The sequence below is a fragment of the Polyangium sp. 15x6 genome (assembly GCF_029960785.1).
Classification (GTDB): Bacteria; Myxococcota_A; Polyangia; order Polyangiales; family Polyangiaceae; genus Polyangium.
In genome coordinates this window covers 1-56413 of the sequence record NZ_JASBQE010000010.1, presented here as the reverse complement: position 1 = coordinate 56413, position 56413 = coordinate 1, and the positions used below count along the sequence as shown (strand labels likewise).

Below are 56413 nucleotides of genomic sequence, written 5' to 3'. Positions count from 1 at the left end.
TGGCGCTGCCGCTGTGCCTCGGCGTCGCGCTCGCGTCGAATGCCCCGCTCTTTGCGGGCCTCACGGCGGGTGTGATCGGCGGGCTCTTCATCCCGCTCATGAGTCGCTCGTCGCTCAGCGTGTGCGGCCCGGCCGCGGGCCTCACGGCGATCGTCCTCGCGGGCATCGACAAGCTCGGCAGCTTCGAGAACTTCCTCGTCGCCGTCGTCCTCGGCGGCCTCCTGCAAGTGATCCTCGGCGTCGCGCGCCTCGGCACGGCCGTCTACCTCATCCCTTCGTCCGTCATCAAAGGGATGCTCGCCGCGATTGGCCTCATCCTGATCCTCAAGCAGTTCCCGCACGCCGTCGGGTACGACCTCGATCAGGAGGGCTCCGAGCAGTTCGTGGTCTCCGAGGAGGAGAACACGTTCACGATGATCCTCCACGCCTTCGGCCGCCTCGAGCGTGGCGCGCTCGTCATCAGCGCGGTCTCCATGGGCATCCTCGTCCTCTGGGAGAAAACCGAGCGGCTGCGCAAGCTCTCGTGGCTCCCCGGCGCGCTCGTCGTCGTCGTCGTTGGCACCGGGCTCAACCTCCTCTTCCGCAAGGCGAACTTGCCCATCGCGCTCGAGCAGACGCACCTCGTCACGTTGCCCGCCTACGACGGCGTGAGCGGCGCGCTCGGCCAGCTCCGCACGCCGACCTTCGCCGCGCTCTCGAACCCGCAGGTCTACATCGTCGCGCTGACGATCGGCATCGTCGCGAGCCTCGAGACGCTGCTCAGCATCGAGGCCGTGGACAAACTCGACCCGTGGAAGCGCAACACCCCGCTCGACCGTGAGCTCATCGCGCAGGGCGTCGGCAACGCGGCGAGCGGCCTGCTCGGTGGCTTGCCCGTGACGAGCGTGATCGTCCGCTCCAGCGCGAACATCAACGCCGGCGGACGGACGCGGGCTGCGACGGCCTTCCACGGCCTCTTCCTGCTGCTCGCCGTCCTCTTCATCGGCCGGTTCCTCAACATGATCCCGCTCGCGTGCCTCGCGTCGATCCTGCTCATGACCGGCTACAAGCTGGCCAAGCCCGAGCTCTTCAAGAAGATGTACAAGCTCGGCTGGGATCAGCTCATCCCGTTCGTCTTCACCATCTCCGCCATCCTCCTCACCGACCTTCTGCGCGGCATCCTCGCGGGCATCGTCGTCGGCGTCGGCTTCGTCCTGCGCAGCCACATGCGCGCGGCGTTCACGATCGTGAAGGAGGGCAAGAAGCGCGTGATCACGTTCAAGAAGGACGTCTCCTTCCTCAACAAGGCGACGTTCATCGGCGTCCTCAAGCGCATCCCCGACGGCTCGTCGGTCATCATCGACGGCACCCGCGCCGAGTTCATCGATCAGGACATCCTCGAGGTGATCGAGGACTTCCAGGTCTCCGCGGCGCTGCGCGGTGTCCACGTCGAGGTGCGTGACGTCCGCACGAAAGAGAACGCGCGCAGGCCGTCGATGGCCTCGGTCTCCGAGGCGAGCCCGGCGCCCGCCGAAGCGCGCACCTGACGCGCGCCGCTGCCACCACTTTCGCCCCACCGTCATCTCTTGCCCGGGCGGCCGAACCGGTCCGCCCGAGCGCGCGACCCTCCCCCGACAAACCCTTGCGCGGCCCGGAAGGATGGGTCAAAACGCGCGGTCGCCTCGCGGCGAGGCCCTTTTTCCGGAACATCCGCGAGTGCAGCCGTCCGTCCACCGGTCCTCCGGACAGCGACGGATGGAAATGGAAATCGAGGGACCCGTCCCTCCCAACCCCGCTCCGCGCGCTACGTAATCCACCGTGACCGCCAAGCAGACGACCGCGCAGCCGCTTCGTCCCGAGTCGAGCTCGGGCAACCTTCAAAGCACGCCGCAGACGAACGGCGCGGACGAGCTCGCGATCGTTCGCGAGGAGCAAGCGCTCCTCGATCGCGTCCGCGATCACCTCGCGACGGTGAAGCCCTCGCGTCCGCCGCCCACGGAGGACTACGAGGCGCAGATGATCTCGCTGCGCGACCAGATCGCGGCGAGCCGCCTCGAAGACGTCCCCGCGCTCGTGCAGCAGATGGAGCGTATCGCGGGCGTCGCCGCGCGCCGCGCCGAGGTCGTCACCGAGCCCGTCGACGCGCGCTCGCCCTACTTCGGCCACCTTCGCCTCCGTGAGCGCGGCAAGCAGGACCGCGACGTCCTCATCGGCCGCACCACGCACGTCGACGCCAAGGCCGGCGTACGCATCGTCGACTGGCGCCACGCGCCCGTGAGCCAGCTCTATTACCGCTACGAGGAAGGCGCGGAGTACGAGGAGACCTTCGGCGACCGCGAGGTCGAGGGCAAGGTCCTCGCCCGGCGCACGGTCACCATCGAGGACGGCGAGCTCTACCGCATCGCCGCGCCGCAGGGCGTCTTCGTGCGGGTCGAGAACGGCTATCGCCGGCTCGACAGCCGCGCCGTCGTGCTCGCGGGTGGGCAGGGCAAGGCCGTTCGGCCCGAGGACATGCGCGGCGCGCTCGGCACGGGCGCGAGCTTCGCGGCGAAGGAGGATCGGCACCTGCCCGAGATCGCCGCGCTCCTCGACCCGCGCCAGTTCGAGCTCATCTCGCGGCCCGATGCGGGCATCGTGGTCATCCAGGGCGGCGCGGGCAGCGGCAAGACGACCATCGGCGTCCACCGCATGGCCTTCCTCGCCTTCAACAACCGCGCTCGCTTCTCCGGCGACAAGATGCTCGTCATCGTCGGCAGCCCCGCGCTCCGGGCGTACATCAGCGAGGTCTTGCCTGCGCTCGGCATCGGCCAGGTCCAGGTCGAGACCTTCGCCGAGTGGGCCCGCGCCGTGCGCGTGCGCGCCTACCCGTGGCTCGACGTCCCGGTCGAGGAGAACACCCCGAGCGCGGTCACGCGGTACAAGACGCACCCGGCGCTCCTGCGCCTGCTCGAAGAGCGCGCGAGGGCGTACGCCGAGGATCCCACGACCCGCAAGGACTCGCGCGGCATCCTCTGGTTCTGGGCCGATCTGCTCACGGACAAGGACAGCATCGAGAAGGCGTTCGCCTCTGCGAACGACCCCGAGTTCAGCATGGACAAGGTCCGCCAGGCGTGGCGTTGGTGCGCCGAGCGTTGCCCTGCGGTCCTCGATCGTGATCCCGGCGATCGCGCCGAGCGCAAAGCGGCGCTCGCCGACGAACCCGTGGACGAGGATCCCGAAGAGGAGCGCCTCGGCGCCGACGACAAGCCCATCGAAGAGGACGAGCGCGCGCTGCTCGATCCCGAGGACGACGCGCTCCTCCTGCGCGCTTACCAGGTCATCAAGGGCGACCTCAAGAAGGGCAAACAGCCCTACGTCGTCGAGCACCTCTTCGTCGACGAGGCGCAGGACCTCGCGCCCGTGGATCTCGCGGTCCTGCTCGGCGTCGTATCCAAGCAGAAGTCCGTGACGCTCGCGGGCGACACCGCGCAGCGCCTCTTCATGGACTCGGGCTTCCGCGACTGGAGCCGTGTCCTCGAAGACCTCGGCCTCTCCTCGGTCAACATCGAGCCTCTACGCATCGCGTATCGCTCGACGCGCGAGGTCCTCGCGGTCGCCCGTGACATCCTCGGCCCGCTCGCCGATCCCACGCCGCCCCTCGCGCCGCGCACGGGCGCGCCGGTCGAGCATCACCACTTCCCGAGCCAGGGCGCGGCCGTCGCGTTCCTCGCGGACTCGATCCGCCCGCTTTTCACGCGCGAGCCGCGCGCCACGCTGGCGATCCTCGCGCGCCACCCCGAGCAGGCGGACGCGTACTACGAGGCGCTGAAGATGGCCGAGATTCCGAGCCTCCGCCGCGTGCGCTCGTTCGACTTCCTCTTCCGTCCGGGCGTGGACATCACCGAGATCCGGCAGGTGAAGGGCCTCGAGTACGACTATGTCGTGCTGGTCGACGTGAACGGCTCGACCTACCCGGCGGACGACGAGTCGCGGCACCTCCTGCACATCGGGGCGACACGCGCGGCGCATCAGCTCTGGGTGATCTCGACGGCGAAGCCGAGCGCGCTCGTGCCGGCGTGGCTGCTCAATGCCTGAGGGAGACTGGGGGGTTTGGGGGCGTAGCTCGGCTTGTCCGAGCGTAGCCCCCAAGCATGGAAAAACGGCCTTCTCGCGGGAAGCGTGATCGAACGGTCACGAGGGGCTTGACTCCTGCACGGACAGGAGTAGGTTCCGACCCGTCGTCGCCGCTTCGTTTGGCGAACATGACGCGCGGTGGAGCAGCCTGGTAGCTCGTCGGGCTCATAACCCGAAGGTCGTAGGTTCAAATCCTACCCGCGCAACCAGCGGAGCGTGGGGACAGCCGTAGTCGCTGTCCTCCACGCTCGGTTGTTTTTGTAGAAGTGACAAACTGACGCGCGGTGGAGCAGCCTGGTAGCTCGTCGGGCTCATAACCCGAAGGTCGTAGGTTCAAATCCTGCCCGCGCAACTAAGAAGGACCAGCCAACGGGCTGGTCCTTTGCCTTTTGTGGGCATACGGTGTCCATCGGTGCTCACGGCATTCGTGATGCCCGCGCGCGGACCGAGCTTATTGGGCCCGGACTCGAATGGGGTGCGGTGATGCAGAATAACCCCGCAGCAGCGCACGTGCATCGGCGAGGCTTAGGTGCTCCAGCTTGGCTCGTTGCAAGACCTCGTCGTCTGATGCGCCTGACCGCATCAATAGCAGGCCGAACACTTCCAGCTGCGCGTCGAGCGTCAGCGAGCGTTGTGAGCAGAAGCTCGTGTACGCCTGTGCCATGGCTTCGTAAATGGTAATTTCCCGATCAGGGTTCGCGTCGCGCGCGAAGTCGTCAAGCCACTTTTCCAGGGGCGATGGGTCTATCGCCGCGAAAACCTTCTGAACAGCCTCGATGCGTTTGATCTGCTCGGGCGTCAGGGAACTCTGCGGAGTGTCCGGTAACTTGATGTGTTCTGGGTTGATCCATTGGACCGATACGCTTGGGGATTGAGCCGGCGGGGCTGCGCTCTTGAACAGTGCCAGGTACGGGGTAAAGGAGAACCGTCGATTGCGCTTGTACCCGGTCATTTCCTCCAAGAGGCCCAGCTCTCGTAGTCGCGACACGTGATTGTTTGCGGTTACATAGGACACGTCGAGCTTTTTTTCCAGGATCGCCGGGGTCAATACGGGTTGCGCGAACATGATATCGAGTGCGCGAAGCAGGGTCGCTCCCGCCTTTCCTTCGTTCTGCAGCAACTCCTGGCAGCGCGTGCGGAGCCGTAAGATTTTTCGCGCCGTCTCATGTGCCTCGGTCGCAACTTCTCCCACACCACGGAGGAAGAAGGACAACCACTCTTCCCATGCACCGCGTGTTCGAATGGCTTGGAGGTGATCGTAGTAGTCGCTGCGGTGCTGCTTCAAGAAATGGCTTAGGTACAGGAGTGGGCGCGAGAGGATGCCGCGTTGGCACAAGAGGAAAGTGATGAGCAAGCGACCGACTCTGCCATTACCATCAAGAAACGGGTGAATGGTCTCGAACTGCGCGTGCGCAAGGCCAGCGTGAATCAGAGGTGGCAGTGATTCGTCGTAAAAAAACCGTTCCAGATTGCCCATTGCCTCCAGCAGAAAGTGTGGTGGCGGTGGCACGAACGCCGCTGTGGTCAGGGTGCAGCCTCCAGGACCAATCCAGTTCTGCGTGCGACGGAACTCGCCAGGCTCGCAATGTTCTCCGCGCACGCCTTGCATCAGGCGCCCATGGATCTCGCGGATAAGACGCAGAGATAGCGGGAGTGCGGTTTGCTCAAGTCCGTAATTCATTGCGCCGACGTAATTCACGACTTCCTGCACATCGCGCAGGTTGCCGTCGTCACGGTCCCCTGCCTCGAACTGCAGGACGTCGGTGAGCGAGGCTTGCGTCCCCTCGATCTGCGAACTGAGGACGGCTTCCTGTTTTACGTACATCGCCACGAAGAGGTCGGGGTTCGGCAGGATTCCGGTGATCCCGTCGAGCCGCCCGAGCGCCAGGTCCGCTGACGACAGTAATCGAGCGAGTTCCCCCTCGATGCGGATCGGCGGATCAGGTGGAAGAGCGGCTGGGACGAAGGCTGTGTAACCCGTAGGCTGCTGGATGAAGCGGCCGGCTCGCTGGCTCGTGGTCATGGTCGGGTTCGTTCGCTGTTCGTGGCTCTTAGTAAAGGGAACAGCCGTTTGAATTTATTATAGGTCCTGCCCAAGCGCCATGGTCAACGATGTTGAGACATGGCTTGTTTAGACATGCACAGGTGGGATAGTTGCCTACATACTGCCCGGTGCGTCGGGCTGCGTCAGTCCGGCGGCTCCCAGTTTCCCATCGGTCCCGATCCGCCAAGCGAGGTTGCAGGTTCCATGACCTGTCTTAAGCCCTGACCATACGGGCAGCCCAAGCGGCTCGAGCGCCTCGCGGAGCACGTCCGTCAGCTCGTAGCGCGCGCCCTCCGGCGGGTCGCATTTCACGAAATCGCCGAGCGCGATCCCCACGGCCCCGTCGAGCGCCCCGCTCAGGCGCAGCTGCATGATCAGCCGATCGACCCGGTAGGGCACCTCCGTCACCTCTTCCAGCACCACGATCGCCCCTCGCGCGTCGAGCGCCCACGGCGTCCCTGCCAGGCTCGCGAGCACGCACAGGTTTCCCCCGACGACCCGCCCGCGCACCTCTTCCTTCGGCCCCGCGAAATGCTGCGCTGCAATGGGCGCCACCGCATCCCCTGCCAGCATTGCCCGGATTCGCGCGCGTGTCGCGTCGTCCACCTTCGTCGCGATCGTCTCCAGCATTGGCCCGTGCACGAGGTTTTCCCCGCGTGACTTCACGAGCGCCGCGAAGAGCGCCGTCGCGTCCGAGCAGCCGATCACCGGCCTCCCGTCGAGCCCCTCGCTTGGCAGGCTCGGCAGGCAATGCATGCACCCGTAGCCGCCTCGCGCGAGCCACACCGCGTCGATCCCGTCGGCCGAAAGCGCCCACAGGAGATCCTGCGTCCGCACCTCGGCCGTGCCTGCGGTGAAATGGTGTTGTTTTTCCAGGTTCGGCGCGAGGACGACCTCGTAGCCCCAGCTCTCGACGAGCCGTACGCCGGCCGCGACGCCGGCGAGCTGCGGGATGCCTGCGGGGGCGACGACGGCGATGGTCGCGTGTGGTTTCAGCACGATCGCATCATGCGACAGCGTGATTCCGTGGCCAAGCAAAATGCTAAATCGATCGACACGCGAAGATGTGCTCGACCGCATCGACGAGCATCTGCTCCACGTATTCCTGCGAGATCTCGGACGGCGCCGCGAAACGCAAAAGATCCATCGGCGGCGGCGCGACCACGAGGTAGGCGAGCACCTCCGGAAAATCGCGCCAGTGGATCACGCAGAAGCCCACGAGATTCGTGCCGCGCGTCTTCGGCGCGCCCGAAAGGCCGAGGCACAATTCGATGCTCGGCTTTTCGGCCGCCTCGTCGATCGCGATCCATGGCGAATGCCCCGCGCGCTCGAGCTCTCTTTGCACCTCGAGCATCGCGGGCCGGATCACGCGCTCGCGCGCCTCGTCGAATTCGCGAAGGAATCGGGCTCCGTCCGCCTCGGACTTTTCTTTCTGCCGCGCCGCATAACGCGCGGCCATGCGCTCGATCCGGAAGCGGTTCTGCTCCTTCATCGCTCGGCGACTATACACGTGGCTAGCGAGGGCGGCCATGGTCCTGATACACTCTCGCCCGTGGACCTCCCCGCTCCGCCGAAACAAGGCGCGTCGACGCAGCTCGTCCTCGGCAGTGTTTTCACGGGCCTCGGCGCGCTCCTCCTGCTCGCCGGCCTCGCGCAGCTCCTTTTTTTCTGGGACCGGACGCCGGGCGGGCTCACGATCGAGCCCATCGTCGTGCCCATGGGCCTCATCCTCGGGCTCGTCGGCGTGCGTTTCCTCCGCCGCGAGCTCGGCGCGCGCTGGCTCGCGCAAAATGGCCTCGACGCCCAGGCCGAGGTCTTGCGTATCGCCCACACGGGCGAGCTCGTCCAGCGCCAGGGAGTCGTCTGCGTGCTGAGCCTTCGCGTGCACCTGCCCGACCAGGCGCCTTACGACGTCTCCGTTCGATACCTCATGGGCCCGTACGACGGGCTGCGCATCATCCCGGGCAAATACATCAACGTGAAGGTGAGCCCGAAGGACCGCAGGAACGTCGCGCCCGCGTGACTCAGGGCCCGAGGCTCAGCACCGTCGGCTGGCTCGGCACGATTCGCATGCCGGGGCAATTCGTGCTGTTTTGAATCGACATGCTGGTCATCTTCGTGACCGGCATTCCGCCGATGAGCACGGTGAACGACCCGGTCACGTGACGCACCGGCCCCATCACCATGCCTGACGCCACGCCCGTCGCGATGCCCGGGTTATCGCCCACGCTCATCACGATCGGCGTCGCCATGTTGTGCGTCGGTGTGCACATCGTGAGCACGTTCCAGACCGGCGGACATGCCATCGGCCCGAATCCCATGTTTGGATAGGGAATCGGCACCGGGGCCGGCGCGGGCGGCACGGGCGTGAGGCACACGTCCGGGAAGCCCATGTTCATGCCCATCATCTGCGTATTGACGAACATCGGCCCATCCCTCCTTATCAGCCGAGGTGCACCTGATCGGCGTTCACCTTCACGAGGTCCGTCGCCGTCACGAGCGTGTTTTCGCCGCGGAGATGCGCATTGCCTTGCGCCGCCCAGTCGATGTGCTGCGCGCGCACCTGATCGATCTCCTCGACCGTGCGATACGAGCGCTTCACCCGCTGGCTGAATCGATCGAGCGCCGCGTCGAACGTCGACGCCAGCATCTTCACCTTCCCGAACTCCGCCTTCACGGCGGCGCCCACCACGTCGATCCACTCCGCCGACAAACGCGCCCGCAGCGCCTTCACGGTCACCTCGGAGCCCGCCACGTTCACGGGGGCCGCGGCCACCACGTCCACGCCTTCTTGCGCCGCGATTTCGACCTTTCCGCTCGGCGCGCGCAGCTCGAGATCGCCCTCCACGGCAATCGTCGTCTTTTGCGAGTCTTTTCGCTCCAGCACTGCCAGGACGAACGAATCGCCTTCCTCCTCCGTGGCCACGAGGACGCGGTCACCGAGGGCCGGCGCGACGAGGCAACTCGCGGCGCGCTTCGCGTTCACCTCGGCGAGCGCCGTGCGTACGGAATAGCCCTCCGGCCCCGTCGAAACGACCTCGCCGAACTCCTGCCACACGGTCTTCGCCGCGAGCTTTCGCGCCGCGTTATGCATCGCCGTCTCCTTTCCAGATCCGCTGGTGCTTGTCCCGCCAAAGTTCTGCTTCCGCGAGGTCTGCCTCGTCGCCGAGCGCGCCTGCCCGGCCGAGCGGATACCTTGCGCCCCCGTCCTTCACCCGGTGGAGCTTCGTCCTGTACATCTTCGCGCCCGAGAAATCGGCCCCCTCGATCGACGCGTGCGAAAAATCCGCATACGTGAGATCGCAATTCTTGAAGCTCGCGCCCGGGGCCTTCGCCTCGTGCCAGATCGACATCTCCAGGATCGCATCGTCGAACGGCACGGCCGGCGCGATCACCTTCGGCAGCAGCGCCTCTTTCAGGTTCGCCCCGCGCGCATCCACCCCTTCGAGCCGCGCTTCGAAAAAGATCGCATTCTTCGCATCGGCCCGCGTGAGCTTCGCGCCCTTCAGGTTCGCGCCCTTGAAATTGACCTGCGTGATCTTCGCCTTCTCGAAATTGCACCCTTCGAGGTTCGCGTCATTGAGCTGCGTCAGGTGGAGATCCACCCCCGCGAATGAATGCCCCGCGAGCTTCGCCTCCGTCAGCACCGTCATTTCGAGCTTCGCGCCGGCGAGGCTCACGCCCACGAGGTCCGCGCGGAAGAGGGCGGTGCGCTTGAGGTTCGTCCCCGCGAGGTTCGCGCCCTTGAAGCTCGATTCGAGCAGCGACGCCCGTTCGAGGTTCGCCCCCGCGAGGCTCGCCTCGTCGAAGCAGGCTTTCGAAAAGTTCGCGAGCAAGAGCGACGCCGACGCGAGCTCGGCCGCCGTGAAATCGCACCCGCTCGACGTCACGTTCACGAGCTCGACGCCGCCGAGCTTCGCCATGACGAACCGCGTGGTCATCACGGTCCCGTGCTTGAAACTCGCGCCTTCGAGCACCGCGTTCGCGAAATCGCATTGCGTGAACGTGGCCTCGCGCAGGTTCGCGCCTGCCAGGTTCGCGCCGCGGAACGACGTATTCGCGAAGACCGCGCCGCGCAGGTCCGCGCCCGCGAGGTCCTTGCCGCCGAGGTCCGCGCCGTCGAAGAGCTCGCCGTTGCGGACGAGGTTCTCAAGCGTTGCCTTGTCCATCGTCCCCTCGGCTTTGCAGATATCGGAAGTGCTTCAAATTCGCGCCCTTGAAGCTCGTCTTCGTATCACCCACCATCCGCGCCCCGTCGGCCCGGAACAGGTTCGCCTCCTCGAAATTCGCGCCCGCCACCATCGCCCGCGCCAGGATCGCCGACAGAAAATCGGCCCCGCGCAGATCCGCGTTCGTGAGGTTCGCCCGCTCGAAGCGCGACTCGGCCGCGCGCACGCCCATGAGCTTCGCGCCCGTGAGGTCCGACTCCGAGAAATCGGCCGTGTGCAGGGTCGCGGCCACGAACGTGCTCCCGGCGAGCCGCGCCCCGCGCAGGTTCGCCCGGGTCATGTCCGTATCGCGGAAATCCGCATTCGTGAACCGCGTCCCTTTCTCGACCCGCACGACGCGCAGGTTCTGAAGGCTCGCGCGCCGGAAGATCGCCCCGTCGCCCTCCACGTCGAGGAACACCGATTGATCGAGCTTCGCCACCGAGAAGTTCGTCCTCGTGCAATCGACGTCCAGGAAATTGCATTTCTCCAGCACCGAGCCGGAGAGATCCGCCCCTGCGAGCGACACCTTGGAGAACATGAGCTCCTCGGCCTTGCAGCCCATGAGCTTCGTCCCTTCGAGCTTCGCCTCCGTGAAATCGGTCTTGTCGAGCGTCGCCTTTTCGAGGTTCGCTCGCGTGAGGTTGGCCCGGAAAAACTGCACGCGCCGGATGTTCGTGTTCTCCGAGAAATCGGCCTCCGTGAGGTCCGCGCAGCCGAGGTTCGCCTCTTCGAGCCGCGCCCCGCGAAACACCGCGCCCTTCGCCCGTGCGTGCGCGAGGACCGCACGGTAGAGGTTTGCCTCGTCGAACCGACACCCCTCCAGGTTCGCCGACTCGAAAAACGACTCCGAGAGATCGGCCTTGCGGAAATCGATCCCCGAGAGGTCCACCCCGGAAAAATCGCGGCCCGCGAGGCTCTCGCCCTTGCGCAGCGCTTCTTCCACCTCGGCGCGGACCTTCCGCCCGTCCTCCTCGTCGAGTGGCGGCATCGCCTCGACCCGGTGCGCGGTCAGCCGATAGGCCTCTTTCGTCTTTTGCTCGGCGAGGACGAGCTTCTCCTCGATCGCTGGATCGTGCAGCTTTTGATACACCTCGTCCGGCATCGGCACGCCCGTCGCCTCGCTGAGCGTCGCGAGCCCGCGGAGCGTTTCGAGCTCCTTTTGCGCGCTGAACTTCGGTGGACCGAGCGAGCGCCGCTTCTCCCGCGCGAGGACCTCGTCCGGATCGAGCTTCGCTTCCTTGCACGATTGCCGGAATCGCTCCATCGCCTGCTGCTTCAGGACCTCGGCCTCCTTGTGGACCTCGGCCACCTTCTTGTCGACGGACTCCATGAAGGCGAGCACGTCGCCATTGGGGATCTCCTCCGGCGGCGGGAGCTTTTCGGGCACCCTCCCTTCCGGATCGAGCCCCACACCGCGGATCATCTCGCGGGCCCGCTGCAATTCGAGCTCCGCGCGCCGTCGCAAATTCTGTTCGAGGCTGCCCTCGCGTTCGAGCAGGATCTTCGTATCGTCGTTCCCGCTCGGCTTGAGCACGCCCACGCCCTCGGGCAACAGATCGCTGTCCTTGAGCGCGTGGAGCGGCCCGCGCTCCTTGTCGAGGCGGCGTCGCCGTACTTCCTCGTAATGGGACCGCGGCTTCACCTCGCCCAGACGTTCGAGGGCCACCATGACCTCGTTCACTTCGAGCTCGTCGTCCGTCGCGACCGGGAAAATGCCGCGATAGATCAGCGCGACGCGCTCGACGTGCGGGAAGATCCACACCGTGTCGCAGTGCATCGGCACCTCGACGCGCTCCTCTGCGCTGCGCGTCCCGACGAACGCCCGCGCCAAGAAGCCCGGCAGCGCCGCCTCGATCTTCGGTTTGTCCGGGTGCATGTTCTCCACGACGAACGCCTCGTCGCCGCGGAAATACCCGGGCATCCACTGATCCTCGGGGGCCACGTTGAAGAAGAGCGGATCGAAATCCTCGGGCAGCTCGGGATATCGCGTCTTCAGCCACTTCTGGCCATACGTGCCGACGCGCTTCGAGCGCGGCTCCCACGTGAGGTCGAGCGGGCCGAAGCCCGCGGGAGGCGGCTCGTCGCCGGGCGATTTGACGAGCCGGCTCGGCCATTCCACGTTCGGCAAGGGGTGCGCCTTCTTGCCGTCGACCGTGATCGGCCGCTTGCCCTTGCCCACGGGGTTTCGCGCATCCCCCTCGCCGCCGAACGCATTCTCCCAGCGAATGCGCATCTTCGTGTATGGCACGGGCTCGGACGGGCCCGTCGCGCCCCAGGTCCGGTCACCGACGACGTAGAGCTTCTTGTCGATACGGCCGAGGGAGAGCCGCACCTGCCGCGCAATCGCGGGCGCGGGGCCCGCCGCGAAGCCCTCGCAGAGCAGCTCGCCGCGCACCTTGGGCAATCCATGGTCGAAGACGCCGGTGCCCTCGTCGGTGAACGTCGTGACGACGTTTCCGTCGTTGACGAGCAGGCCCGCGCCTTCGCCGCCGAATTGCAGCATGAAGGTCACGGACAGGCAGCCGCGGCCGGGCAATCCGATCGACTGGACGCGAACGGACGGGATCAATCCTGCGGGTTTGATCGTGCGCACGTGAATATCGTCCCGGCGAGCGCGCTCAGTTGATGAGCTGGATCGCGGCGCGCGACATGAAGGCCGCGCCCGTGAACACGAGCGTCGGGGTCTGGACCATGAACACGCCGGCCGACATGAACGCAAACCCCGCGGTCGCCTCGGCGACCTTCATCGGCGTCGCGCGGAGGTCGAGCACGGCGGCGTACTCGGCCTTGATGCTGGCGGCGAGCGTCAGATCGATGGAAGCCTTCACGTCGATGAAGACGCCCACCTTCAGGTTGAACTCGGCGGCGAGCGTGAAGTTCGCGTTCGCTTGCGCGTTCAGCGTGAGGCCCTTGCCGTACGTCAGCTCGGTCTTGTCGGCGTTCACGATCTTGAACTGCTTGCCGAGGATGTTCGTCGTCTTGTCGCCCTTGATGTCGCCCGTGTATTTGCCCTCGGTCGTGACGTTGATGTTGCCCTTGGCGTAGAGCTCGATATCGCCGCCCGAGCTCTTGAACGTCGCTTTCCCCGTGCTCTCGTACGACTGCGTGCCCGCAGTCGCCTTCATGTCGATGTTCTGGTTCGTCGTCGCCTTGAAATTGCCGCCGGTCACCGAGACGTTGAAATCGCTGTTCCCGGGCGCGGCGAGCCCCGTGCCGGCGCCGACGTTGAACGAGACGCCGCCGTCCACCGCGACGCCCATCCCGCCCGAAATGCCGACCTTCTGCCCGCCGGCCGTGATCGAGAGGTCCTGCCCCTTCGCGATCGTCGTCACCTGCCGGTCGTTGAAATTCTCGGTGACGAGCTTCGTGACCGTCTCGGTCTTCACGTCCTCGTACGTCTCGGTGACGGAGCCCTTCACCTTCTCCGTCTTCACGCCCGCGCCGGGCCCGTGATAGCCGACCTCGACGTTCCAATCTCCGCCCGCGTCGAGCAGCGTCGCCGCGTCGGTGTGGATGATCATCGTGTGGCCTTCATTCGGCGAGCCCATGCGCACGTACGAATTCGTGTGCGGCGTGGACATCGTGATGCGCTGCTGCCCCGCCTTGTCCTCGAGCTCGAGCCGGTTGCGCCCGCCCGTCTGGATCACGTTCTTCGTGTGATTGCCGCTCGTGACCGGGCTCGGCGTGTGCGCGTTCGGCACGACGCCCGAGATGACGGGGCGGTCCGGGTCGCCGCCGAGGAAGCTGAAGACGACCTCGGTGTTCTTGCGGAGCGGGAAATGGAACCCCTCCACGCCGCCGCCGTGCGGCTGCATCATGCGCACGAACGTGCTCGCCTTGCCGTCCTTCAGGTTCGTCTCGTCGAACTTGAACTTGACCGAATACCGGCCCTGATCGTCGATCTGCGCGTATTCGCTGTCGGCCGGCCCGTCCACGGAGCCATTCTCGTAGCCGTAGATCCGCGGCCATTGCGTGCGCGCCTCCGGCCGGAACTGCGTGCCCTCCGGGGTCGCCTCGATCTCGACGTAATACACCTCGTCGTGCTCCAGATCGAGCAGCTGCTTGAACGCCGACGCGCCCGCGGCCTGGTTGCCGTGGTGGCGCGCCTCGACCGCGAGGTAGCGAGCATTGAGCGCCGCGCGCGGGTGCTCCTCGAGCTCGAAGACGTGCCCGGCGCGCAGGTGCGACCGCGTGCCGCGCGCCTGGAACACGACCTCGCGCGCGCGCATCTCCTCGGCCCGGAGCTTCGCCAATCGCTCGCCCGCGGCGGCCGAGAAGAACCGTTCGCCGTAGAGGCTCACCTCGCCCGCGCCGTTCGACGAGACCTGCGCCGAACCGGCGATGGTGAGGTTTGGCCGGGCATAGTCGTAATCCTTGAGCTTGACCATCGACGGCAGCGTGCGGTGGCGGCTCGTGAACGCGCGGAACGAGGGCCCGGCGCTCCGATCCTGCCCGGTCTGCGGGAAATACCGCACGGGTTTGCCGATGATGTCCTCCTCGTACGAGGCGCCGTCGCTGATGACGAGCTTCTCGCCGTCCTCGCCGTGGATGAAGTAATAATAGATGCCCTCGCGCTCCATCCAGCGCGAGATGAAATCGAGGTCGCTCTCTCGGTACTGGCAGATGTGTTCTTCCGTCTCGTACGATCCGAGGCGGAGCTCGTAATCGTCGCCGGAGAGGCCGTTCTCCGCGAGGATCGACTCGATCACCTCGGGCAGCTTCTTCTTCGTGAAGATCCGGCTGTGCTTGGAGAGCCCGAGCAGCCATAGCCGCGGGACGAGCACCGCGCGGACGAGCGAGCGGCCCTCGACCGCGTGCAGGAGCTCGACGCTCGCCAGGATCCCGGCGAACACGAACGGCGGCAGCTTGTCGTCCGCTCGGTCGATCACGAGCTGCGCCTTCGCGCCGATCGCGTCGCCGAGATCCAGCCCGTCGCCCTCTTCCCCTTCGAGCGACAGAAAGATTTCGAACTCGTACGTCCGGGAGATCGCCTCGACGCCGCGGAATGCGATCACGCGCGTCGTATCCGGCAGCACGCTCGACGAGATGTTGATGAGGTCGGTCAAAGCCATGGCCCACGCTCTCCCGGGGATTCCCCCAAAGTCCTCGAAGCGCCGCCGAGACTACCATTGTCCCTCGTGCTTTGGGATCACGAATCTTCGTTGTAGGATGCGCCACGGCGCAGGCGCCCGGAGCCGGAGGACGAGCTGTGAAGACGCTGATCAAAAACGTGGACATTGTAACGCTCGACGAAAAAGGCACGGTGATCCGCGGCGGCGCCATCGCCATCGACGGCGCGCGTATCGTGGCCGTCGGGAAGGCGCCCGTCGAATTCGTGCCCGACACGACGATCGACGGCGCGAATCACGTCGCTGTCCCCGGATTTTTCAACGCCCACTGCCACGCGTCGATGTCGCTCGTGCGCGGCTACGCGGAGGACCTGCCGCTCGATCGCTGGTTCAACGAGCGCGTCTGGGTCGCCGAATCCGCGCTCGGCCCCGAGGAAGTGCGCGCCGGTGCGCAGCTCGCCGCGTGCGAGATGATCCGCTCGGGCACGGTCGCTTTCAATGATCACTACTTCTACATGGACCACGTCGCCGAGGTCGTGGAGGCGTCGGGGATGCGCGCCTCGCTCACGTGGTGCCAGTTCGGGCTCGGCGCGGGCAAGGAGGTCGGCGCGGATCTCGAAGGCGCGCTCGCGTTCGCGGAGCGATGGAACGGCAAAGCGGACGGGCGTATCCGCGCGATGCTCGGGCCGCACTCGCCTTACGTCTGTCCACCCGCGTTCCTGCGCGAGATCGCGGCCCTCGCGAAGGAGAGGGGCCTCGGCCTCCACATTCACCTCGCCGAGAGCGAGGATCAGGTGAGCCGCTCGCTCGCCACGCACGGCGTGACGCCCGCGCGGCTGCTCGAAGAGACGGGCGTGCTCGACGTACCCACGATCGCGGCGCACGCGCTCTACTTGAGCGACGACGACGTGGCGATCCTCGCGCGGCACGGGACGACCGTGGCGTATTGCCCGATCACGTACATGAAGCTCGCGATGGGCCCGGGCGACGTGCCGCGGCTGCTCCGCGCGGGCGTCAACGTCGCGCTCGGGACCGACGGACCGGCGTCGAACAACGACATGGACATGAAGGAAGCCGTCCGCTTCCTCCCGCTGCTCCAGAAGCTCGCGCGCCGCGACGCCGAGGTGATCGCCGGCGACGCCTCGCTCCGCATCGCCACGCAGGCCGGCGCGCGCGCGATGGGTTTTTCCGAGGCGGGCATGCTCGAAGCCGGACGGCCGGCGGATCTCGTGCTCTTCGATTTCGACAAACCCCACCTCATGCCGCGCCACGACCTCGTCGCGAACCTCGTGCACGCGGCGAAGGGCAGCGACGTGAGCCACGTGTTCGTCGCGGGAAAACTCCTTTACGCGAACGGGACGATCCTGACGCTCGACGAGGAGAAGATCCGCGCCGAGGCCGAGCGCGCGGCATTCCGCATGGTTTCTCGTGATCTGACGGTCCTCCGCGAATACCAGTCCTAGCCGCGCGGACCCGGAGCGGAAAGGACGCGTCGCGCGCCTCTTGCATGCGCGCGGCTCCATGAATGAACTGAAGACGAGGCCTGCCGGCATCATCGTGGTGGCCGTGCTCATGGCGCTCAGCGGCGTGCTCACCGTGCTCTCCAGCGTGCCGGCCGTCACGGGCGCGGAGCTGCCGCCCTGGGCGATCGCGCTCGACGTCGCCGTCGGAATCGCCATGTTCGCCGTGGCGTGGGGGCTGCTCACGCTGCGCGCCTGGGCGTGGGTGGTGACGCTCGGCATCCAGGCCGTGAACGGCCTCTTCGCGATCGCATCGGTCGCGGCGGCGCCGGCCGCCTGGCCGGCGTGGATCGCCATTGTCGTGGCGGCGGCGGTCATCTTTTATTTGACGCGCCCGAACGTTCGATTGTCGTTCGGGGTGGGCGCGCCGCGCATTTGAAGAAACGGCCCGTCCGGACCGACGCGCGCCGCCGCGTGAGGCTCAGCCGGGATCGCCCGATCCACTCGAGCCCGCGTCCCCCTCGCCATTCGAATTCGTCGCGGCCGCGGCCGCCGCCTCCGCTGCGGCAGCCTCCGCCTTCTTCCGCTCCGCCTCCTCGCGCCGCTTCTGCAGCGCCGCGGCCTCCGCCTCGCGCCGCTCGACCGCGTCCTGGGCGCTCCGGATCGCCGCCAGCGCCGCGCGCGCCTTGATGCGCGTCTCCTCGGCCTCGCGCAGCGGATCGCTGTCCGCCACGATCCCTGCGCCCGCCGTCACCTCGAAGTCCGCGCCGCGCGCGATCACCGTGCGGATCGGGATGGCGAAGTCGACCGTTCCATCCGGCAGCACGTACCCGATCGCCCCGCCGTACACGCCGCGTGGACCCGGCTCGAGCTGGCGGATGATCTGCATCGCCCGCACCTTCGGCGCGCCCGAGAGCGTCCCCGCCGGCATCGCCGAGCGCACCGCGTCGATCGGCGACTTGTCCTCGGCGAGCGTCCCTTCCACCTCGCTCACGAGGTGCATCACGTGCGAGAAGCGCTGCACGCGCATCTCGCTCGTCACGGCCACCGACCCCGGCGCGGCCACGCGCCCCACGTCGTTCCGCGCCAGATCGACGAGCATCACGTGCTCGGCGCGCTCCTTCGGATCGGCCACGAGCTCGCGCTCGAGCGCCTCGTCCTCCTCCTGCGTCGCGCCGCGCTTGCGCGTCCCTGCGATCGGCCGGAGCGTCACCTTCCCGCCCGACACGCGAACCATCGTCTCCGGCGACGCGCCCGCGATCGCCATCCCCTCGGCGAACGGCGTCTCCGCGAAGTCCAGGAAGAACAGGTACGGCGAGGGCGAGAGCACACGGAGCGCGCGGTACACGTCGAACGCATCCGCGTTCCGCATCGGCGCGCGGAACGTACGAGCTAGAACGATCTGCAGGCAGTCGCCCGCCTCGATGTACTGCTTCGCCTTCGCGACCTTCGCCGCGTACGTGTCGTCGTCGATGTTCGGCTCGGCGAACAGCGCCTCCAGCGTCGGATCCGGCGACGGCAGCGGATCGAGCTCCGGCCCGTGCGTCATCTCCCACGCGCACCGATCGATCGCGCCCTTCGAGCGCCCCGCGATCGTGAGCGTCTGCTGGAGGTTGTCGAACACGACCACCGTGCAGTCGCGCATGAGCCGCCCGCTCATGCCCTCGTTCGGCCACGGCTTGATGCCGTTCGCCACGTTCGCCGCGTCGTAGACGAGAAAACCGACGAGCGCTTGCGAGAAACGCGCGGCGAGGCCCTCGGCGTTTTCGAGCTCGCCCGCGTCGCTCGCGAGCAGCTCCAGCGCGTTCGCGCCCGGCGGGTAGGCGTGCTCGGTGCGCGCGCGGTAGCCGAGGATCGAGTAGCGCCCCCAGCGCTCTCCAGGCAGCACGGACTCGAGCAGGAACGACGAGCGACCGGCGGATTGCGCTCGGAGCGCGTTGTACGCGCGGACGGGCGTGACGTGATCGGCGGCGAGGGTCCGGGTGAGGATCTGGCTCTGGCTCACGCGCGAGAGCGTACACCGAGCGAGCATGCCTTGCCGCGTGGATTCAGGCGTGCGCCCGCGCCTTGCTCCCATGCGACCGGGGCGGCATCGTGTGCCCTCGCGATGCGCACTTCGGCGAAGCACCTGTTCACTTTGTCCGCGTTCGTTCTGCTCACCGCGTGCGGCGGCGCGCGCTCCTACCCGAAGGACGCGCGCACCGTGATCGTCTCGCTCGACAAGATCGACTGCAGCGACTGCGGCGACGACATCGCCCGGGACTTGCGTGAGCACCCGGGCGTCTACGACGCTCGGTTCGATCGCCGCAAGGCCGAGGTCGAGGTCGTCGCCGCGCCGAACGTCGACGTGTTCGCGGCGGCCCGCAGGCTCGCCGCCGAGGACGGGTTCGAGGTGATCCTCGGCGCGGGCAAGGGCCGCTACCTCGAACACGCATCGTTTCCCGACGGCGCGGACGTGCGCACGGTCGTGGCGGACGGAAGCGACGTACCGGACCTCGCGCCGCATCTCGCGTCGGGCAAGGTCACGGTCGTCGACTTCTCTGCGGCGTGGTGCGGCCCGTGCCGCAAGGTGGACGAGCACATGGTGAAGGTCTTTTCCGCGCGCACGGATGTGGCGTACCGGCGGTTCGACGTGGGGGACTGGGACACGCCGCTCGCGAAGCGCTACCTCGCGAACGTGCCCCAGCTCCCGTACGTCGTCGTGTACGACAAGCGCGGCGCTGCGGTCGACCGCATCGCCGGTGTGGACCTCGCGCGGCTCGACCGCGCGATCGTGAAGGGCGCTTCGCCCTAGTACTGCCCGAAGAGGTCCTGGATGCGGGACTCCAGGGCGACCGCGATCTTGTAGAGCGACGAGATCGACGCGCTCGACTCGGCGCGCTCGATCTGCGAGAGAAGCGACACGCTGAGCCCCGTGCGGCGAGCCATCTGCTTCAGCGTCAGATCCTTCTCCTTGCGGAGGTTCCGGATCGTGTCGCCGATGACGCGGTGCAGCTGCTCTTCGGGTGTGCGCGCCAGGCCCTTCTTGCGCATCACGCGGGCGAGCACCTCGCGGAACTCGTCCACGTTGAAGGGCTTCTTGATGTAGTCGACGGCGTCGAGCTTCATCGATTGCACGGCGCTCTCCAGGTTCGGGAAGCCCGTGAAGATGACGACCGCGATGTCGGTGTCGACCTTGCGGATGCGCTTGAGCACCTCGATGCCGTCGAGCTTGGGCATCATCAGATCGAGGATGATGAGGTGATACCCGCCCGTGCGGACCTCTTCCTCCACGGCCGACGGGTCGACCAGGGTCTTCACCTGGTAGCCGTCCCGTTCGAGCAGCGTCTGCATGTAGTCGCAGATGGCTCGGTCATCGTCCACGATCAGGATGCGAACTGCCGGAAGCTCGATTGCCACCTTGTCCTCCTATTTCGCGGCCACATCGACTGGGGGTTTGGGGGCTGCGCTCGACCCGTCGAGCGCACCCCCAAACGTGGAAAGAGCTCTCGTCGACGCCCGAGGTCTTGGCCCGGACCGCCGGGCTACTTCCTCGAACCCCCCCCTGGAGTCGCCGCATGTTCGGCCTGGGGAGGCTCTGAGCGCCCCAGGTCACGTCTCGATTCCAGTAGCACTTTAACACGAGCCCGGCTGCTCCTGGATCGACTTTTTTGCTTGCGTTTCAAGATTTTTCCACCCATCCGACGTCCTCGGCGGACGTGGGGACGCCCAGGGCGGTGGACGCTCGGATGAAATCTCTGCTCGACAGGACTTGACAGAAGCGTCCGGTGCGAGCATGGTCCGCCCCCACGTCGGTGGTGAAAACCCGCGGCGTACGGGGCGTAGCGCAGCCTGGTAGCGCACTCGGTTCGGGACCGAGGAGTCGGAGGTTCAAATCCTCTCGCCCCGACAAGGTAGGAACGACACAGTACGGCAATCCCCGGTAGGCCCCGCCTCCCGGGGATTGTTCGTTTGTGCTCACGATCGCGCTCGACGGGTCGGTACGCCGCATGCAGGCGTGCTCACTTCCGGAGAGCGCTGTGATTGTCCACGTCAGAGCCTCGGCATCGTTCGAGTACCCCGTCTGCTTCACGAGCGACGTGTTCTCGCCGATGAACCGCGACTTGCGGCACCTCATCGCCGGGCGCGAGCCCGACGTTCGGCACCGCGTCGCGGCCATCGTCGATCGCGGAGCGATCGCTGCCCAGCCCGAGCTGAATTTGCACATCGAGCGGTATGCCCGGTGTCACAACGACGCGCTGGATCTCGTGGCTCCGCCGATCGTTCAGGGCGGGGGCGAGAGCATGAAGGACGACGCGACGTTGCCTGCGCGCCTGCAGGCGTACGTCCACGCCCTGGAGCTCGATCGACGCTCGGTCCTGCTCGTCGTGGGCGGTGCATCGCTGCTCGACCTCGTGGGCTTCGCCGCGTCGATGGTGCAGAGCGCGCCGCGCGTCGTCCGCGTGCCCACGACGACGCTCGCGCAGGCCGGACCCGCGGTGCTGCCGAAGAGCGCGATCAACGCGTTCGGCACGAAGGACTTTCTGTGCACGTTCCGCGCGCCGTACGCGGTCGTGTGCGACCGACGCTTCGTCGAGACCCAGAAGACGCGCGAAAAGGTCTTCGGCCTCGTCCAGGCCGTACGCGCCGCGCTCCTGTGGGACGAGGAGCTCTTCGACTGGATCGTCTTGCACGCCCACCGCCTCGCCTCGGGCGAGCGCGACGCCGTCGCGGAGCTGCTCCAGCAGAGCGCCGCGCTCCACGCCGACCTCGCGGCCACGGCGCCGAACGAGGACGTGTACGGCCCGGAAGGACCGCTCGCGTTCGGGGCGTGGTCGGCCGACCGGATCGAGCTCCACACCGAGCGGCGCATCCGGCAGGGCGAGGCGCTCGCGGTGGGCATCGCGCTCGACACGACGCTCGGCGCGCTGCACGGGACGAATACGGAGGCGGAGCGCGAATCGATCCACCGGCTGCTCGAGCGGCTCGGGCTGCGGCTGTGGCACGACACGCTCGGCAATGTCGACTCCGAGGGTCGGCTCTTGCTCCTCGACGGTTTGTCGGAGCGCTCCTTTGGGCGGTCGCCGCACGTGCCATTGCTGCAGGGGATCGGCAATGGCGTGATTCCGCACGAGCTACGCGAGGACGTGCTGCGCGAGGCCATCACGCGGCTGGCGCACCGAGACGCGCATCGGGCGCATGCATTCGCGCTGGCCTGAATAAGGAGACGGCGGCGCGCGGGGGAGCGGGCGCCGCCGCCATTCTTGCGTGGTTCAGCCGTTGGGGTCCGCGGGCTTGGCGGCCTCGGCGTTCTTGCGCCGCGTCTTTGCGGCCTTCTCGGCGACCTGCGCGTTGTATTTGATGGTCTTTTCGAATGCGGCGAGGACCGCTTCGTCTCCGCCGCGGCGGGCCGTCGACTTCACGGAATCGACGATCGCGGCGATGTCGTTCTCGCGCTCGTGGACCTTCTTCGCGCGTGATTCGCGGACGACCTCGAGGGCCTTGGCGAGCACGACCTCGTGCACGGCGAGTTTGTCGATCGAGACATTGGCGTCGAGGATGCGCTGATGGACCTTCGGCAGATTGCCGGCGTCCTCGCCGAGGGCGGGGATGCTCTGGGCGAGCTCTGCGAATACGTCGGCGAGGCCGTCGTGCTCGAAGCGGAGGTGGGCCATCGCGCCCGGGGCGAGGTCGACGAGGTCGGCCTCGCAATTCTTGAGGGAGAACTCGAACGGACCGGGATACGGCTTTGCAGCTACATTGGACATCGCGATACCTCTTTTGCAAGGGTTGCGGGAGAGGCAGGAACGTAATCAGGGAAATCGCGCCGTCGAGGGGCGGGCGTGATTCAGCACGAAAGCGACGGCGGGGGTCGACGAAGTCGTCGAGGGAGGTCGACGAAGTCGTCGAGGGAGGTCGACGAAGTCGTCGAGGGAGGTCGACGAAGTCGTCGGGCGGGACCGCGGGATCGTCGGGCGGGTCGACGAGCGCGTGGCGGCCGGCGACGAGGTCGAGAGGGCGGCCGACGAGGGCGTCGAGGAGGGCGACGAGGACGCGGGGCGGGTCGACGATTGCATCGGGCGAGGCGATGCGGGCGTCGGCGGGAACGAGGTCGTCGTCGGATTGCACGATGCATTCGTGGAGGAGCGCGTCGATCGCGTGGAGCGGGTCGACGATTACGTCGAGGCTCGCCGCGGAAACGTTGGCCGTCGCCTCATGTCCTGCGTGCACGTCTCGTACAAGTACGAGAGGCCGTCCCCCTCGCAACGCTCCTCTTCGAGAGCTTCCCGCTCCCCTGATACGCCCCCATCCCCGGCGTGACCATGGCGGCGATGGCGACGGTGGCGGCGAACCTCTGGAGGCGTTTCATGACGTGCTCCGCTCTCTCGAGCTGACCCTACACCACCGCTCGCGTGCCATGAACAAAAAGTTTGTCCCCGGACTTGACTATCACGTTTGTCCGCGGTAAGTAGCTCGGGCTGGTGTGGGGTCCTGTCGTGGTTGGCCAGGCGGCAGGGCTCCGCGCCGGTTCTTGCACCCGGGCCGAAGGCGAAGTGTTTGTCCGGGGGCTGGACGGTCGCATCTCCCACGATAAGACCGATTTCGGGGACCGGCGCGGAGCCGCTGTCGTTCGAGCCCAGACGGGCGACACGGCTCCGCGCCGGCTTTCCGGACGAACCCCCCCTGCGGATCGCCCTTCGTTACGGGTACCGTAGGGTTCGTCATGATCACCCGGGTCGTTGCCGTCGCCGTCGCTTGCACTGTCCTGACGCTCTCGGGCAAAGCCGCCGCCGAGGCGCCGCCGCAGATTGCGTTCCGCCTGGATTACCAGGCCAACCTTCCGGGGCGAGGTTGCCCGAACGCGGACGAGTTTGGCCTGATCCTCGCGGGCGAGTTCGGATATCTCCTCGTTCGTGAGGATGCAGCGGCCACGCTGCGGGTGGAGACCCGGACGAACGGCAAGGGGATCGATGCCGAGCTTTCCGCGCCAAACCCGACGGGAGAGGGGGAGTGGAGGCGGGTGGTCACGAGCCGGGACTGCCGCGAGCTCCTTTATGATGCGGCGACCCTGATCCGGATCAGGTTTGGTCCGGGCGGATGGCAGGGGGAGGAGCCGCCGCCGTGGCTCCTGGCGCCGCCGTGGTTCGAGGTGGAGAGCCCCGAGCTGCGGACGGAGATGCCGGCGGCGTTCCTGGACTCGATGGCGGGGGAGTCGTTGGAGGCGCCGCTGTCGCCGTGGGAGGGGACGGCGCCGTTGTGGGCGCAGTCGGCGCCTGCCCAGGAAACAACCAAGCCGCCCTTTCAAGCCGAGGTTGCCCTGGGCGCCACGGTCATGCCCTACGGGATGCCGCGGGTCGCCATCGGAGGTGGCGGGATGCTGGGCGTCCGGTGGAAAAACCTCGCGTTTGGCATGGACATCCGGGGCGTGATCACCCCCGTGGCCGGCGTCGGGGACCCGGAGCTCAAGGACGCCCGTGCGTCGCTTTTGACAGTGGGCTTCCTCCCGTGCATCGCGGTCCGATTCATCGACATTTGCGGCGCGATCAACGCCACGATCCTCGGGCTCGATGCGCCGCCGCCCATCGTCGTAACTGCCTCGGATGGCTTCTCGATGGGGTTTGGTGGGCGGCTCGTCGGCAGGTACCCGCTCTCATCGCGCTTCACCCTGTTCGGCTACGGGGACGTCAGCGGGCAGCTAAGAGCCATCACGATCAGGGGCCCGCTCGATGGCGACTCGACGAACATCGTGACGCACTGGCGATCGCCATACATCCGAGTCGCGCTAGGGCTCGGCGTTGCTATTTCTCTTATCGAATGAACAAGGAGTATTGGAGATGCACAAGGATCAGGGTGTGCTGGGCAAGCTGGGTGCGGTCCTCGTTTTGGCCGCCTGCGTGGCAAGCGCTTGTGGGCAAGGGGAAGGTGTCATTGAGGTCATCGTCCCCCCCGATGGTGGGGGTGAAGGCGGCAGCCCCCCCGACGCCGGCACCGACGGCGGCGAGGAAGAGGATGCCGGCGCAAGTAGCAGCACGGCTCCCTGCGATTTCTCCTGCGACGGTGACGCAGAATGCGTCCCCTTCCACCCCGGCGACAGCTCCTACCCCGTCCTCGTCTGGATCGGCCCGAACGACGGCAGCGCGCCGGATTGCCCGGACAACGCGCCCGTCGAGCAATTCGTTTGGTACACGGACCTCGTCATCCCGCCGAAGAAATGCGGCCCGTGCTCCTGCGGCCCCTCGGACGGCACCTGCTCCCTCCCCGAGACAATCACCGCCCACGCCGCCCCCTGCACGCCGCCCGAGGGCACGGCCGCCACCCCGCCGCGGGTGGTGAGGTCGAGGGAGACGTCGCGCTCGCAGGGCCCCGCACCCTTTGCTGTCTGGTTTGATCGAGGTCGCCATGGACGAACGCGAATTCGCAAAAACCCTGGAGTCGCAACGGGCCAAGCTACGAGCCTGGCTCTCCCGAAGGTTCCCGGCGAGCGACGTGCCGGACCTCGTGCAAGAGACGCTCCTCCAATGCTGGAAGGCGCGCGAGGAGTACGACCCGACCCGGGAGCTCGGCGGCTGGGTCCATTACCGGATGCGCACGGTGGCCCACGTCCATCGCAAGCGCGCGCGTGTGCGCGAAGAAGCCGCGCCGCTCCTCCAGGAAGAGGACGTCGCCCCGTTCACCCCGGAGCGCGAGGCATCGAATCACGAAACGGATTCGCTCCTGCACCGCATCCTCGACTCCCTGCCCGCGCGGGAGCGCGAGATGGTCGCGGCGCGGTTCTTCGACGAGCTCTCGATTCGCGAGATCGCCGCCTCGTTCGACCGCACGGAAGACGCCGTCGACGCGGCCTTGCGGCGCGTCAACAAGAAGATGCGCGAAGCGCTTCAGCGCGTCGGCGTCGAAGATGCGCGGCGGACCGCCCTGCTCCCGCTCCTCTTCGAGCAGGCCGACGGCGCGGAGGTCGAGGACGACGCGCCGAGCGCGCGACCGACGTCCGTTTCGACATCGATCCCCGCCGCGGGCACGCCGGTAGGGCCAACGCTCGCCGCGTGGGCGCCGTTGGCTCGGGGTCTCGCGGTCGCGGCCGGCGTCGTGGGCCTCCTCTTTTATCTGCTCTCGCGGAGAGAGTCGCCGTGGGCGAACCACTTCGCGCTCGTGGTGCCCGACCTCCGGCCCGGTGGCGTGGTGCCGCTCTTGACCGACCCCATGCAGCCACCGAACCCGACGGTCGAGCCGCCGCCTTTGTGCCCGCCGTCCCCGCCGCCGCCACGCACGCCCCCCTGTCCAGCGGACGTGCCCAAGAACGCGGGGCCTCGCTCGCTCGGACGCGCCGCCGTGAACGCCCAAGAGCGAGGCGACAAGAAGAGCGCCGCCGAGGCGTGCCGCCTGGCCGGCCCCGATAGCGTCTTCTGCCGAGAGCTCCAGAGCCTCCATCCGTAGAGCGCGGGCGCGGATACCCCACTCCGAAAAACATCGTCCCCTCGTCACGACGCGCGACGGATTTGCGCGGCTCGGGTGCAGTACGTATCGAGCGGCGCACGCGCGGACCGTTTCGGGCTGCAGCTCGCTGTGCTGTTTTTCGGAGAGACCACGCCTGGACGGCGGCGCCGGTTTGGCGTTGCATTCTGGGCGAGCATGCCGTCCGACGCCGCCGCCCAGGCGTGGTCATTCGTCAGAGCCCATGAAAACGCGACACCTCCCAGAACCGGATCCGCGACTCCCCACAGAAATCGTGCTCGCGAGCGACGGTGGGTTGTTCCTTGCTCTACCCGAGGAAAAACCTGAATCGTATGCCGGGCGCGAGATCTTCGTCGGCTACGCACTTCGCCCGCGTGAAGCAGTAGCTCGCGGGAGGCCGGCGTTGCTTCACTGGGGAGCCGAGGCGCTGCTCGGCATTGGCAGCGACGGGCGCATTTACGTGGCCGAGGGCGCGATGCCCGGGAAGCGTGGACGCAAAGTGTTTCGCGGATTCCGCACGACCAACGAGGAGCGAGCGTATATCGTCGCGGAGCTGCATCGAATGGTATTCAATCTGGTCGGCGCAGTCCCGAGGGCATGAGCCGGCGAGCCGGAGGCGTGTCGGCGGGGGCGATCGCTCCGTCCCCCTCCGCCGTCGCCCCCGCCGCCAGCGGGCCGACGCCTCCCGTCCGTGCGTCCAAGATCCTGCGACCGCGTTGCACGTCGCCGTCTCACGTGATGCAATGCGCCCCGCCATGAGCGACGTCGAAATCCGGCTGAGCAGCGCCATCTCCGCGGTCCGCTCCTACCTCGAGGCAAAGCTCCTCGGCGAGGCCGTCGTCGCCTCGGAAAAGGCCATGGAAATCGCGCACGAGCTCGGGCGGGAGCATCCGCGGTACGTCGAGGCCGCGCGCATCGCGGCGCTCGCCTACGCCCTCGACAACAACGCCGCCATGTCCGCGCGCTACCAGCGTCTCGCCATCGCCAGCGCCGAGAGGCAGCCGACGTATCCGCAAGATCGGCTCGGATCGCTGCACTTCGACCTCGCTCGCGCCGAGCTCGATCGCGGCCGGCAAGAGGAGGCCGGCGCCGAGCTCGAAGCGGCGATCCCGCTGCTCTGCCAGAACCGCGCGGATCGAGACGCCGAGGCGCGGCAAGCCATGTTCCTGCGCGTCGCGCTGTGCATGATCGCAGGCGATCCGAAGGAGGAGATGGACGCGCTCGTGGGGCGCCTGCGCGCGTGGCTCGAGCCCGTCTTCGAGGATCCCGAGGCCACGGCCGACACGAAGGCGCTCGCCGAGCACGACATGGTCACCGCGCTCTGCTCCTCGGCGCGGCTCCGGATCGCGCAGCGGCGCTGGGACAAAACCGAGGCGGCGCTGCTCGAAGCATTCGAACGCGCCGAGCGGCACATGCTCACGGCGGATCGGCCGAACCCGCATCTGCTCGGGCTCGTGAGCGAGGTCTACAAGGAGATGCGCCGCGCCTCGAAGGACGAGAGCGCGGCGCTCCGCACGCGCGCCGAGTCGCTGCTCGGGCCCGCGGCGGAGCGCGCCGAGCGGCTCTTCTGGGCGCAGCTCCGCGTCGTCGTGGCGGACGCGCAGAAGTCGCTCGGCTGGTCCGAGGGGCAGATCGCGCGGCTGCTCGAACCCGCGCTGCACGAGGGCGATCTCGCGGTCGATCTCAACCGGCATCCGCTGCTGCACGGGCTCACGGAGGTGCTCGGCCGGCATGCGGCCAAGGGGACGCATCTGCGGGATCAGGGGCCTTCCGAGTTGCGTCACGTGATGCGCGGAGACAAGACGCTCTCCGCGGCGATCGACGTGATGGAGGCGGCTGGCCTTTCGGATGTTTGATGCTTAGAGCGCTCCGGCGCGGGCTCGGCCTCGCGCTCGCCACGTCCCTCGCCGCCGCTCCTGCGCTCGCCCAGGACGAGCCGTCGCCCGCGGAGCCCGCGCCGCCGGAAGAGCCCGCGCCTCTGCCCGCGGAGCCCGCGCCCGAGCCGCCTCCTCCCCAGCCGATCGAGGTGACCGTCGAGGGCGATCGGGCGCCGGCGGGGTCGGTCTCGCTCAAGCGCCGGGACATCCGGGAGATGCCGGGCGTGCTCGGCGATCCGTACCGCGCGATCGAGGTGCAGCCGGGCGTGACGCCGACGGCGAGCGGATTGCCTTACTATTACATTCGCGGCGCGCCGCCCGGGAACATCGGGTTCTTCTACGACGGCGTGCGTGTGCCCTTGCTCTTTCACGTGGGCGCGGGGCCGAGCGTGATTCCGGCGCCGCTCGTCTCGCGCGTCACGCTGCACATGGGCCCGTATCCGGCCGACATCGGGCGGCTCGCGGGCGCGGCGGTCGAGGCCGAGGCGGCGCCGTTCCCGAATGAATGGAAGGGCGAGGGCGCGTTCCGGTTCGTGGACGTGGGCGGCGTGGTCGAGGGGCCGATCGGCGACAAGACGACGGTCCTCGTCGGCGGGCATTATGCGTTCGGCGGACACATTCTCTCGGCGCTGATCGACAACGTCGATTTCGGGTACGGCGATTACCAGGCGCGCGTGAGCCGCCGCGTGGGAGAGCGTGGCCGGTTCACGGCGCTCGCGTTCGGGGCGTGGGATTACCTGGCGACCACGACGACGGGCGACGCGAGCGGGGCGAAGGACGTCCTGCTCGACGCGGATTTTCACAGGCTGGATTTCCGATACGATCATGAATTCGATTCGGGCGGAAAGCTCCGCGCCGCGGTGATGCTCGGGCTCGATCGGTCGAGGCATGTCGGCGCGGAGAGCGCGACCAATTGGAAGATCGGGGCGCGGCTGCGCGGATCGAAGCCGATCGGCGGGGGAAAGGCGCTCCTGCGTGGCGGGGTCGATCTGATGGTCGATCGTTACGACATCGTGCACAAGGAGCCCTGCGACATCTCCCTCGAAGAGTGCGCCACCGGGCCGCTCGGCGAGCTCGACGAGGCGTTCCGCGCGCTTTTTCCGAGCCGCTGGGACACGGCCGTGGGCGCGTGGGCCGACGCGCTCGTGGTCCTCTCGGATCGGGCGACGATCACCCCGGGGCTTCGCGTCGACCATTACACGTCGATGGGGAACACGGCGCTCGCGATCGACCCGAAGATCACGGGCCGGTTCGGCGTCGGCGAGCGCGTGCGCATCGTCCCCTCGTTCGGCGTGGCGTCCCAGCTCCCCGGCTTCGCGCCGCTGCCGGCGCTGCAGATCGGCGGCATCACGGGCGGCCTTCAGCGCGCCTTGCAATCGAGCTTCGGCGCCGAGGTCAAACTCTCGCCCATTCCGGTCGAGATCAGCGGCTCGCTCTTCCGCCAGGTGACATTCAACCTCACGGACCCGATCGGCTCCGATCGTGGCACGAACCTCGGCACGGCCCGGTTCCTCTCCCGCAGCACGGGCGACGCGTATGGCCTCGAGCTCTCCGCGCGTGGCGCATTACGCAAGGATCTGCTCTTCCTCGCCTCGTATACGCTCTCGCGCTCGACTCGCACGTCGAAGAGCGGCCTGACCACGCCCTCGGCGGTCGATCGGACCCACGTCGCGCACGTGGCCTTGCTCTACGACCTCGGCAAGGGGTGGAAGGCGGGCGTGCGGCACGTGTTCTACAGCGGTTTTCCCGCGCAGGAGGCAGGCAGCGGGGCCGTGGTCGAGGATCCGCCGCGGGTCCGGCCTTTTTATCGGCTCGATTTGCGGGTGTCGCGGCGATGGAAGGTGGGCGAGACCGGGTTCGTCTCGCTCGTGCTCGACATGCAGAATGCGACGTTGAGCAAAGAGGTCTTCGACGTGACGTGCGCCCGCGGGATCTGTCAGCCGCGACTGCTCGGGCCGATCACGATCCCGCAGTTATCGGTGGAGGCGGGGTTTTAAAGGTGCTTCGTGACGGCGGGCGGGGTGAACCAGTTGTCGTTTCGCCCGTCGAAATACTGGATCGGCGCTGCGGCGAGCTCCTCCGGGGCCACGTCGTCGAGGCAGCCCACGTTGACCGAGACGTACGCGCCGCCGATCTCCTCGACGTATCCGCGCCCGAACGGCTTCACCCCGCACGTCTTGCAGAAGAGGTGATGCCCGCTCATGGAGCCGAACTGGTAATCGCCGAGCGCGGACTCGCCTTCGAGCAGGCGGAACGCGTCGGGCTTCACGATCGCGCCCCACCACCGGGCCTTCGCGCAGATCGAGCAGTTGCACCGGCCGGTGCCCGCCGAAAGGTCGAGGTCCGCTTCGAACCGGACCGCGCCACAATGACAGCTTCCTTTGTAGGTCTTCATCATTTCAATCGTCGCTCTTTCCGAAGAGCCGGTGCCGGAAGTATCCGATCTGGCTCTTCGCGATCTCTTTCACGAGATCGAGTTTGTCCACCTCGCGCGCACTCGTCCGACCGAGAAGCTCTCCGGATTCGTACAGCTCGCGCGTCTTCGCGCGCTGGAGCTTGCCGCTCGACGTCTTCGGCAGGACGCCCGGCGCGAGCGGCACGACGTCGTCGACGGTCAGGCCCACGCTCTGCTGCACCGCCTTGCGCACGTCGGCTTCGAGCCGCTTCTTTGCGGCCTCGTCCTTCTCGCCCGTCTCGAACGCGATGACCACGCGCTCGCGATCCGAGGGGCCCTTCATCGTGCCGAACGCGATGACGTTGCCCTTGCGCACGCCCTCGACCTGGCTCGCCTCCCACTCGATGTCCTGCGGGTAGTAGTTGCGGCCGTTGACGATCACGACCTCCTTCGAACGCCCGCAGATGTAGACCTTGCCATCCGCGATGTACCCGAGGTCGCCCGTGCGCAAAAAGCCGCCCGCGAACGACCGTTTCGTCACCTCCGGGTCGTTCCAGTAGCCTTGCATCACGCTCGGCCCGCGGATGCGCAGCTCGCCGACCTCGCGCTCGGGCAAGGGGCGTGCGCTCTCCTCGTCGTCGGGCGCGAACGTCTTGATCTCGTGGCCCTCGAAGGCCGCGCCGCACTCGACGATGCCCGAGGCGCGCGGCGAGCTTTCCGCCGCGGGTTCGGCGCGGCCCTTCGACCAGAGCGTCTCGCCGTCGACGACGTCGGTCCGCACGCCCGTCCAGATCTTGCTGAACGAGACCGCGAGCGTCGACTCGGCCATGCCGTAACAGCACACGAACGCACGCTCGTCGAAGCCGATGCGGGAGAACTTTTCCGCGAAGGCGCGGAGGTTCTCGGCGCGAATCGGCTCGGCGCCGCAACCCGCGATGCGCCAGCTCGACAGATCGAGCCCCTCCATCTCGCTCTCCTTGATGCGCTTGACCGCGAGCGCGTAGGCGAAATTGGGGCCGAACGAGATCGAGCCCTTGTACTTCGAGATCGACTCGAGCCAGCGCGCGGGGCGCTTCAGGAAGAGCAGCGGCGGCAGGAACGTGATCGGGTTCCGGTGGTAGACCGGCGCGATCACGAAGCCGATGAGCCCCATGTCGTGGTAGAGCGGCAGCCACGAGACGCCGTGATCGACGCCGTCTCGGATGCTCAGGCCCACGGGCATGATCGCGTGCACGTTCGCGGCGAGGTTTCGGTGCGTGAGCGTCACGCCCTTCGGCCGCGCGGTCGATCCGCTCGTGAACTGCAGGAAGCAGACGTCGTCGAGGTCGATCTTCTCGGGCCGCAGTTTGTCGCTCGACGTGCGCACGCCCTCGACCGCGACGACCTTGTCGAGCCCCGGCGCCTGGGCCTGGATCGTGCCGAGGAGCTTCTTGATCTCGCTGCTCGTGAGCAGCACGCGCGCGCCGCTCTTCGCCACGATGTGCAGCGTGTTTTCGAGATAGCCCGCGAGCTTGCCGAGGCCCGTGGGCGGGTAGATCGGCACGGGGATGATGCCGGCCCGGACGGCGCCGAGGAACGCGAAGACGAAATCGGCGTTGTCGGGGAGGATCAGGGCGATGCGATCGCCTTTGCGCAGGCCCATGGCCTGCATCGCGCCGCCGAAGCGAGCGCTCATCCGCTCGACGTCGGCGTACGAGTGGAAGGGCGCGACGTCGGGCGACTCTTCGAGGAAACGGTAACCCGTGCTGCTGCTCGCCGCCGCGTCCTCGATGGCCTGCGCGACGGTGCGGGGCGGAGGCGCGCTCATCCTTGGAGCCTTCCGTCGCTCTCGAGGCGCGTGAGGATTGCGGTCGCGACGTCGCCGATCGTGTTGATGTTGCGGAGCGCGTCGTCCGGGATCGTGAGCTTGAAGGTGTCCTCGAGCTCGGCGAGCACCTCCATGACCCCGAGCGAATCGATGCCGAGCTCGGCGACGATCTCGCTCGCCTCGCTCACGTCGACCTCGATCTGCTTGTGCTGGCTGAACACCTCGAGCAGCTTCTTCTGCACCTGTTCCCGATTCCAAGTCATGGGGCGCTTCCTACCGCAACTCGCCTTCGGTCACCAGACGCCTGAGCCGCTCGAAGCCCTCCACGCTGCGCGCGCCGTACCACATGAGGTCCTTGCCGTTGCAGAAGAGCACGCGGCCGGTCTTCGCGGCGGGGATGTCGAGCTTGCGGAAGACCTCGGCGTCGGCCTCCGTGAACGCGTGCGGCTCGTCGGGTAGGAGCACCACCTCGGGCTGCCGCGCGACGACCTCGTCCAGCGTGACCCGCGGATAACGCGTGTCACGGCTGCCCACGCGCTCGGGCGAGAGCGGCGCGGCCTTGCCGAGATCGGCGGCGAGCGGGTAGCGGCGCCTCCGGTCCGCGAAGATGTTTTGCGCTCCAACGAGATCCATCATGTCGGAGATGAACGTCTCCTCGTGCACCGTCATGAGCGGATCCATCCAGATCGGGACGAATGCGCGGACGGGGACGTGCTCGCCGCGGTGCTTCTCGGCCTCGCGGTGCGCGTGGTAGGCCGAGGCGAGCAGCGATCGGGCGGCGTCTTCACGATCGAGGCCGAGGGCGAGGGCGAGGCGAGCGAGGTGCGCGATTCCGTCGGCGACGCGCTTGGGGAACGAGACGAACACGGAGACGCCGGCGGCGTCGAGGCGCTCGATCTGCGAGCGGGTGTTCTCTTCCTGGTTCGCGATCACGAGGTCGGGCTCGAGCGCGAGGACCTTGTCGACGTCGACGTCTTTCGTGCCGCCGACGTCCTCGATCGCCTCGACTTCGCCTTCGGGGGCGATGCAAAAGCGGGTTCGTCCGACCAGGCGGTCTTTGGCGCCGAGCCGGATGACCGAGTAGGTATCGCTCGGGACGAGCGAGACGACGCGCCTCGGCGGGGCTGTGAAAATGTGACGGCGTTGTCTGTCGTCCTGGACCTTGATGATTTTCATCGGCCCGGCTCTTTAGCGCCGGCGGCGCCGGTGGGGGAGGGGAGATTCTTCGGGCGGAGATGGCTGGCGGCCGGGTTCGACCTTGCGGTAACCTCGCGCCCGGAGGTGCTCGATGAGGAACGTGCCGTCCGTGCGCGTGGGCTTTGCAGCTTTGTTCGGCGCGCTTTTGCTTGTGGGATGCGGGGGAGGCTCGGGCGGCCAGGGCGGCGCGGGCGGGCAGGGCGCGAGCGGCGGCTCGGGCGGCACCGGCGGCCAGGGCGGCGGCGGTGGGCCGTCGTATGCGGATCCGTACACGATCACCGCATTCGACGACACGCGCATCACGAGCGACGGGAGCCAGCCCAATTTCCAGACGGTGTTCGCGGACATCGATTTCAAGGAGGGCCCGTTCGCGAGCGCGAAGCTCGTCGTGGACCTCGCGAGCACCTGTTATCCGTTCGACAAGTGGATCGACAACCCGCCGCCGCAGGGGCAGAACTGGCCGGCCGATTGCGACGCGTTCGATCGCAATTTCGACATCTCGCTCGATGATCCGATGGACCCGGCGACGGAGCCGCCGGGGCTCGAGGTGATGCACGCGGTCACGCCGTTCGGCGGGCCGCTGCACCTCGAAATCGACGTCACGGACGTGGCGAACGGCCTGCCGGGCAAGCACCGGATTCGCGCGCACATCACGACCTGGTCGGATGGCGCGGGCATGGTCTCGGGGTCGAACGGCGGCTGGAACGTGACGGCGAAGCTCGAGATGGTCCCGGGCGCGCCGCCGCGGAACGTGCTCGCGGTGAAGTCGCTTTATTACGGGTCGCAGACGACGGCCGAGGGGCCGGGCGCGCTCGCGTTCGAGGTGCCCGCGGGCGCGACGGCGGGCAAGATCGAATTTCGCACGAGCGGCCACGGAGGCGGCAACGCCGGTTCGGGCTGCATCGGGCCCGCCGAGGAGTTCTGCAACCGCACGCACACGGTCTCGATCGACGGCGCCGTGATCGACACGTGGAAGCCGTGGCGAACGGACTGCAAGGAGCTCTGCACGGAGACGATGCACACCTGGCCGAGCGGAAACAGTTTTACCTACTGCCTGGAAAACCCCTGCGGCGCCATTTCGAGCGTGAAGGCCCCGCGGGCGAACTGGTGCCCGGGGAGCATGACGGCGCCGAAGGTCTGGGAGACGCCCGAGCTCGGAAAGCCGGGGGCCCATACGTTCCAGTGGGCAGTGAACACGGTCGAGTCGGGCGGGAACTGGGCCTCGAGCGCCACGTATTTCGCCTACGGGCCTTGAACGAAAGGGTGTCTCCGATGTCTCTCCGCTCGCGGGTCGCGGCCTGCCTCGGCCTCGTCGTCGCGCTCGCCGGGTGCGGCGGCGGCGAAGGGGATTCGCCCGAGGTAAAACCCCCGGATCCGCCGCCGAAGTTCGCTTATCCGCTCGACGACGTCCTGCGCCTGAACCATTTGCAGACGAAATCGACGCACAACAGCTATCACATCGAGACCGAGGAGAACACCGTCGGCGAATGGCGCTACACGCACGCGCCGCTCGACGTGCAGCTCGGCGCGCAAGGCGTGCGGCACGTCGAGCTGGATCTGCGGTACAACCTCGATCTCGAATCGTTCGAGGTGTATCACCTGCCCCTCCTCGACGAGCAGACGACGTGCAGGAAGCTCACGGATTGTCTGCGGGTCCTGAAAAACTGGTCCGACGCGCACCGGGCGCACCACCCGATCGTCGTGCAATTCGAGATCAAGGACGCCGTGCCGGACGACGAGGCCGGGGCGGAGGGTTATTTCGCGGCCTTGCACGAAGAGATTCGGAGTGTTTGGCCGGACGATCGGATCCTCGTCCCGGACGAGGTCCAGGGCGACGCGCCCACGCTGCGGGAAGCGGTCCTTTCGAAGGGCTGGCCGACGCTCGGCGAGGTCCGCGGCCACGTGCTCTTCACGCTGGACGACTCCGGCGACGCGCGGAAGGCGTACACGAAAAACCATACGAGCCTCGCCGGTCGAATCGTCTTCGCGGACGCCTCGCCCGCCGATCCGTGGGCCGCGATCGCGATCATCAACGATCCCCTCGGCGAGGCGGCCGCCATCGCCGAGGCGCTCGCCGCGAACATGGTCGTGCGCACGCGCGCCGACGGGAACGCAGGCGAGGTGATCGAGACGGGCAGCACGATCGAGCGGGAAGCCGCGATCGCGAGCGGCGCGCAGTTCGTCTCGACGGACTTCCCCGCGAAGGTCCCGGAGGCCGAATACTGGGTCGAGATCCCGGACGGCACGCCCTCGCGCTGCAACCCCATCACGGCGCCGAGCGAGTGCAGCGCCGAGGCGATCGAGGATCCGAAATTCGTCGGGCCGTGAGGCCGCTCAGCGCTCCTCGATCGACGCCACGACCTTCTCCTCGATCCCCTTCCACCCCTCGGGCCGCCCACCCTTGCGCGCATACCCGCGCACGATGAGCTCGCGCGAGCCGACGATCACGAAGTACGTGCGCAGCGTGAACGGCTCGCCGCCGATCGGCAGCTCGTGCTCGACGTGCACCACCTTCCGCGTGCCCACGGTCTCGATCCGCGCCTTGTCGAGCCGCGTGGCCTTCGCGGGCGCGGCCTCGTCCGCCGCGGCGCGCATCTCCTCGACGAACGCGTCGAGCTCCTCGGCGAGCGGCGCTTGCTTCAGATCCACCACGAGGATCTCGACGAACACGGGCGACACGTCGAGGTCCCCGAACGTGAGCACCGGCATGCCCTCGCGCACCTCTTTCGCGGCCTTCTTCGCGAGCGGCGCAGGCATCTCCACGGACAAACCCAGGTCCGGCAGCGTCGTCCGCGTCATCGCGGGCGGCTTCTTCATCGTCCACGGTCCGCCGAGCGCCACGCCCGCGCCGATCGAGACGAGCATCACCGCGCCCACGAGCGTCGCGGCGAGCGAGAGAAGCGGGCGCGGACCGGGCTCGACGTCACCTTCGTCGATGCGCTCCTCGACGGGCTTGAGCCCGCGGCCGAGGAAGAGCGCCATGGCCAGAAAGCCCACGATTCCGCCCCCGAAATGCGCGAGGTAGTCGACGCCCGGGAAGAAGCTGATGAGCACGTTCGGGACGAGCGGACGCCACGCGCCTTGCTTGAGCCGCGCGATGAAGAGCGGCGGCAAGATGCCGCGCGGGAAGAGGACGAGCGCGAGCACCGCGGTCATGAGCCCCCAGATCGCGCCCGACGCGCCGACGCTCCACTGCCCGCTGCCGAGCAGCGTCGTCGCGAGCGCGCCGCCGAGGCCGGAGAGGCCGTAGAGCACGAGGAAGCGCCGCGATCCGAGGATCGGCTCGAGCATCAGCCCGAGGCTCCAGAGCGCGACCACGTTCATCACGAAATGCATCACGCTCGCGTGCAGGAACGCCGAGGCGAAGATGCGCCACACCTCGCCGCTCCTCACCGCGGGCCCGCTCGTCGCGCCGAGCGAGACGAGCGCCTGCGTGGTGCCCATGCTCTGCTTCCAGATCACCGTGAGCACGCCGAGCACCGCGCAGACCGCGATGATCCCCACGGTCACGGGCGTCCCGCCGCGCAGCCGCGAGACCGCGCGCCGATCACGCTGCGCGAGGCTCCGACCCTTGAGGAGCGCCTCCTCGATCCGCTCGGTCGTCGGTGGCTCGGTCGCGCGGATCTGCTCGGTCGCGCGTTCGAGCAGCGCGAGCTTCGGCCCGTGCACGTGCGCGAACCGGCTCGCGTCGTCGACGTGGTGAAAGCCCAGCTTCATCGCCGCCGCGTCGCTCGACGACGCGCGACGCAGCGCGTTCACGATCTCGGGACCGCCGCCGACCGCGACCACGTGCATCGGCACGGGCGCTTGCTGCGCGGAGGCCACGATCTGCGCGATCAGCTTCGGCAGCCTGTCCATCGCGTCGCGGTCTCGCGTGGGCAGGAGCAGGATCTGCGGCGGCGCGCTCGTCGTCACCACGTGCGAGGCCACGGGCCCGTGCTGGACGAGGCAACTCTCCGGATCTTCCGCGAAGATCGCGCCGAGAAGTCTGTCCCTTCGCACGACGCTCGGGTCCGTCGCGAGCTCCACCTCCTCGATCCTCTCTTCGGGCATCATGCGCCGTTCTTCGCTCCGTGGTGTCGGGGACGGCGCAGCGTTGCAGGCGTTTCGCGGCGCCGCAACGTGGCTTTACGCGTGCGAACGGAGGGAAGGCTCGGGTAGGATGGGGTCCGTCATGCCCGACTGGCTCAAGAACCTCTTGCCGATCGTGCTCCTGCTCGCGGCGATCGCCGTGGTCATCAGCCGCCTCCCGAAGATCGACCTCGGTCACTCGGAGGCCTTCAAGCGTCGGCGTTTCTTGAACTGGTTCCCCCTCGGGCTCACGTACGCGCTGCTCTACTTCGGCCGCTACAACCTCTCGGCGAACGCGTCGTTGATGGAGAAGATCGGCCTGCTCACGAAGCAGGAGTACGGCGACATCGACGGCGTGGGTTCCATCTTGTACGGCGTGGCCTTCCTCCTGAACGGCCCGCTCACGGATCGATGGGGCGGTCGCGCGACGATCCTCATCGCGGCCGGCGGCTCGGCGCTCATGAACGCGCTGCTCGGCGTGGTCACGATGCGAGCGCAGGCCGGCCAGATGGACCACGGCACCGTCGTCACCGCGATGACCGTGCTCTTCGCGGGGAACATGTATTTCCAGAGCTTCGGCGCCGTCTCGATCGTCAAGGTCAATGCGCCCTGGTTCCACATCCGCGAGCGCGGCGTGCTCGGCGGCGTCTTCGGCATCCTGATCTCGCTCGGCCTCTATTTCGCCTACGACTGGAGCCGCTTCATCGCGAAAGCGATGGGCATGACCGCGGCCTTCATGGTCCCGGCGGCCCTGCTCGTCGGCTTCTTCGTCCTCGACGCGTTCATCATCCGCGATACGCCCGGACAAGCGGGTTTCGCCGATTTCGACACGGCCGACGCGTCGAGCGGGGACACGGGCGAGCCGGTCGGGCTCGCCGAGGTCGCGCGGCGGATGTTCTCCCAGAAGGTCATCTGGATCATCATCGCCATCGAGTTCTGCAGCGGCTTTCTCCGGAACGCCGTCATGAAATGGTACCTCGTCTTCGCCGACAAGACGGGCGTCAAGGAGGGGTTCGTCTCGGCGAACTGGGGCGTCTTGCTCTGCGTGGCGGGCATCCTCGGCGGCATCTTCGCGGGGCTCATCTCCGACCACGTCTTCGAATCGCGCCGCGGCCCGGTCGCGTCGGTCCTTTATGCGGGCCTGCTCGTGGGCGCGGCGGTCACGTTCGCCGTGCTCGGCAGCCCCATCACGGGCTGGGCGGTCGTCTTCATGTCGCTCTGCGTGATCGGCGTGCACGGCATGCTCTCGGGCACCGCGAGCATGGACTTCGGCGGCAAGAAGAACGCAGGCGTGGCGACGGGCATCATCGACGGATTCGTGTATCTCGGCACGGGCTTCCAGTCGCTCCTGTATGCCCGCATCCTGCCCTCCGGCGAGGCTGCGAAGGATCCGGCGAACTGGAAGCAATGGCCCATCGCCATGCTCCCGGTCGCCGCCGTGGGCCTGCTCTTCGCCACGCGCGTGTGGAACGCCAAGCCCAAGGCCGCCGCGGCGCCCGCGAACGCCGAAAAAAAAGCGGAGTCCAAGCCGGAAGTCGCGGCGGCTTGACGGGATAGAGCGGCGTGGGGCCGGCGCTACGGCCGGTGGACCGAGAGACACGGCTCTTCGCGGCGAGATCCCGCGAGCGCCGCGTCTTGCCCCGAAAACGAGGCCCGGCACGGATCGTGATGGTACCGTGCCCGGAGGCTTCGTCATGCGTCTCGGTTCCGCTCTCGCTGCTCTTCTGGTCGTCGTGTCCGCCGTCGGTTGCTCGAAGCGGGAGGCCGCCGTCAAAATCCCCAGCGTAGAGCCCTCCGTCGTCATCGCGCCCGCGCCCGCGCCCGCGGCGCCTTCGCCCGAAAAAGTTCCCGTCATGCCGGGCGACATCGATCCGAGCCTTTTTGCGCACGTCCTCGTCGAGAATGGGAAGACGTACGTCGTCCTCGATGCCAATCCGGACGTCGATCGCTGGGCCCAGGGCGCGCCGACCCTCGTCTCCGACGAATCCCCCGTCGTCACGCGCCGCGAAATCGTGCCCACGGCGCTGCCAGCCTCGCTCGTCCGCCGCATCGGCACGCCCGTCCGCCTGTATGGCCCCCAGGGCGCCGTGTGCGAGGGCAGGCTCGGCCCGATCAGCCTGATCAGCCGCGTCGAGCCCGAGTACAACGTGCGTGAGCAATGGAAGGGCGAGGATTTCGACGGGACGCCGATCCCGCCCGCGAAGCCCGAGCAGATCGCCGAGGAGGCGTGGGACATGGCCGAGGGCGGCCGTTCGCTCGTGGCGGAGCTCGGCGACGTGCAGGGCGATTGCAAGGACGCGATGTTCGCGCGTGACCGCGACCTCGCCCAGGCGCGCCCGTTCACGGTCAAGGACGCGCCCACCGCGCTCGCGACGCGCGCCGCCGCCGAGATGCGAAACCTCGCGGGGTATACGGAGATCGACGAGACCTACCAGAACTCGGGCGTCCAGACGCCCGACGTCCCGTGGGAGCATCTCAACGGCGCGACCCCGACCGTAAAGGTGTTTTCGGGCGAGGGCGCGACCTACGTGTGGCTCGACGCCGACGCCGGCGAGGTTTGCAGCGCGTTCCGGGGGAAACTCACGGCGCTCTGGAAGCTCGAAGGCGGCTCCGGCAAGGACGCTCGTTTCGTGAAGCTCTACGAGGGCGAGGACGACTTCCTCCCGAGCACCCTGGTCCACCTCGATCGCGACGGGTCGCCCTCCTTGCTCGGCTACCAGTCGGTTCTCCGCAAGGGCCCGAGCGGCTTCGCGGTCCGCAGCGTCTCGGTCCCCTACTTCCTCTGCCCCTGCTGACGTTCGGCGAGCCCGCCCACGCCGCGCCCCCGCCTGACGTTCTCGGCTCGTCAGCATCGCGACGGCCCCCCTCGTCAAGACCGTAACGATCCCCCGCCCCGGCCCCCGCCCTCGGCGCCGTTTCCGCGACAAAATACGTGGATCGCGGCTGCTTCGGGTGCGGTACGGTTCCTGCCTTGGATCGCTGCGCCCTCCTCCCCCCGTCATTGACGCCGGGGGCCAGGTGTGAGACGCACCCGAGTCCCTCGGGGCGTCCGCACCGGCGGCGAGGGCGCTCGGTCGATCGTGGAGAAGCACGGCATGAAGCATCGTCTCGGGATCGTCTTTGCCCTCGGCGTGGGGCTCTTTGGGCAGGCCTCGGCGCTGGCGCAGCCGGCGCCGGCCGCGGCAGCGGATCAGGCCGACCCGACCGCGCCGCAGCCCCCGCCTCCCTCCCCGAACCCGGACGCGCCTCCGCCGCCGCCTCCGCCGGGGGATCCGACCGGGGCGCCCGAGCCCCCGCCGCCCGTCGCGCTCCCGCCTTACCTCACGGGCAACACCACGACCCCGCTCAACCCGCCGCCGCCTCCGGCGCCGCCCGGGGGCAACAATGGGACGCTCGCGCCGCCGGGGCCCGGCGCGGACGCGGGCGTGACGCCCAAGACGGCGCCCGCGCGCGTGCGGTGGCGCGGCACGAACTTCAACTGGGGCACGAACGCGACGACGACGGCGCTCGGGCTCGGTCGTGACAACATCGGCAGCGAGGGCGAGCAGGTCTCGATGGGCTTCGGCCTCGTGCTGAACTACTTCGTCCTCGAGCCGAAGCTCCCCGACGGCAAGCCGCGCGGGTATTCGTTCCGCGTGCAGACGGCGCCCGGCTTCGACGTCGAGTTGACGAACAGCGATTTCACCACGACGAAGCGCGAGCCGCTCTTCCGCGACCTGCCCATTCAGGGCATTTTCTCGAAGCCGCTCTGGAGAAGCGAAAACGAGGAATGGGGGCTCAGCATGGCGGTGAACGGCACCGTCCTCTTGCCGACCTCGAAGCTCTCGCACGATCGCGGGGTGTACGTGACGACCTCGCCGCGCGTGTCGGTCTTCGCGCAGGTGCCGATGCGGGGCAAGGACGCGGACTTTTTGAAGAACGTGCTCCTCGGCGTGAGCGCGCGCTGGGATCACCAGTTCACGCGGGCGACGGTCCCGACGAACCCGGACATCCAGCGGCCGCGGCAGACGCTCCAGGGGACCGTGTCGATGTCGGACCAGCTCACGGGCGGCTCGATCGACACGAACAGCCTGCGCACCGGCGCGTTCCTCTTCTTCGACGAGAAGCTCTTCGGTCACACGCTCTGGGTCTTCCTGAGCGGCGGCCTCCAGTATTCGTTCCTCAATCAGCCTCAGGTGAGCGATTGCGTGCAAATCACCACGGGGTGCGCCGACCCGGCCCGCGTCGAGAACCCCACGACGACGCGGTACACGACGAGCTTCGGCGTCGGCGTGAGTTACTTCCCCGCCTCGGAGTGGGGTTTTTCGATCGATTACGGCAATGCCAGTACGCAGATCGGCCTCGACGGAAAGCGTCGTAATCCGTTCTACAGCCCCGACGCCACGCTCAGCGCGAGCCTCATCCTCTCGATCGACGCCATCTACGAGCGCTTGACCGGTCCGTCGCGCGACGAGCCGTTCATCGTCTTCGGCAGCAACAAGAAGACCCGCGGCGTGCCGCAGTCCGCGCAGCGCGAAGTCCTCTTCTAGTCCGCGTCCCGCGTTCGCGCGGTTTCTTGGCCCGTCCCCCGGCCCTCTGGCATGGGGGACGAGTCGTGACCGCCGCGCTCGCTGCCCAACCGACCCCCACGCCCCCGCCCTCCGCCATTCCGTCCTCGCGCCGGAAGCAGCGCGCGAGCCGGCGATTGCCTTGCAAGCTCGGCCCGTACACGCTCTTCGAGCGGATCGGCTACGGCGGCATGGCGAACGTGTATCTCGCGCGCCAGAAGACCGAGTCCGGCGGGCATCGCCTCTGCGTCATCAAGGAGGTCTTGCCGGAGCTCGCGCACGATGCGCGCATGGCGGAGATGCTCGCCGAGGAGGCCCGCATCACGAGCCTGCTCCGCCACGAGAACGTCGTCGAGGTGCACGACCTCGGCCGCGACGGCGAGAGCCTTTACCTCGCGATGGAGTACGTCGAGGGATTCGACCTGCGCGAGCTCTTGCGCCGCGCCGCGGCGGCGAGGGTGCCTTTTCCGGTCGCGTATTCGCTTCTGCTCGTGGGCGACGTGCTGCGCGGCCTCGATTACGCCCATCGATCGAGGGACGAGAGCGGCGCGTCGCACGGGATCGTGCATCGCGACGTTTCGCCGGCGAACGTGCTCGTGAGCTTCGAAGGGGAGGTCAAGCTCTGCGATTTCGGGATCGCGCGGGCGGGCGCGGTGAGCAGCGCGGATACGGCATTCCAGGGCAAAGCCGGGTACATGAGCCCGGAGCAGGCGCGGGGCGAGGCGCTCACCGCGGCCTCGGACGTCTTTGCGGTCGGAATCATCCTGTGGGAGCTGCTCGCGGGCAGGCGTCTTTACAAGGCGCAGCCCGGGGAGTCGCTGCGGGAGGCCTCGCTCCGAGCGGAGATCCCGGCGCTTCCGAGCCGGGGTTTGCCCGAGGAGGAGGAGCTTTTCGGGATCGTGCGGCGCGCGCTCGCCCGGGACACGGACGAGCGGTATTCCACGGCCGCGGCGATGCGAGAGGACCTCGAGGCGTACGCCGCGAAGACGCGCATGATCGCGAATCCGAGCCAGTTCGGCGCGTGGCTCACGCACCATTTCGGCAAGGAAGTGCTCTCCGAGCGGCGGGCGCGGCAGCGCGCGATCGAGGCGATCGAGCGCGGTCCGGTCGCGGTGATCACGCCGATCGGGAAACGCGCGCGGCCGGCGAACGGGAATGCGGCCGAGAAAAACCCGAACCACACGCCGACGCCGCCCACGCAGCGCGTGGTGCCGCGGAAGGAAGGGGTCGCCGACGCGCCCGAGAGCGGCGTGCGGCAGACGAAATCGCTCGATCCGGCGGAGCGGGAGAAGCGGCTCGCGAAGAAGCGGCGCAAGGCGCTGAAAGCGCAGGGAAAGAGCGGCGCCTTGGTGAAGGTCGCGCCGCGCGAGGCGTCGGAGGGCGGATATGCGGGCGCGATTCTGCTGCTCGCGGCGGCGATGGTGGCGGGGCTCGTGATGCTCCAGCTCACGTCGGGCGGCTGACGTGAATCACTCGTCGTCGGGGAACAGCTCGCGAGCCCAGCTGCCGCGGGGATCGGGCCTCCCCAGGCGGGCCACCCCTCGCTCCCGGGGCACCGCGATGCAATGCCCCGCTTCGGCATGCGCAGCGGCGTCTCTTCCGCGACTGCAGAAATAGACGCGCTCCTGGCAGCGGCCGCAGAAGCGCACGGATGCCTCCTCGGTTGGCGCGAGTGTCTCCCAGCGCTCGGGGCATTCGAACGTGAACCGGACGTACTGCTTCTCTTGCTTGGCGCTGCCGCAATTCAGGATCTCGTTGCGGGCGAGGAGATCCGTCCAGTCGCGGGAGACGAGGCCCGAGAGCTCGGTGAATCGCGCGCGGGTCGCCGGATCCTCGGTAGCTCTGTCGTGCAGCGAGACTTCGACCCGCAGCCACTCGGCCCGCTCGGGATCGGTCGCTTCGAGCCGTGCTGCATAGGCGAGCCGCATCCGGCTCGAGAGCGTGCCTTTCATCGCGAACTCGAGCAAGGGCCGTTCCGCCGGATCTGCGAAGTAATCGAGGAGGCCACGCGTCATGCCCCCGAGTTATCACGTTCCGCGCGTGGACGGGCCCGCTCGTCCTCCTGGATGCACGACCCTCGAAAACCTGATACCTCTCCGGCACCCATGCCCCTCCTCTGCGAGGTCGCCGTCCCCGTCCCGCTCGCTCGGGCCTTTTCCTACGAGGTCCCGCCCGCGCTCGCCGCCTCGGTTCGTCCGGGCGCGCGCGTGCTCGTCGAGTTCGGTCGAAAGAAGGTCCTCGGCGTGGTCCTCGCGATGTCCGAGGGCGCGGCGCCCGAGGGCGTGCGGCTCAAGCCCATCGCGGCGGTCGTCGATCCCGAGCCGGTCTTGCCGCCGGAGCTGCTCTCGTTTTTGCGCGAGCTCTCGTCGTATTATTTCGCGCCGATCGGCGAGGTCCTCCGGCTCGCGCTCCCGGCCGTCGAGCGCGAGGACGTGCGCGCGCTCGAAGCGCAGGGGGAGCTGCCCGGCACGCTCTCGCGCGTGAAGCAGGTGGGCGGGCGCAAGATCGCGTACGCGCGGCCGACGGACGCCGTGGAGGAGCCGGGGGTCTTGCGCGGGCAGGCCGCGTCGGTGCTCGCGCTCTTGCGGTCGAACGGGGAAATGCCCATCGCGCGGCTCGAAGAGAAATTCGGCAATGCGCGGGCCGCGGTGAAGAAGCTCGCCTCGCTCGGGCTCGTGGTGACGGAGGAGCGGGAGCCGCCGCGGGACGCGTTTTTCGCGAGGCCCGAGCCGCGCGACGAGCCGCCGGCGTTGAACGAGGCGCAAAGCGCGGCCGAGGCGCGGATCGAGGAGGCGCTGCAGGGGCTTGGGGCGCAGAAATCGGCGTCATTTCTGCTTTTCGGCGTGACGGGGTCCGGAAAAACCGAGGTGTATCTGCGGGCCATTGCGGGCTGCCTCGCGCGTGGTCGCGGAGCGATCGTGATGGTGCCCGAGATCGCGCTCACGCCGCAGCTCGTGGCCCGGTTCCGGGCGCGGTTCGGCGACGATCTCGCGGTCTTGCACAGCGGTTTGTCGGAGGCGGACCGGCACGCGATGTGGAAACGCGTGCGGACCGGGGCCGTGCGCGTGGCGATCGGGGCGCGCTCGGCGATCTTCGCGCCCGTCGCGAACCTCGGGCTCATCCTCGTGGACGAGGAGCACGACGGCTCGTTCAAGCAGGAGGAGGGCGTGCGGTACCACGCCCGCGACATGGCCCTGCTGCGCGCGCACCGCGCTTCCGCCGTGGCCGTGCTCGGCTCGGCGACGCCTTCGCTCGAATCGGTGCACCTCGTGCGTCAGGGCAAACTCGTCGAATTGCGCCTGCCCGACCGCGCGCACCGGGAGGCGACGTTGCCCGAGGTGACGACGGTCGACCTGCGTCGCATCGGTGCGGGGCCGACGGGGAACAAGCTCATCTCGCTGCCTTTGCATCGCGCGCTCGAAAAGACGCTCGCGGCGGGGGAGCAGGTGATCCTGTTCCTCAATCGACGCGGCTTCGCGCCGAGCGTCGTGTGCGAGTCGTGCGGGCACGTGGCGACGTGCCTCGCTTGCTCGGTGGCGCTCACGTTCCACCGGGCGCGAGGCGGGCGCATGCGGTGCCATTATTGCGACTGGGAAGGGCCGATGCCCGCGGCGTGCTCGGAATGCAAGGCGCCCGCGCTCGCGCTCGAAGGGCTCGGGACCGAGCGGCTCGAAGAGACGATCGCGGAGGCGTTTCCCACGGCGCGCGTGGCGCGGCTCGATCGGGACGTGGCCGACGGCGCGAAGGCAGAGGCGATCCTCGCGAAGATGCGGGCGGGCGAGATCGACGTGCTCGTGGGTACGCAAATGGTCACGAAGGGGCACGACCTCGGCAACGTGACGCTCGTCGGCGTGCTCAATGCGGACGCGGCGCTCTCCTTGCCGGATTTTCGCGCGTCGGAGCGAGGATTTCAGCTCCTCGTGCAGGTCGCGGGGCGCGCCGGGCGGCGGGATCGTCCGGGCCGGGTGATCATCCAGACGCGCAATCCCGAGCAGCCCGCGGTGCAATTCGCGAAGCGGCACGACGTGAGCGCGTTTTTGGAGCACGAGCTCGCCGATCGGGCGGAGGTCGGGTATCCGCCCTTTTCGCGATTGACGCTCTTCCGGGTCGACGCGCTCGACGAGGAGGTGGCGCGGCGCGCGGCGGGCGTGATCGCGGCGCACGCGAAGACCTCGCCCGAGGGGCAATCGCGCGTGGTCGAGGTCCTCGGCCCCGCGGCGGCGCCGCTCGCGCGCCTGCGAGGCCGGTACCGATTCCGGGTTCTTTTGCGCGCCAAGGATCGCCGCGCGCTCCGGGCCGCGACTGCGGTGGCGGCGGCGGCGATCGCGGAAATCGATCGGCGCGTCCGGGTCGTGGTGGACGTCGACCCCGTGGCGATGCTCTGATCAGGGTTTTTCCTTGTCCGCCTTCGCGTCCTCCTCGATGACGAGGTCGCGCACGGCATCGTCGAGCTCGGCACGGGCGATGGCCGCGTCGTCGCTGCGCTGGGTGATCTTCACCGCGAGCTCGTCGCCGTTCTTCGTCACGCTTTCGAGCCGCTCGAGCAGCATCTTGCGGAGCTTTTCGGCCTGGGGCGTCTTCTCGATGGCCTTGACGTTTTCCCGGAGCTCCACGGCGCGATCGATGGCCTCCTGCCGCTTTTCTCGCAATCGGCCGAGCTCGTCGTTCGCGGCGCCGAGGGCGCGGCGGAGCTCGACGATGCGCGCCATTCGTTTTTGCGTGTCCGCGGGCAGCGCCGAGCCCTTCAGGTACAGCGCGAGCCGCTCGCCGTCGGCCGTGAGCACGAGCCATTGCCGCTCGACGGGGCGCGCCTCCTCGATGACGATCTTCAGGGGCTTTTGCGGGGTGAGCGCGACGCGGATGAAATAGGCATCGGGGTTCTTTTCAGTGCCCTCGGGCAGCGCGAGCGGCTCGTAGCCGGGCGTCCGCGGGTGCCGCAGGACGAGCGTGTTCGGCACGTTGTGGCCGGGCTCGACCTCGTACGTGGTCACGAGCCGCTGCCGGTCCGTGACGCGCAGGACGCCGCGCGCGAGGGCCACGATACGCAAGGGTTCGTCGAGGGACATCCGGCCTTGCGAGACGCGCGTCGAATTGTCGACGGCGTACGGGATGGTCGAGCGTTCGCCCGGAAGGAGGCGCGTGATCACGCCTTCGCCGACGAACGTGCCGCCCGAGAAGATCGAGACAGAGCCGGGTTGCAGCCCGATGTCGCTCTTGTTTTCGATCTCGGCCGCGCGGAAGGGGTGCGTCGCGCTTTGTGGCGCCGCGGGGTCGGGGCGATAAAGCAGGACGTCGTCGCCGTTCATTGGGCGATTGATGAGCGTGATCAGCGCCGACGATTTTTTCGCGAGGGTGACGGGGTTCGCGATCTGGTACCGATAGCTGCCGCTCGAAGCGTCGATGCGGCCCGCGCCCTCGGGCATCCGCGCGAGCGCCTCCGTCGTGATCGGCGAGGTCGTCCCCGTCGTGGTGTTCGTGGCCTCCCGCTTCACCTGATCGGCGACGTTGAATGCGACGCGCCGATTTTTCGCGCGCCCCTGCTCCGTCGTATTGCTGTCCAAGGGCCGGTCCGCGCCGTACGAGCGAATCGAGAGCCGCATGCCTGGGACACCCCGCTTGACCAGCGCAGCTCGCACGGCCGAGGCGCGGCGCGTCGCGAGATCGGGCGGGCTCGTCTCGTCGGTCGAGGTGTGCCCCTCGATTTCGAGGAGCGTGATCCACGGGTTTTCGAGGAGCACCTTCGCGACCTCGTCGAGGAGCGGATGACTCGCGGGCTTCACGGTATCGGAGCCCCTGTCGAAGAGGACCTGCGGGAGGATCTTGAGCTCGCTCGAGACGAGGCGCACGAGCGAGGGGCAGCCGGCGCGCATGGGATCGGCATTCGGGGCCCCGCGTTCATGGGGACAAGCGTCCTCGCGATCGAGGATGCCGTCGGCGTCGGTGTCGCGGCCGGCGACATTCTCGGCGAGCACGGGGCCGACGGCGCCGCCCTGCGGGCCGTAAATGCCCTTGAGCTCGGGCCTTTCGATCATCGTGGGCGAGCGGAGATCGGAGCTGTACGAGAGCGGCGCGCCCGTGGCGAGCGTGACGCGCACCTCGTTCCAGTCCTCGTCGCCGACGTTGTCGATGAGCGCCCACGCTTGCAGGAGCGCGCGGCGGTCCTTTTGCTCCTTCGTCGGGAGGATGATGCGATACGTGGCTTTCCAGGCGGCCGTGGGGACGGCGTACGCAATGGAGACGGGGCGCGACGGGCGCGGGGAGAAGACGAGCTCGAGCTCGGTCGGCTCCTCGGGCGATTCGCCGCGGCCCGAGCGCGGCAAACGGGCGCTGACGGTCGAGGGCGTCTCGTTCGGGCCGAGCCCCTCCTCGATGACGACGACGCTCTTCAGGACATCGTCGACCTCCCGCTCGCGAAACCGGAGCGCGAGTTTGTCCGAGGACATCTCGCCGGTGCGTTCGAAGTAGCCGAGGCCATTCTGGTAGAGGACGACGTGGCGCAGGCGCAGGCCCTTCGAGGGGCCGTGGGCGAGCGGAGCGGCGCAGGCCGTGAGGAAGATCGGGGCGAAGAGGAGCGCCCGGATCGAGAGCGAGAGAGCGCGCATGTGCGAAGCCTACTACGGTTTTACAGTCTTTCGTGGTCAAAATGGCGTTTTCAAACGCCGCGGCGCGTCCTATATGGGCCGCTCATGTCGCACGCTTCCCCGCACGCTGCCGTCCTTGGATCGCTGCTCCCCCGGCGTGAAGCCATCCTGGAAGAGGTCCGCCGGGACCTCGACGATCGCGCCTCGCGCGGAGGGACGAATGCGCCCGCCGCGATCGTCGACCCGCTCGTGGACGGGTTTTTTCGCGCGGCCGAGGCCGGGGACGCGGAGGCCGCGGCGGCGACATTGCGCGAAATGCTGGAAACCACGGGAATTCCGCTCGATGGTGAGATCCTCGCGCTCGAAGTCGTGCGTCGCGCCCTCGTTCGTCACGTCCTCGCGTCGGGCGAGCTCGCGGTCGGCAGCGCGGCGGCGTCCTTCGTGGAGGACGTGGTGGAGCGTGTCTCGACGTCGCTCGCGAGGCAATCCGTGGCGGCCCTCGGGCAGACGCGTCACGCGCTCGAACATCACGATTGGATGTTCCAGAATCTGCCGACGATCATGCATTCGATCGACGCAGAAGGGCGGATCAGCGCGGTGAACGATCGATGGATCGAGGCGATGGGATACACGCGGGACGAGGCGCTCGGGCGGCGCTCGACGGAGTTTTTGACGCCGGCGTCGGCTCGGTATGCGCGCGAGGTCGTCCTGCCCGCGTTTTTCGAGACAGGCCGATGCGACAACGTGCTGTATCAGTTCGTCCGCAAGGACGGATCGCTCCTCGACGTGATGCTCTCGGCGATCGCCGACCGGGACGATGCAGGAAATGTGATCCGGTCGCAGGCGGTGCTGACGGACGTGACGGAGCGGCTCGCGGCGGAGCGGGCGGCGCAGGCGGCGGCCGCGCAGGAAGAGACGATCCGGGCGCAAAGGGAGATGCTGCGGGCGATTTCGACGCCGCTCGTGCCGCTCGGCGACGGCGTTCTGTTGATGCCGCTCGTGGGGACCATGGACTCCACGCGGGCCGAGCAAATGATGGCGGCGCTGCTCGACGGCGTGGTGACGCACGCGGCCGAGGTCGCGATTCTCGACGTGACGGGCGTGCCGTCGGTGGACGCGGCCGTGGCGGAGGCGCTCGTCCGCGCGACGAAAGCGGTGGGGCTGCTCGGCGCGAGGGTCGTGCTGACGGGCCTCGGGCCATCCGCGGCCCACGCGCTGGTGGAGCTCGACATGGGGCTCGGCGGGATGACGACGAAAGCGACGTTGCGGGATGGGCTCGCCGCGGCGCGGAAGCGCGCGCGGCATTGAGAGGATTCGTCAGCTCTTCGGCGGCGTCATCTTCGCCGGGTCGACCGTGACGTCGCGCTTCTGCTTGCCGAATCGAATGACGCTCTGATCGCCGCTCTGCTCCTCGATCGTGACCTCGCTGATCGTCCAGAGCTCGATGCCGAGTCGCATTTCGAGGCGCTTCACGTGCTTCTTCACGTCCTCGGCCCGGGGGACGGCGCGGAGCGTGATGCCGTCTTTTTTGCTGGGAATGCTGAGGTCGTAGCGGGCGCGGAGTTTTTCGAGGTCGCCGCCCATCAGGATCATGAGATCACCGAGCACCGCGCCGAACCGGCCCGCCGCGGCCTTGCCGACGCTCGCCGCGCCGCGCGGGGTCGCGAAGGAAAAACCCTCGGGGCCGACCCAGTACGTGACCGCGTCCGGGGGCAAGAGCTCCCAGCGCAATCGATCGGGGCGAACCATGGTCATCTCGCCGGCGCTCTTCACGGCCGTCGCGAGCAGGCCAATCGTGCGCTCCTGCTCGAAGGGGCCGACGAGCGTCTTGAGGTCCGCGCGCGCCTTCGCGATCCGGCCGAGGACCTCGGAGACCTCGTCGGCATGGGCCTGTCCGGCAAGGGTCGCGGGGACGAGGAGCGCGCCCGAGGCGGCGAGGGCATTTCGAAGGAAATCACGTCGATCCATCACAGCTCTCCATGATGCGGTTTGCCCGCTTTTTCCCAGGCCTCGTAGTCCGGAGACCGGTAGAGCGGATCCTCGGGGGCGGTGACGAGCGGCTCGTCATCCTTGGGTTCGTAGCCCGATTCGAGGAGCCGGGCGACGTCGAACCGCACGAAACGGCCGAGCAGGTGCGGGCCTTCGCTGACCCAGAGGACACGCGCCGTCGTGTCCATGACGACGGCGTGCGTGGCGATGAGGGCGTCGAGGGCGCGGCGATGGCCGATCGGGAGGGGCGCTCCGCCGAGGCCATTTTTGTCGCGCAGAACGCCCATCACGCGTTCGACGGACGCGGCCGGCGGGAGATTCGACAGGAGCTCGTCGAGGCGCTCGCGGCGCGGGTGCGTGGAGGTCGTGGCCTCGACGCGCTTGTTCGCGGGGTCGCCGGCGAGCGGGCCTTCGAGGTGGTTCGTGAGCGGGACTTTTCCGCGTCCACGACGGACGTGGATCGGCTCGCCCGGGGCGCGCTCGACGATCGCGACGTCGCCTTTGGCGTCGGTGAGCATGATCATGTGCGAGACCATGGGCGACCGGTCGCGCAGGAGGTCGATGGCCTCGGCGGTGGTGCGGGCGCGGGCGAGGAGGTCGCGGGTGGTGTGGACGACGGGCTCGCCGACGCTCCGAGGCTCGCGGGCGCGGGCGCCGTGGACGACGAGCGCGAGGCCCTCGGCGTTCATGCCGCTGACGGCGCCGATGAGGCCGGGCCAGGCGACGGAGGCGTACGGAATGCGGCCTTCTTCGCGGACGAGGAAGACGGCCTTGCCGGTGTCGAAGATGCTGCCCGCCTCGAAATCGAAATTGCGGGCGAGGACGGTGTGGCCGTCCTCGAAGGCGCCGTCGCCGAGGGCGAAGCTCGTGCAGCCGATGAGCGGCGAATGCTCGAAGGAGAGGGCGATGTCGTAGAGGGAATGCAAAAAGACGAAGCGATGGTAGGTCGAGAGGAAGCCGTCGTAAGGGTCGGGCGAGAAGCCGCGGGCCTGGGCGGCGATCTCGCGGCGGCGTTCGTCCTGCATGCCCTGGTCGACGTGGCGGAATTCGAGGCGGCTCAGGTCGACGAGGAGCCAGCGGAGGGGCGGGACGGGGACGTAATGGCTGAACTGGTCGTAGAGCGTGCCCTCGTTCTCGACCATTTCGCGATAGAGGAGGCGCGCGTGCTGGTGGCCGATCTCCTCGGGGGTGCCGGCGAGGCGGACTTCGAGGATCGCGCCGCGTTTTCGAGCATACGCGGGGCCGAGGACGCGCAGGCCGGGGCGCGTTTCGACGGCGTCGCCGGTCGTTTGGGCAATGGCCGGGGGCTCGATGCGCGTGCCGGCGAGGATTGCAACGTGGGCGAGGGTCGGGACGACGACGAGGAGGACGAAGACGACGAGGAGCCGCCGTTTCCAGCGCGCGCGGGCCTTGGGGGCGGGCTTTTTCGGGTCTTCTTGGGTCACGGCGCCTCGGACTCAGAGCTCCTGGGCGCTCTCGCGGGGCGATTCCCGCGAGGGCCGCGAGGGTTTGGCCGGGGGGGCGGGGGGCGGCGCCGGGGGAATCGTGACGGGGGCGAGCCTCGATTCGGCGATGGTGGTGACGACACGGAAGACGATGCGCGCCGGGTCGCGGACGCTGTGGAAATGGGTGATGCGCTCGTGCTCCGGCGGATACACGACGTCCATCGGGACCTCGACGATGCGGACGCCGGCCGCAATGGCGCGGAGGATGATCTCGGCCTCGAAGGCATACCCGTCGTCGCGGGCGCCGAGCGAGAGCGTGGTCTGGATCGGATAACGGCGCAGGCCGCATTGCGTGTCGGCGAGGGGGCGGCCGCTGAAGAGCGAGAGGAAGAAGTTCGAGATGCGGTTCGACATCTGGTTCGCGCGCGGCGCGCCGGCCTTGACGAGGTCACGCACGCCGAGGACGAGGGCGCGCGGGTCAGGGTCGACGAAGGCGACGCGGTGCGCCTCGGCCGGCGGATGCTGGGCGTCGGCGTCGAGGGTGACGGCGACGTCGAAGCCGCGGCGCAAGGCGTGGGTCATGCCGGTGCGGAGGGCCGCGCCCTTGCCGCGATTGTTGGGGTGCGACAAAACGGTGGCGCCGGCCGCGCGGGCGAGGTCGGCCGTGCCGTCGGTGGAGCCGTCGTCGACGACGAAGACGGCGGAGGGGTCGGGCCAGAGGGCGCGCGTGGCGCGGACGACCTCGGCGACGGTTCGGGCGGCCTGATAAGCGGGGATGATCGCGCAAGGACGCATCGGTTCGAGAACCGTTACCACGGCAGGGGCGCGCGGGGGAGCGCCGCGCAGGACACCGGCGTGCGTGGGGTGGACGTTCGGGGTAGGGTGCCCGCGATGGAAGACTTCGATCCCGAGGCGATGCGGGTGCTGCGTTACCGCGCGAAGGGGGTGCTGCGGCAACGGATGCGGGCGCTCCGGAACTCGATCCCGCGTGAGTCCTTGGCCGAGCGGTCAGCGAAGATCCGCGCGGGGCTGCTCGCGCGGCCGGAGCTCGCCGGAGCGCGGACGGTCGCGCTTTTCTGGCCGATCCTGAAGCGCGGCGAGGTGGACCTCAGGCCGCTCGTCCCGGAGCTGCGGGCGCGGGGCGTCGTCGTGGCATTTCCTTCGATCCACCCGGAGACGCGGGTGATGACGTTCCGGATCCCCGCCGAACCGGAGGCGATGGAGGAGCACGGGCTCGGCTTTCAGGAGCCCCGGCTCACGGAGCCGGAGGCGGCGGAGGTCGACGTGGTGGTGGTGCCGGCGCTCGGCGTGGACGGGGAGGGGAACCGGATCGGGTATGGCGCGGGGTATTACGATCGAACGATCCCGCGATTCTGTCCGCCGGGGGTGGCGATTGGCGTGGCGTACGATTTTCAGGTGTTATCGGAGGTGCCGGTGACGGAGGGCGACGTGCCGCTGCCGGTTGTCGTGACGGACGAACGGGTGCTCGAAACCTGAGCCGGGACGTCTCCGGCGGAAGGGGAGCGCTCGCCAGGATTTTGTGTGAATCCCGCGAGTCGGGTGGTCACGCGCGCTCCGTGGTGTAAACCTAGCGCGTTTTGATTTCCGGGAATCACACGCGGAGCGCCCGCGCGTGATGCTGGGGGAGACACATGCGCACCATTTCTTCCGTGCTGTGCCGCGGGCTCGTCCCGCTTTTGTGGCTCGTCGCCGGTTGCGGGGCCGATGGGTCCGAGCGCACCGGAGTCGCGGCCAATACGCTGGAATGGAACCCGGGCGACAAGCTCATGGCGCCCGAGGGGATGAAAGAAGCAGAGTTCGGCGTGGCGATCGCGATCGATGGTGACACCGCGATCGTCGGTGCGCCCTCCGACGACGGAATCGCGGAGAACGCCGGCGCGGCGCAGATCTTCGTACGAAAAGACGGCGTCTGGGTCCCGGAACAGAAGCTCGTCGCCTCCGATGCAGAGGCGACGGATGCATTCGGTTATTCCGTGGCGATCGCGGGCGACATCGCGATCGTCGGCGCGCCGAACGGTGACGACCAGGCCGAAAATGCGGGCGCGGCGTACGTCTTCGTGCGCGAGGGCGGGGCCTGGAAGGAGCAGCAGAAGCTCGTCTCGCTGAACCCGGAGATGATTGGCTCGTTCGGCACGTCGGTGGCGATCGTGGGCACGATCGCGCTCGTCGGCGCGAGCCGCGAGGACGGGGTCGGATTCGATTCCGGCGCGGCGTACATCTTCGTTCGGGACGCGTCCGGGAATATGTGGGGCCTGCAAAAGGTGCTGTTGCCGGCAGACGGGACGCCGAGCCATTTCGGCGCGTCGGTCGCGCTCTCGGCGAACGCCGCGGTGGTCGGGGCGCCGCGGGACAACGCCGGTATGCCGGTCCCGGTCGGTGCGGCATACGTCTTCGATCGGGCCGAGGGCGCCTGGCCGCTCGAACAGATTCTCGCGGCGGACGACGCGGGCGAGCAAGACTATTTCGGAATTTCCGTGGCGATCTCGGGAGACACGGCGCTCGTGGGCGCGGCGGGGGACGACGACGTCGCCGAGGACGGCGGCGCGGCGTATGTGTTTTCGCGGGTGGACAAGCTCTGGAGCGCGCCGCAGAAGCTCGTGCCCTCCGCGGCGGAGGAATACGGCAGGTTCGGAATGGCGACGTCGATCTCGGGCGACGTGGCGCTCGTGGGGACTTATCTCACCGGGCCGAACGTGACGGGTGCTGGGTCGGCGTACGTATTCGTGCGCGAGGACGGCGTCTTTGCCCCGGATCATCGGCTCCTCGCGTCGGACGGGGCCGACGGCGATTTCTTCGGCATCGCGGTCGCGGTCTCCGTGGACACAGTGCTCGTCGGCGCCCCGGGCGATGATAACGACAAGGGCGAGAATGCCGGAGCGGTGTATTCGTTCGGGGCGCTGGTCGCGTCGGGGCCGAACGGCGCCGGCGGAATGGGCGGCGTGGACGTCGTCGGCGTCGGCGGCGCGGGCGGCGCGGGCGCGGGCCCGAATCAGGCGACCATCGGCGACGACGGCGTGATGATGACGGGCGGCTGCGCCTGCTCCGCCGCGGGCGAGAACGAGGCCGAACGGGGCGTGATGGCCGCAATGGCGGCGCTCGGAATCGTGCTCGTCGTCGGGCGGCGGCGCTCGGGCCTCAATGCAACGGGTCGCCGAGGACCTTCTTGCGATCGAGCTGCTCGGCGAGGGTGAGCCGGTCGGCGTCGTTCATCGAGACGAATCGAATCGCCTGCAGCCGGTCCTTCGACCAGATCGGACGGCCGCGCAGGCGAATCGGTCGGCCCGCGCCGACGTCCAGCTCGAACGCGGTGACCATGCCGAGTTCTCGATCCACGAGCGCCCGCGGCCTTTCGAAGACGAGCCCGCTCACCGAGAGGTCGACGGCGCGGCACGCGTGGCGATGCCCATCCACGATGGCAACCAGGGGATAGTCGCACTGCGCGCGAGGGCCGATCCGTCGTTCCATGAGAAGGTCCGTCTGCCCGATACGGGAAGCAGATCGGAAGGGCCAAATTTTCGCCGTCGCCCGTGCGCCGCCCCCCGAGCGGCAAATCGCCCCATTTGGGCTAGGATCGCGCCGAGGAGGATCCGGAATGCCCACGTGCCGCGAGTGCGACAACGAGGTCGACGAGCTGAAGACGGTCAAGGTCGGGACCAAGAAGAAGAAGATGTGCGAGGACTGCGCCGACCGCGTCGCCCAGGAAGGCGCGATCGCCGAGGAGAGCGAGGCCGTCGTGCAAGGAATGATGGGCTTCAAGGGGCGGCGGTAGCCGCGCGTCCCCTCATCGCATGATCTGATCGATCTCGTTCGAGGTCGCGTCCGCGAGGCCCTTCGCGAGCTTCTTCGGGTCGAGCTCGACCGCGATCGCGACGGCGTCGGGCGCATGCGTGGGCAGCGGCGCCGTCACGGGCACGTCGAGGCCGAGCAGATGGCCGAACGAGCCCTCGGCGAGGTCCCTCCACGACGCCGCGAGCTCCTCGGACGCCGCCTCGCCGGTGCGGGAAAAGTCGCCGGCGACGGCGATGGACAGCAAGATGCCCTCGCGTGCGCTCGGCCTCGCGGCGGCGCCGATGGCCGTGGCCGCGGCGAGCAGGCCTCGCGCGCCCCGCGCGAGCTCGCCCTCGAACGGGCCGAGCGCGAACGCGCGGGCCGGCGCGGGGCCGAGGCGCTCGGCG

47 protein-coding genes, 3 tRNA genes and 1 pseudogene (1 of these 51 cut by a window edge) are annotated in these 56413 nt (G+C 68.3%); 27 read left to right on the top strand and 24 right to left on the bottom strand.

The window, feature by feature from the left end:
• The 4 genes from QHF83_RS10150 to QHF83_RS10135 all read left to right on the top strand — a co-directional run.
• Positions 1-1526: the 3' portion of a SulP family inorganic anion transporter gene (locus tag QHF83_RS10150; RefSeq protein ID WP_282417578.1), read on the top strand. 103 nt of this gene lie to the left of the window's left edge; 1526 of the gene's 1629 nt are visible here — the last part of the coding sequence; its start codon lies beyond the left edge, outside the window; its stop codon occupies positions 1524-1526.
• 271 nt (positions 1527-1797) lie between these two features.
• Complete coding sequence (locus QHF83_RS10145; RefSeq protein WP_282417577.1) at positions 1798-4053, top strand: ATP-binding domain-containing protein; 2256 nt, start codon at positions 1798-1800, stop codon at positions 4051-4053.
• 171 nt (positions 4054-4224) lie between these two features.
• Positions 4225-4301, top strand: a tRNA-Met gene (locus tag QHF83_RS10140).
• 69 nt (positions 4302-4370) lie between these two features.
• Positions 4371-4444 (top strand) — tRNA-Met (locus tag QHF83_RS10135).
• A 99-nt stretch (positions 4445-4543) separates the two neighbouring features.
• On the opposite strand, the gene QHF83_RS10130 is transcribed toward QHF83_RS10135, so the two are convergent.
• The 3 genes from QHF83_RS10130 to QHF83_RS10120 all read right to left on the bottom strand — a co-directional run bounded on the left by QHF83_RS10130 (position 4544) and on the right by QHF83_RS10120 (position 7628).
• Entirely contained in the window at positions 4544-6115 is a 1572-nt protein-coding gene (locus QHF83_RS10130) for a Fic family protein (RefSeq protein ID WP_282417576.1), read from the bottom strand.
• A gap of 135 nt (positions 6116-6250) precedes the next feature.
• Positions 6251-7135: an LD-carboxypeptidase gene (locus QHF83_RS10125; RefSeq protein WP_282417575.1), complete on the bottom strand. Its 885-nt coding sequence runs from the start codon at positions 7133-7135 to the stop codon at positions 6251-6253.
• 43 nt (positions 7136-7178) lie between these two features.
• Positions 7179-7628 (bottom strand): hypothetical protein, encoded by a 450-nt coding sequence (locus tag QHF83_RS10120; RefSeq protein ID WP_282417574.1) that lies wholly within the window; start codon positions 7626-7628, stop codon positions 7179-7181.
• Between the two features lie 60 nt (positions 7629-7688).
• Between QHF83_RS10120 and QHF83_RS10115 the strand changes: the two genes are divergently transcribed.
• Positions 7689-8159, top strand: a complete 471-nt coding sequence (locus tag QHF83_RS10115; RefSeq protein WP_282417573.1) for a hypothetical protein — start codon at positions 7689-7691, stop codon at positions 8157-8159.
• A 1-nt stretch (position 8160) separates the two neighbouring features.
• On the opposite strand, the gene QHF83_RS10110 is transcribed toward QHF83_RS10115, so the two are convergent.
• From QHF83_RS10110 to tssI, 5 genes are read right to left on the bottom strand one after another with little or no spacing between them, the layout of a single operon-like run.
• Complete coding sequence (locus QHF83_RS10110) at positions 8161-8562, bottom strand: DUF4150 domain-containing protein (RefSeq protein ID WP_282417572.1); 402 nt, start codon at positions 8560-8562, stop codon at positions 8161-8163.
• A 17-nt stretch (positions 8563-8579) separates the two neighbouring features.
• Positions 8580-9230 (bottom strand): DUF3540 domain-containing protein, encoded by a 651-nt coding sequence (locus tag QHF83_RS10105; protein ID WP_282417571.1) that lies wholly within the window; start codon positions 9228-9230, stop codon positions 8580-8582.
• Complete coding sequence (locus tag QHF83_RS10100; protein ID WP_282417570.1) at positions 9223-10305, bottom strand: pentapeptide repeat-containing protein; 1083 nt, start codon at positions 10303-10305, stop codon at positions 9223-9225. Before QHF83_RS10100 ends, QHF83_RS10105 begins: the two co-directional genes overlap by 8 nt.
• Positions 10286-12940 (bottom strand): DUF2169 domain-containing protein, encoded by a 2655-nt coding sequence (locus QHF83_RS10095; RefSeq protein WP_282417569.1) that lies wholly within the window; start codon positions 12938-12940, stop codon positions 10286-10288. Before QHF83_RS10095 ends, QHF83_RS10100 begins: the two co-directional genes overlap by 20 nt.
• 25 nt (positions 12941-12965) lie before the next feature.
• Complete coding sequence (gene tssI, locus QHF83_RS10090) at positions 12966-15419, bottom strand: type VI secretion system tip protein TssI/VgrG (protein ID WP_282417568.1); 2454 nt, start codon at positions 15417-15419, stop codon at positions 12966-12968.
• A gap of 137 nt (positions 15420-15556) precedes the next feature.
• Between tssI and QHF83_RS10085 the strand changes: the two genes are divergently transcribed.
• A complete protein-coding gene (locus QHF83_RS10085) occupies positions 15557-16879 on the top strand; it encodes an amidohydrolase (RefSeq protein WP_282417567.1) in 1323 nt (440 codons plus the stop codon).
• Between the two features lie 58 nt (positions 16880-16937).
• Entirely contained in the window at positions 16938-17315 is a 378-nt protein-coding gene (locus QHF83_RS10080; RefSeq protein WP_282417566.1) for a hypothetical protein, read from the top strand.
• Positions 17316-17357: 42 nt separating this feature from the next.
• Here QHF83_RS10080 and QHF83_RS10075 read toward each other — a convergent pair whose 3' ends face one another.
• A complete protein-coding gene (locus tag QHF83_RS10075) occupies positions 17358-18881 on the bottom strand; it encodes an anthranilate synthase component I family protein (protein WP_282417565.1) in 1524 nt (507 codons plus the stop codon).
• Between the two features lie 102 nt (positions 18882-18983).
• On the opposite strand from QHF83_RS10075, the gene QHF83_RS10070 reads away from it, so the two are divergent.
• The gene (locus QHF83_RS10070; RefSeq protein ID WP_282417564.1) at positions 18984-19670 is read left to right on the top strand and encodes a thioredoxin family protein; all 687 of its coding nucleotides are present in this window, start codon (positions 18984-18986) and stop codon (positions 19668-19670) included.
• On the opposite strand, the gene QHF83_RS10065 is transcribed toward QHF83_RS10070, so the two are convergent.
• Positions 19667-20275 (bottom strand): response regulator, encoded by a 609-nt coding sequence (locus QHF83_RS10065; RefSeq protein WP_136930390.1) that lies wholly within the window; start codon positions 20273-20275, stop codon positions 19667-19669. The two genes, QHF83_RS10070 and QHF83_RS10065, sit on opposite strands and share 4 nt — an antisense overlap.
• 416 nt (positions 20276-20691) lie before the next feature.
• Here QHF83_RS10065 and QHF83_RS10060 point away from each other — a divergent pair.
• Together QHF83_RS10060 and aroB are read left to right on the top strand one after the other, a co-directional pair.
• Positions 20692-20765 (top strand) — tRNA-Pro (locus QHF83_RS10060).
• Positions 20766-20895: 130 nt separating this feature from the next.
• Entirely contained in the window at positions 20896-22074 is a 1179-nt protein-coding gene (gene aroB, locus QHF83_RS10055) for a 3-dehydroquinate synthase (RefSeq protein WP_282417563.1), read from the top strand.
• A gap of 54 nt (positions 22075-22128) precedes the next feature.
• Here the strand turns inward: aroB and QHF83_RS10050 are convergent, their stop codons facing one another.
• On the bottom strand, positions 22129-22623 hold the full coding sequence (locus QHF83_RS10050) for a hypothetical protein (protein ID WP_282417562.1): 495 nt from the start codon (positions 22621-22623) through the stop codon (positions 22129-22131).
• Between the two features lie 223 nt (positions 22624-22846).
• Between QHF83_RS10050 and QHF83_RS10045 the strand changes: the two genes are divergently transcribed.
• On the top strand, positions 22847-23176 hold the full coding sequence (locus QHF83_RS10045; protein WP_282417561.1) for a hypothetical protein: 330 nt from the start codon (positions 22847-22849) through the stop codon (positions 23174-23176).
• A gap of 403 nt (positions 23177-23579) precedes the next feature.
• A complete protein-coding gene (locus QHF83_RS10040) occupies positions 23580-24674 on the top strand; it encodes a hypothetical protein (RefSeq protein ID WP_282417560.1) in 1095 nt (364 codons plus the stop codon).
• 279 nt (positions 24675-24953) lie between these two features.
• Here QHF83_RS10040 and QHF83_RS10035 read toward each other — a convergent pair whose 3' ends face one another.
• The gene (locus tag QHF83_RS10035; protein WP_282417559.1) at positions 24954-25172 is read right to left on the bottom strand and encodes a hypothetical protein; all 219 of its coding nucleotides are present in this window, start codon (positions 25170-25172) and stop codon (positions 24954-24956) included.
• Between the two features lie 83 nt (positions 25173-25255).
• Here QHF83_RS10035 and QHF83_RS10030 point away from each other — a divergent pair, with 83 nt between their 5' ends.
• From QHF83_RS10030 to QHF83_RS10015, 4 genes are all read left to right on the top strand, one after another.
• The gene (locus QHF83_RS10030; protein WP_282417558.1) at positions 25256-26290 is read left to right on the top strand and encodes a sigma-70 family RNA polymerase sigma factor; all 1035 of its coding nucleotides are present in this window, start codon (positions 25256-25258) and stop codon (positions 26288-26290) included.
• Between the two features lie 241 nt (positions 26291-26531).
• Positions 26532-26909, top strand: coding sequence for a hypothetical protein (locus QHF83_RS10025; RefSeq protein ID WP_282417557.1), 378 nt, complete (start codon positions 26532-26534; stop codon positions 26907-26909).
• A 154-nt stretch (positions 26910-27063) separates the two neighbouring features.
• Positions 27064-28164 (top strand): hypothetical protein, encoded by a 1101-nt coding sequence (locus QHF83_RS10020; RefSeq protein WP_282417556.1) that lies wholly within the window; start codon positions 27064-27066, stop codon positions 28162-28164.
• Positions 28164-30182, top strand: coding sequence for a TonB-dependent receptor (locus QHF83_RS10015; RefSeq protein WP_282417555.1), 2019 nt, complete (start codon positions 28164-28166; stop codon positions 30180-30182). The genes QHF83_RS10020 and QHF83_RS10015 overlap by 1 nt, the downstream gene beginning before the upstream one ends.
• On the opposite strand, the gene QHF83_RS10010 is transcribed toward QHF83_RS10015, so the two are convergent.
• From QHF83_RS10010 to QHF83_RS09995, 4 genes are read right to left on the bottom strand one after another with little or no spacing between them, the layout of a single operon-like run.
• Positions 30179-30583, bottom strand: coding sequence for a GFA family protein (locus QHF83_RS10010; protein ID WP_348980438.1), 405 nt, complete (start codon positions 30581-30583; stop codon positions 30179-30181). The genes QHF83_RS10015 and QHF83_RS10010 overlap by 4 nt on opposite strands.
• Position 30584: 1 nt before the next feature.
• The gene (locus tag QHF83_RS10005; RefSeq protein WP_282417553.1) at positions 30585-32387 is read right to left on the bottom strand and encodes a fatty acyl-AMP ligase; all 1803 of its coding nucleotides are present in this window, start codon (positions 32385-32387) and stop codon (positions 30585-30587) included.
• Positions 32384-32650, bottom strand: a complete 267-nt coding sequence (locus QHF83_RS10000) for a phosphopantetheine-binding protein (protein ID WP_282417552.1) — start codon at positions 32648-32650, stop codon at positions 32384-32386. Before QHF83_RS10000 ends, QHF83_RS10005 begins: the two co-directional genes overlap by 4 nt.
• 10 nt (positions 32651-32660) lie before the next feature.
• Positions 32661-33563 carry a helical backbone metal receptor gene (locus tag QHF83_RS09995; RefSeq protein WP_282417551.1) on the bottom strand — a complete coding sequence of 301 codons (903 nt, stop codon included), beginning with the start codon at positions 33561-33563 and terminating at the stop codon, positions 32661-32663.
• A gap of 112 nt (positions 33564-33675) precedes the next feature.
• On the opposite strand from QHF83_RS09995, the gene QHF83_RS09990 reads away from it, so the two are divergent.
• Positions 33676-34839, top strand: a complete 1164-nt coding sequence (locus QHF83_RS09990; protein ID WP_282417550.1) for a peptide-N-glycosidase F-related protein — start codon at positions 33676-33678, stop codon at positions 34837-34839.
• A 17-nt stretch (positions 34840-34856) separates the two neighbouring features.
• Positions 34857-35912, top strand: a complete 1056-nt coding sequence (locus tag QHF83_RS09985; protein WP_282417549.1) for a Ca2+-dependent phosphoinositide-specific phospholipase C — start codon at positions 34857-34859, stop codon at positions 35910-35912.
• 6 nt (positions 35913-35918) lie between these two features.
• Here the strand turns inward: QHF83_RS09985 and QHF83_RS09980 are convergent, their stop codons facing one another.
• On the bottom strand, positions 35919-37640 hold the full coding sequence (locus QHF83_RS09980; RefSeq protein WP_282417548.1) for a rhomboid family intramembrane serine protease: 1722 nt from the start codon (positions 37638-37640) through the stop codon (positions 35919-35921).
• A 118-nt stretch (positions 37641-37758) separates the two neighbouring features.
• Between QHF83_RS09980 and QHF83_RS09975 the strand changes: the two genes are divergently transcribed.
• From QHF83_RS09975 to QHF83_RS09960, 4 genes are all read left to right on the top strand, one after another.
• A complete protein-coding gene (locus QHF83_RS09975) occupies positions 37759-39204 on the top strand; it encodes an MFS transporter (protein WP_282417547.1) in 1446 nt (481 codons plus the stop codon).
• Between the two features lie 145 nt (positions 39205-39349).
• Positions 39350-40450, top strand: a complete 1101-nt coding sequence (locus tag QHF83_RS09970) for a hypothetical protein (RefSeq protein ID WP_282417546.1) — start codon at positions 39350-39352, stop codon at positions 40448-40450.
• Between the two features lie 300 nt (positions 40451-40750).
• On the top strand, positions 40751-42184 hold the full coding sequence (locus tag QHF83_RS09965; protein WP_282417545.1) for a hypothetical protein: 1434 nt from the start codon (positions 40751-40753) through the stop codon (positions 42182-42184).
• Between the two features lie 65 nt (positions 42185-42249).
• Positions 42250-43665, top strand: a complete 1416-nt coding sequence (locus QHF83_RS09960; protein WP_282417544.1) for a serine/threonine-protein kinase — start codon at positions 42250-42252, stop codon at positions 43663-43665.
• 6 nt (positions 43666-43671) lie between these two features.
• Here QHF83_RS09960 and QHF83_RS09955 read toward each other — a convergent pair whose 3' ends face one another.
• Entirely contained in the window at positions 43672-44217 is a 546-nt protein-coding gene (locus tag QHF83_RS09955) for a hypothetical protein (RefSeq protein WP_282417543.1), read from the bottom strand.
• Positions 44218-44307: 90 nt separating this feature from the next.
• Here QHF83_RS09955 and priA point away from each other — a divergent pair, with 90 nt between their 5' ends.
• Positions 44308-46587 carry a primosomal protein N' gene (gene priA / locus QHF83_RS09950; protein WP_282417542.1) on the top strand — a complete coding sequence of 760 codons (2280 nt, stop codon included), beginning with the start codon at positions 44308-44310 and terminating at the stop codon, positions 46585-46587.
• Here the strand turns inward: priA and QHF83_RS09945 are convergent, their stop codons facing one another.
• A complete protein-coding gene (locus QHF83_RS09945; protein WP_282417541.1) occupies positions 46588-48804 on the bottom strand; it encodes an OmpA family protein in 2217 nt (738 codons plus the stop codon).
• An 84-nt stretch (positions 48805-48888) separates the two neighbouring features.
• Between QHF83_RS09945 and QHF83_RS09940 the strand changes: the two genes are divergently transcribed.
• Complete coding sequence (locus tag QHF83_RS09940; RefSeq protein WP_282417540.1) at positions 48889-50091, top strand: PAS domain S-box protein; 1203 nt, start codon at positions 48889-48891, stop codon at positions 50089-50091.
• A gap of 9 nt (positions 50092-50100) precedes the next feature.
• Here QHF83_RS09940 and QHF83_RS09935 read toward each other — a convergent pair whose 3' ends face one another.
• The 3 genes from QHF83_RS09935 to QHF83_RS09925 are packed head-to-tail and all read right to left on the bottom strand — an operon-like array spanning position 50101 to position 53012.
• The gene (locus QHF83_RS09935) at positions 50101-50751 is read right to left on the bottom strand and encodes an outer membrane lipoprotein carrier protein LolA (protein WP_282417539.1); all 651 of its coding nucleotides are present in this window, start codon (positions 50749-50751) and stop codon (positions 50101-50103) included.
• Complete coding sequence (locus QHF83_RS09930; protein ID WP_282417538.1) at positions 50751-52217, bottom strand: C45 family peptidase; 1467 nt, start codon at positions 52215-52217, stop codon at positions 50751-50753. The genes QHF83_RS09935 and QHF83_RS09930 overlap by 1 nt, the downstream gene beginning before the upstream one ends.
• 12 nt (positions 52218-52229) lie before the next feature.
• A complete protein-coding gene (locus tag QHF83_RS09925) occupies positions 52230-53012 on the bottom strand; it encodes a glycosyltransferase family 2 protein (RefSeq protein ID WP_282417537.1) in 783 nt (260 codons plus the stop codon).
• A 96-nt stretch (positions 53013-53108) separates the two neighbouring features.
• Here QHF83_RS09925 and QHF83_RS09920 point away from each other — a divergent pair, with 96 nt between their 5' ends.
• Entirely contained in the window at positions 53109-53714 is a 606-nt protein-coding gene (locus QHF83_RS09920; protein ID WP_282417536.1) for a 5-formyltetrahydrofolate cyclo-ligase, read from the top strand.
• A 155-nt stretch (positions 53715-53869) separates the two neighbouring features.
• Complete coding sequence (locus tag QHF83_RS09915) at positions 53870-55429, top strand: FG-GAP repeat protein (RefSeq protein ID WP_282417535.1); 1560 nt, start codon at positions 53870-53872, stop codon at positions 55427-55429.
• Here QHF83_RS09915 and QHF83_RS09910 read toward each other — a convergent pair.
• Entirely contained in the window at positions 55374-55703 is a 330-nt protein-coding gene (locus QHF83_RS09910) for a PilZ domain-containing protein (protein ID WP_282417534.1), read from the bottom strand. The genes QHF83_RS09915 and QHF83_RS09910 overlap by 56 nt on opposite strands.
• Before the next feature lie 127 nt (positions 55704-55830).
• Here QHF83_RS09910 and QHF83_RS09905 point away from each other — a divergent pair, with 127 nt between their 5' ends.
• Positions 55831-56007 (top strand): hypothetical protein, encoded by a 177-nt coding sequence (locus QHF83_RS09905; protein WP_272417222.1) that lies wholly within the window; start codon positions 55831-55833, stop codon positions 56005-56007.
• 12 nt (positions 56008-56019) lie between these two features.
• On the opposite strand, the pseudogene QHF83_RS09900 reads toward QHF83_RS09905, so the two are convergent.
• A pseudogene (locus QHF83_RS09900) lies at positions 56020-56413 on the bottom strand (hypothetical protein); the annotation flags it as partial.

What these genes read in the sequence shown, in the direction of transcription:
- QHF83_RS09965 (WP_282417545.1), top strand. Translation starts at nt 40,751, where the DNA reads ATGAAGCATCGTCTCGGGATCGTCTTTGCCCTCGGCGTGGGGCTCTTT.
- QHF83_RS10050 (WP_282417562.1), bottom strand. Translation starts at nt 22,623, where the DNA reads ATGTCCAATGTAGCTGCAAAGCCGTATCCCGGTCCGTTCGAGTTCTCC.
- QHF83_RS10030 (WP_282417558.1), top strand. Translation starts at nt 25,256, where the DNA reads ATGGACGAACGCGAATTCGCAAAAACCCTGGAGTCGCAACGGGCCAAG.
- QHF83_RS10040 (WP_282417560.1), top strand. Translation starts at nt 23,580, where the DNA reads ATGATCACCCGGGTCGTTGCCGTCGCCGTCGCTTGCACTGTCCTGACG.
- priA (WP_282417542.1), top strand. Translation starts at nt 44,308, where the DNA reads ATGCCCCTCCTCTGCGAGGTCGCCGTCCCCGTCCCGCTCGCTCGGGCC.
- QHF83_RS10110 (WP_282417572.1), bottom strand. Translation starts at nt 8,562, where the DNA reads ATGTTCGTCAATACGCAGATGATGGGCATGAACATGGGCTTCCCGGAC.
- QHF83_RS09910 (WP_282417534.1), bottom strand. Translation starts at nt 55,703, where the DNA reads ATGGAACGACGGATCGGCCCTCGCGCGCAGTGCGACTATCCCCTGGTT.
- QHF83_RS09955 (WP_282417543.1), bottom strand. Translation starts at nt 44,217, where the DNA reads ATGACGCGTGGCCTCCTCGATTACTTCGCAGATCCGGCGGAACGGCCC.
- QHF83_RS10005 (WP_282417553.1), bottom strand. Translation starts at nt 32,387, where the DNA reads ATGAGCGCGCCTCCGCCCCGCACCGTCGCGCAGGCCATCGAGGACGCG.
- QHF83_RS09975 (WP_282417547.1), top strand. Translation starts at nt 37,759, where the DNA reads ATGCCCGACTGGCTCAAGAACCTCTTGCCGATCGTGCTCCTGCTCGCG.
- QHF83_RS09980 (WP_282417548.1), bottom strand. Translation starts at nt 37,640, where the DNA reads ATGATGCCCGAAGAGAGGATCGAGGAGGTGGAGCTCGCGACGGACCCG.
- QHF83_RS09905 (WP_272417222.1), top strand. Translation starts at nt 55,831, where the DNA reads ATGCCCACGTGCCGCGAGTGCGACAACGAGGTCGACGAGCTGAAGACG.
- QHF83_RS10025 (WP_282417557.1), top strand. Translation starts at nt 26,532, where the DNA reads ATGAAAACGCGACACCTCCCAGAACCGGATCCGCGACTCCCCACAGAA.
- QHF83_RS10020 (WP_282417556.1), top strand. Translation starts at nt 27,064, where the DNA reads ATGAGCGACGTCGAAATCCGGCTGAGCAGCGCCATCTCCGCGGTCCGC.
- QHF83_RS10100 (WP_282417570.1), bottom strand. Translation starts at nt 10,305, where the DNA reads ATGGACAAGGCAACGCTTGAGAACCTCGTCCGCAACGGCGAGCTCTTC.
- tssI (WP_282417568.1), bottom strand. Translation starts at nt 15,419, where the DNA reads ATGGCTTTGACCGACCTCATCAACATCTCGTCGAGCGTGCTGCCGGAT.
- QHF83_RS09915 (WP_282417535.1), top strand. Translation starts at nt 53,870, where the DNA reads ATGCGCACCATTTCTTCCGTGCTGTGCCGCGGGCTCGTCCCGCTTTTG.
- QHF83_RS09945 (WP_282417541.1), bottom strand. Translation starts at nt 48,804, where the DNA reads ATGCGCGCTCTCTCGCTCTCGATCCGGGCGCTCCTCTTCGCCCCGATC.
- QHF83_RS10120 (WP_282417574.1), bottom strand. Translation starts at nt 7,628, where the DNA reads ATGAAGGAGCAGAACCGCTTCCGGATCGAGCGCATGGCCGCGCGTTAT.
- QHF83_RS10105 (WP_282417571.1), bottom strand. Translation starts at nt 9,230, where the DNA reads ATGCATAACGCGGCGCGAAAGCTCGCGGCGAAGACCGTGTGGCAGGAG.
- QHF83_RS10015 (WP_282417555.1), top strand. Translation starts at nt 28,164, where the DNA reads ATGCTTAGAGCGCTCCGGCGCGGGCTCGGCCTCGCGCTCGCCACGTCC.
- QHF83_RS10070 (WP_282417564.1), top strand. Translation starts at nt 18,984, where the DNA reads ATGCGCACTTCGGCGAAGCACCTGTTCACTTTGTCCGCGTTCGTTCTG.
- QHF83_RS09920 (WP_282417536.1), top strand. Translation starts at nt 53,109, where the DNA reads ATGGAAGACTTCGATCCCGAGGCGATGCGGGTGCTGCGTTACCGCGCG.
- QHF83_RS09970 (WP_282417546.1), top strand. Translation starts at nt 39,350, where the DNA reads ATGCGTCTCGGTTCCGCTCTCGCTGCTCTTCTGGTCGTCGTGTCCGCC.
- QHF83_RS10010 (WP_348980438.1), bottom strand. Translation starts at nt 30,583, where the DNA reads ATGATGAAGACCTACAAAGGAAGCTGTCATTGTGGCGCGGTCCGGTTC.
- QHF83_RS09995 (WP_282417551.1), bottom strand. Translation starts at nt 33,563, where the DNA reads ATGAAAATCATCAAGGTCCAGGACGACAGACAACGCCGTCACATTTTC.
- QHF83_RS10080 (WP_282417566.1), top strand. Translation starts at nt 16,938, where the DNA reads ATGAATGAACTGAAGACGAGGCCTGCCGGCATCATCGTGGTGGCCGTG.
- QHF83_RS09935 (WP_282417539.1), bottom strand. Translation starts at nt 50,751, where the DNA reads ATGGATCGACGTGATTTCCTTCGAAATGCCCTCGCCGCCTCGGGCGCG.
- QHF83_RS09990 (WP_282417550.1), top strand. Translation starts at nt 33,676, where the DNA reads ATGAGGAACGTGCCGTCCGTGCGCGTGGGCTTTGCAGCTTTGTTCGGC.
- QHF83_RS09985 (WP_282417549.1), top strand. Translation starts at nt 34,857, where the DNA reads ATGTCTCTCCGCTCGCGGGTCGCGGCCTGCCTCGGCCTCGTCGTCGCG.
- QHF83_RS10000 (WP_282417552.1), bottom strand. Translation starts at nt 32,650, where the DNA reads ATGACTTGGAATCGGGAACAGGTGCAGAAGAAGCTGCTCGAGGTGTTC.
- QHF83_RS09925 (WP_282417537.1), bottom strand. Translation starts at nt 53,012, where the DNA reads ATGCGTCCTTGCGCGATCATCCCCGCTTATCAGGCCGCCCGAACCGTC.
- QHF83_RS10130 (WP_282417576.1), bottom strand. Translation starts at nt 6,115, where the DNA reads ATGACCACGAGCCAGCGAGCCGGCCGCTTCATCCAGCAGCCTACGGGT.
- QHF83_RS09940 (WP_282417540.1), top strand. Translation starts at nt 48,889, where the DNA reads ATGTCGCACGCTTCCCCGCACGCTGCCGTCCTTGGATCGCTGCTCCCC.